Source organism: Streptomyces sp. NPDC001868 (assembly GCF_040297125.1).
Taxonomy (GTDB): domain Bacteria; phylum Actinomycetota; class Actinomycetes; order Streptomycetales; family Streptomycetaceae; genus Streptomyces.
Map to the genome: position 1 here is coordinate 1 of NZ_JBEOYO010000020.1, position 56,770 is coordinate 56,770.

The 56,770-nt window shown below is 69.7% G+C and carries 51 protein-coding genes and 1 tRNA gene (1 of these 52 cut by a window edge); 24 read left to right on the forward strand and 28 right to left on the reverse strand.

What is annotated here, in order from left to right:
- Positions 1-97: 97 nt before the first annotated feature.
- The 3 genes from ABT147_RS23285 to ABT147_RS23295 all read right to left on the reverse strand — a co-directional run bounded on the left by ABT147_RS23285 (position 98) and on the right by ABT147_RS23295 (position 2,854).
- Positions 98-1,129 (reverse strand): alanine racemase, encoded by a 1,032-nt coding sequence (locus tag ABT147_RS23285; protein ID WP_351409161.1) that lies wholly within the window; start codon positions 1,127-1,129, stop codon positions 98-100.
- A gap of 65 nt (positions 1,130-1,194) precedes the next feature.
- A complete protein-coding gene (gene femX / locus ABT147_RS23290; RefSeq protein ID WP_351409164.1) occupies positions 1,195-2,316 on the reverse strand; it encodes a peptidoglycan bridge formation glycyltransferase FemX in 1,122 nt (373 codons plus the stop codon).
- Positions 2,317-2,539: 223 nt separating this feature from the next.
- On the reverse strand, positions 2,540-2,854 hold the full coding sequence (locus ABT147_RS23295; RefSeq protein WP_351409166.1) for a hypothetical protein: 315 nt from the start codon (positions 2,852-2,854) through the stop codon (positions 2,540-2,542).
- Between the two features lie 263 nt (positions 2,855-3,117).
- Here ABT147_RS23295 and rpsF point away from each other — a divergent pair, with 263 nt between their 5' ends.
- The 4 genes from rpsF (at position 3,118) to rplI (ending at position 4,873) form a co-directional block, all read left to right on the forward strand.
- Positions 3,118-3,408, forward strand: coding sequence for a 30S ribosomal protein S6 (gene rpsF, locus ABT147_RS23300; RefSeq protein WP_005482942.1), 291 nt, complete (start codon positions 3,118-3,120; stop codon positions 3,406-3,408).
- Between the two features lie 77 nt (positions 3,409-3,485).
- Entirely contained in the window at positions 3,486-4,088 is a 603-nt protein-coding gene (locus ABT147_RS23305; protein ID WP_351409168.1) for a single-stranded DNA-binding protein, read from the forward strand.
- Positions 4,089-4,171: 83 nt separating this feature from the next.
- Positions 4,172-4,408 carry a 30S ribosomal protein S18 gene (gene rpsR / locus ABT147_RS23310; protein WP_003949403.1) on the forward strand — a complete coding sequence of 79 codons (237 nt, stop codon included), beginning with the start codon at positions 4,172-4,174 and terminating at the stop codon, positions 4,406-4,408.
- Between the two features lie 18 nt (positions 4,409-4,426).
- The gene (gene rplI / locus ABT147_RS23315; RefSeq protein ID WP_351409170.1) at positions 4,427-4,873 is read left to right on the forward strand and encodes a 50S ribosomal protein L9; all 447 of its coding nucleotides are present in this window, start codon (positions 4,427-4,429) and stop codon (positions 4,871-4,873) included.
- A gap of 182 nt (positions 4,874-5,055) precedes the next feature.
- Here the strand turns inward: rplI and ABT147_RS23320 are convergent, their stop codons facing one another.
- The gene (locus tag ABT147_RS23320) at positions 5,056-6,408 is read right to left on the reverse strand and encodes an MATE family efflux transporter (RefSeq protein ID WP_351409410.1); all 1,353 of its coding nucleotides are present in this window, start codon (positions 6,406-6,408) and stop codon (positions 5,056-5,058) included.
- A 444-nt stretch (positions 6,409-6,852) separates the two neighbouring features.
- On the opposite strand from ABT147_RS23320, the gene dnaB reads away from it, so the two are divergent.
- Together dnaB and ABT147_RS23330 are read left to right on the forward strand one after the other, a co-directional pair.
- Complete coding sequence (dnaB, locus tag ABT147_RS23325; RefSeq protein WP_351409172.1) at positions 6,853-8,328, forward strand: replicative DNA helicase; 1,476 nt, start codon at positions 6,853-6,855, stop codon at positions 8,326-8,328.
- A gap of 50 nt (positions 8,329-8,378) precedes the next feature.
- Positions 8,379-9,764 carry a serine hydrolase domain-containing protein gene (locus ABT147_RS23330; RefSeq protein WP_351409174.1) on the forward strand — a complete coding sequence of 462 codons (1,386 nt, stop codon included), beginning with the start codon at positions 8,379-8,381 and terminating at the stop codon, positions 9,762-9,764.
- 79 nt (positions 9,765-9,843) lie between these two features.
- On the opposite strand, the gene ABT147_RS23335 is transcribed toward ABT147_RS23330, so the two are convergent.
- Both ABT147_RS23335 and ABT147_RS23340 read right to left on the reverse strand, forming a co-directional pair.
- Positions 9,844-10,296 carry a GNAT family N-acetyltransferase gene (locus ABT147_RS23335; protein ID WP_351409176.1) on the reverse strand — a complete coding sequence of 151 codons (453 nt, stop codon included), beginning with the start codon at positions 10,294-10,296 and terminating at the stop codon, positions 9,844-9,846.
- 9 nt (positions 10,297-10,305) lie between these two features.
- Positions 10,306-10,764: a MarR family winged helix-turn-helix transcriptional regulator gene (locus tag ABT147_RS23340; RefSeq protein WP_351409178.1), complete on the reverse strand. Its 459-nt coding sequence runs from the start codon at positions 10,762-10,764 to the stop codon at positions 10,306-10,308.
- 140 nt (positions 10,765-10,904) lie between these two features.
- Between ABT147_RS23340 and ABT147_RS23345 the strand changes: the two genes are divergently transcribed.
- Positions 10,905-12,116 carry an MFS transporter gene (locus ABT147_RS23345; RefSeq protein WP_351409180.1) on the forward strand — a complete coding sequence of 404 codons (1,212 nt, stop codon included), beginning with the start codon at positions 10,905-10,907 and terminating at the stop codon, positions 12,114-12,116.
- Positions 12,117-12,146: 30 nt separating this feature from the next.
- On the opposite strand, the gene ABT147_RS23350 is transcribed toward ABT147_RS23345, so the two are convergent.
- Complete coding sequence (locus ABT147_RS23350) at positions 12,147-13,013, reverse strand: GNAT family N-acetyltransferase (protein ID WP_351409182.1); 867 nt, start codon at positions 13,011-13,013, stop codon at positions 12,147-12,149.
- Positions 13,014-13,802: 789 nt separating this feature from the next.
- On the opposite strand from ABT147_RS23350, the gene ABT147_RS23355 reads away from it, so the two are divergent.
- Entirely contained in the window at positions 13,803-15,275 is a 1,473-nt protein-coding gene (locus ABT147_RS23355; RefSeq protein WP_351409184.1) for a globin domain-containing protein, read from the forward strand.
- A 33-nt stretch (positions 15,276-15,308) separates the two neighbouring features.
- Here the strand turns inward: ABT147_RS23355 and ABT147_RS23360 are convergent, their stop codons facing one another.
- The 5 genes from ABT147_RS23360 to ABT147_RS23380 form a co-directional block, all read right to left on the reverse strand.
- Entirely contained in the window at positions 15,309-15,791 is a 483-nt protein-coding gene (locus tag ABT147_RS23360) for an NUDIX domain-containing protein (RefSeq protein WP_033530680.1), read from the reverse strand.
- A 122-nt stretch (positions 15,792-15,913) separates the two neighbouring features.
- On the reverse strand, positions 15,914-16,819 hold the full coding sequence (locus tag ABT147_RS23365) for a LysR family transcriptional regulator (RefSeq protein ID WP_351409187.1): 906 nt from the start codon (positions 16,817-16,819) through the stop codon (positions 15,914-15,916).
- A gap of 190 nt (positions 16,820-17,009) precedes the next feature.
- Entirely contained in the window at positions 17,010-18,155 is a 1,146-nt protein-coding gene (locus ABT147_RS23370) for a cystathionine gamma-lyase (RefSeq protein ID WP_351409189.1), read from the reverse strand.
- Entirely contained in the window at positions 18,152-18,643 is a 492-nt protein-coding gene (locus ABT147_RS23375) for a low molecular weight protein-tyrosine-phosphatase (RefSeq protein ID WP_351409191.1), read from the reverse strand. The genes ABT147_RS23370 and ABT147_RS23375 overlap by 4 nt, the downstream gene beginning before the upstream one ends.
- A gap of 9 nt (positions 18,644-18,652) precedes the next feature.
- Positions 18,653-19,030 carry a phage holin family protein gene (locus tag ABT147_RS23380; RefSeq protein ID WP_351409194.1) on the reverse strand — a complete coding sequence of 126 codons (378 nt, stop codon included), beginning with the start codon at positions 19,028-19,030 and terminating at the stop codon, positions 18,653-18,655.
- Positions 19,031-19,087: 57 nt separating this feature from the next.
- On the opposite strand from ABT147_RS23380, the gene ABT147_RS23385 reads away from it, so the two are divergent.
- From ABT147_RS23385 to ABT147_RS23400, 4 genes are all read left to right on the forward strand, one after another.
- On the forward strand, positions 19,088-19,405 hold the full coding sequence (locus ABT147_RS23385) for a cupin domain-containing protein (protein ID WP_351409196.1): 318 nt from the start codon (positions 19,088-19,090) through the stop codon (positions 19,403-19,405).
- Between the two features lie 164 nt (positions 19,406-19,569).
- Positions 19,570-19,782 carry a DUF5326 family protein gene (locus tag ABT147_RS23390; RefSeq protein WP_045558480.1) on the forward strand — a complete coding sequence of 71 codons (213 nt, stop codon included), beginning with the start codon at positions 19,570-19,572 and terminating at the stop codon, positions 19,780-19,782.
- 762 nt (positions 19,783-20,544) lie between these two features.
- Entirely contained in the window at positions 20,545-21,270 is a 726-nt protein-coding gene (locus ABT147_RS23395) for an IclR family transcriptional regulator (protein WP_502983139.1), read from the forward strand.
- A gap of 98 nt (positions 21,271-21,368) precedes the next feature.
- A complete protein-coding gene (locus ABT147_RS23400) occupies positions 21,369-21,806 on the forward strand; it encodes an SsgA family sporulation/cell division regulator (RefSeq protein WP_005482911.1) in 438 nt (145 codons plus the stop codon).
- Positions 21,807-21,835: 29 nt separating this feature from the next.
- On the opposite strand, the gene ABT147_RS23405 is transcribed toward ABT147_RS23400, so the two are convergent.
- Positions 21,836-23,317, reverse strand: coding sequence for a YibE/F family protein (locus tag ABT147_RS23405; RefSeq protein ID WP_351409199.1), 1,482 nt, complete (start codon positions 23,315-23,317; stop codon positions 21,836-21,838).
- A gap of 220 nt (positions 23,318-23,537) precedes the next feature.
- Between ABT147_RS23405 and thiC the strand changes: the two genes are divergently transcribed.
- On the forward strand, positions 23,538-25,364 hold the full coding sequence (thiC, locus tag ABT147_RS23410; RefSeq protein WP_351409200.1) for a phosphomethylpyrimidine synthase ThiC: 1,827 nt from the start codon (positions 23,538-23,540) through the stop codon (positions 25,362-25,364).
- 337 nt (positions 25,365-25,701) lie between these two features.
- Here the strand turns inward: thiC and ABT147_RS23415 are convergent, their stop codons facing one another.
- The 3 genes from ABT147_RS23415 to ABT147_RS23425 all read right to left on the reverse strand — a co-directional run bounded on the left by ABT147_RS23415 (position 25,702) and on the right by ABT147_RS23425 (position 29,171).
- Positions 25,702-26,580 carry a hypothetical protein gene (locus tag ABT147_RS23415; RefSeq protein ID WP_351409202.1) on the reverse strand — a complete coding sequence of 293 codons (879 nt, stop codon included), beginning with the start codon at positions 26,578-26,580 and terminating at the stop codon, positions 25,702-25,704.
- A 184-nt stretch (positions 26,581-26,764) separates the two neighbouring features.
- Positions 26,765-27,859 (reverse strand): metallophosphoesterase, encoded by a 1,095-nt coding sequence (locus tag ABT147_RS23420; protein WP_351409414.1) that lies wholly within the window; start codon positions 27,857-27,859, stop codon positions 26,765-26,767.
- Positions 27,860-28,058: 199 nt separating this feature from the next.
- A complete protein-coding gene (locus tag ABT147_RS23425) occupies positions 28,059-29,171 on the reverse strand; it encodes a LacI family DNA-binding transcriptional regulator (RefSeq protein ID WP_351409204.1) in 1,113 nt (370 codons plus the stop codon).
- Positions 29,172-29,608: 437 nt separating this feature from the next.
- Between ABT147_RS23425 and hisC the strand changes: the two genes are divergently transcribed.
- The 5 genes from hisC to ABT147_RS23450 all read left to right on the forward strand — a co-directional run bounded on the left by hisC (position 29,609) and on the right by ABT147_RS23450 (position 38,335).
- Entirely contained in the window at positions 29,609-30,688 is a 1,080-nt protein-coding gene (gene hisC, locus ABT147_RS23430; protein WP_351409206.1) for a histidinol-phosphate transaminase, read from the forward strand.
- A gap of 195 nt (positions 30,689-30,883) precedes the next feature.
- Positions 30,884-32,392 (forward strand): cytochrome ubiquinol oxidase subunit I, encoded by a 1,509-nt coding sequence (locus tag ABT147_RS23435; RefSeq protein WP_351409208.1) that lies wholly within the window; start codon positions 30,884-30,886, stop codon positions 32,390-32,392.
- A 27-nt stretch (positions 32,393-32,419) separates the two neighbouring features.
- Positions 32,420-33,424 carry a cytochrome d ubiquinol oxidase subunit II gene (gene cydB, locus ABT147_RS23440; protein WP_351409210.1) on the forward strand — a complete coding sequence of 335 codons (1,005 nt, stop codon included), beginning with the start codon at positions 32,420-32,422 and terminating at the stop codon, positions 33,422-33,424.
- 97 nt (positions 33,425-33,521) lie between these two features.
- A complete protein-coding gene (gene cydD / locus ABT147_RS23445; protein ID WP_351409212.1) occupies positions 33,522-37,028 on the forward strand; it encodes a thiol reductant ABC exporter subunit CydD in 3,507 nt (1,168 codons plus the stop codon).
- Positions 37,029-37,270: 242 nt separating this feature from the next.
- Positions 37,271-38,335: a peptidoglycan DD-metalloendopeptidase family protein gene (locus tag ABT147_RS23450; RefSeq protein WP_351409214.1), complete on the forward strand. Its 1,065-nt coding sequence runs from the start codon at positions 37,271-37,273 to the stop codon at positions 38,333-38,335.
- A 69-nt stretch (positions 38,336-38,404) separates the two neighbouring features.
- Here ABT147_RS23450 and ABT147_RS23455 read toward each other — a convergent pair whose 3' ends face one another.
- The 7 genes from ABT147_RS23455 to ABT147_RS23485 all read right to left on the reverse strand — a co-directional run bounded on the left by ABT147_RS23455 (position 38,405) and on the right by ABT147_RS23485 (position 45,629).
- The gene (locus tag ABT147_RS23455) at positions 38,405-39,274 is read right to left on the reverse strand and encodes a Cof-type HAD-IIB family hydrolase (RefSeq protein WP_351409216.1); all 870 of its coding nucleotides are present in this window, start codon (positions 39,272-39,274) and stop codon (positions 38,405-38,407) included.
- 195 nt (positions 39,275-39,469) lie between these two features.
- Positions 39,470-40,372: an LLM class flavin-dependent oxidoreductase gene (locus tag ABT147_RS23460; RefSeq protein WP_351409218.1), complete on the reverse strand. Its 903-nt coding sequence runs from the start codon at positions 40,370-40,372 to the stop codon at positions 39,470-39,472.
- 36 nt (positions 40,373-40,408) lie between these two features.
- On the reverse strand, positions 40,409-40,957 hold the full coding sequence (locus ABT147_RS23465; RefSeq protein WP_351409220.1) for an RNA 2'-phosphotransferase: 549 nt from the start codon (positions 40,955-40,957) through the stop codon (positions 40,409-40,411).
- Positions 40,958-41,080: 123 nt separating this feature from the next.
- Positions 41,081-42,028 carry a MerR family transcriptional regulator gene (locus tag ABT147_RS23470; protein WP_351409222.1) on the reverse strand — a complete coding sequence of 316 codons (948 nt, stop codon included), beginning with the start codon at positions 42,026-42,028 and terminating at the stop codon, positions 41,081-41,083.
- 48 nt (positions 42,029-42,076) lie between these two features.
- Positions 42,077-43,003 carry a metal-dependent hydrolase gene (locus ABT147_RS23475; protein ID WP_351409224.1) on the reverse strand — a complete coding sequence of 309 codons (927 nt, stop codon included), beginning with the start codon at positions 43,001-43,003 and terminating at the stop codon, positions 42,077-42,079.
- On the reverse strand, positions 43,000-44,784 hold the full coding sequence (locus tag ABT147_RS23480) for an SDR family oxidoreductase (RefSeq protein ID WP_351409226.1): 1,785 nt from the start codon (positions 44,782-44,784) through the stop codon (positions 43,000-43,002). Before ABT147_RS23480 ends, ABT147_RS23475 begins: the two co-directional genes overlap by 4 nt.
- Positions 44,781-45,629: a M24 family metallopeptidase gene (locus ABT147_RS23485; protein ID WP_351409228.1), complete on the reverse strand. Its 849-nt coding sequence runs from the start codon at positions 45,627-45,629 to the stop codon at positions 44,781-44,783. The genes ABT147_RS23480 and ABT147_RS23485 overlap by 4 nt, the downstream gene beginning before the upstream one ends.
- Before the next feature lie 308 nt (positions 45,630-45,937).
- Here ABT147_RS23485 and ABT147_RS23490 point away from each other — a divergent pair, with 308 nt between their 5' ends.
- The 6 genes from ABT147_RS23490 (at position 45,938) to ABT147_RS23515 (ending at position 50,494) form a co-directional block, all read left to right on the forward strand.
- The gene (locus ABT147_RS23490) at positions 45,938-46,927 is read left to right on the forward strand and encodes an ABC transporter ATP-binding protein (RefSeq protein WP_351409416.1); all 990 of its coding nucleotides are present in this window, start codon (positions 45,938-45,940) and stop codon (positions 46,925-46,927) included.
- Positions 46,917-47,852 carry an ABC transporter permease subunit gene (locus tag ABT147_RS23495; protein WP_351409230.1) on the forward strand — a complete coding sequence of 312 codons (936 nt, stop codon included), beginning with the start codon at positions 46,917-46,919 and terminating at the stop codon, positions 47,850-47,852. The genes ABT147_RS23490 and ABT147_RS23495 overlap by 11 nt, the downstream gene beginning before the upstream one ends.
- Positions 47,849-48,760 carry an ABC transporter ATP-binding protein gene (locus ABT147_RS23500; protein ID WP_086752611.1) on the forward strand — a complete coding sequence of 304 codons (912 nt, stop codon included), beginning with the start codon at positions 47,849-47,851 and terminating at the stop codon, positions 48,758-48,760. Before ABT147_RS23495 ends, ABT147_RS23500 begins: the two co-directional genes overlap by 4 nt.
- A gap of 10 nt (positions 48,761-48,770) precedes the next feature.
- Complete coding sequence (locus ABT147_RS23505; RefSeq protein WP_351409233.1) at positions 48,771-49,490, forward strand: ABC transporter permease; 720 nt, start codon at positions 48,771-48,773, stop codon at positions 49,488-49,490.
- A 383-nt stretch (positions 49,491-49,873) separates the two neighbouring features.
- Positions 49,874-50,125 carry an SGM_3592 family protein gene (locus tag ABT147_RS23510; RefSeq protein ID WP_502983141.1) on the forward strand — a complete coding sequence of 84 codons (252 nt, stop codon included), beginning with the start codon at positions 49,874-49,876 and terminating at the stop codon, positions 50,123-50,125.
- A gap of 285 nt (positions 50,126-50,410) precedes the next feature.
- Positions 50,411-50,494, forward strand: a tRNA-Ser gene (locus ABT147_RS23515).
- Positions 50,495-51,138: 644 nt separating this feature from the next.
- Here ABT147_RS23515 and ABT147_RS23520 read toward each other — a convergent pair.
- The 5 genes from ABT147_RS23520 to ABT147_RS23540 form a co-directional block, all read right to left on the reverse strand.
- Positions 51,139-51,918, reverse strand: coding sequence for an HAD family hydrolase (locus tag ABT147_RS23520; RefSeq protein WP_351409421.1), 780 nt, complete (start codon positions 51,916-51,918; stop codon positions 51,139-51,141).
- Positions 51,919-52,106: 188 nt separating this feature from the next.
- Entirely contained in the window at positions 52,107-53,384 is a 1,278-nt protein-coding gene (serS, locus tag ABT147_RS23525) for a serine--tRNA ligase (protein WP_351409235.1), read from the reverse strand.
- A gap of 599 nt (positions 53,385-53,983) precedes the next feature.
- The gene (pheA, locus tag ABT147_RS23530) at positions 53,984-54,919 is read right to left on the reverse strand and encodes a prephenate dehydratase (RefSeq protein ID WP_351409237.1); all 936 of its coding nucleotides are present in this window, start codon (positions 54,917-54,919) and stop codon (positions 53,984-53,986) included.
- Positions 54,920-55,058: 139 nt separating this feature from the next.
- Positions 55,059-56,492, reverse strand: coding sequence for an iron uptake transporter deferrochelatase/peroxidase subunit (gene efeB, locus ABT147_RS23535; RefSeq protein ID WP_351409239.1), 1,434 nt, complete (start codon positions 56,490-56,492; stop codon positions 55,059-55,061).
- A gap of 8 nt (positions 56,493-56,500) precedes the next feature.
- Positions 56,501-56,770, reverse strand: the 3' portion of a protein-coding gene (locus ABT147_RS23540) for a copper resistance CopC/CopD family protein (RefSeq protein WP_351409241.1). The gene runs 1,743 nt beyond the window's last position; the window shows 270 of its 2,013 coding nt (coding positions 1,744-2,013); its start codon lies off the right edge, out of view; its stop codon occupies positions 56,501-56,503.

Sequence of the window (56,770 nt, forward strand, 5' to 3'; positions counted from 1 at the left end):
GAAGGCCGTACACGAGAACCTCGTGTACGGCCTTCCGCACTACCCGCAGGCGATCCGCCCGGCGATTCGTTTCCCTGCCTCCCTCGGGAGGCGGGGCTCAGCGGTCGACGATCCGGTCGAACTGCGTGGTGGTGTGCCGCAGATGGGCGACCAGTTCCTCGCCGACCTTCGGCTCCGGCGCGTCCGACGGCACGAAGAGGATCGACACCTGCATGTGCGGCGGCTCGGCGAACCAGCGCTGCTTGCCGCCCCAGACGAACGGAGAAAGGTTCCGGTTGACCGTGGCTAGGCCCGCCCGGGCGACGCCCTTGGCACGCGGCATGACGCCGTGCAGCGCCTTCGGCGCCTCCAGACCCACCCCGTGCGACGTACCGCCCGCCACGACCACCAGGAAGCCGTCGGAGGCCGCCTTCTGCTGCCGGTAGCCGAAGCGGTCGCCCTTGGCTACGCGGGTCACGTCCAGCACGGCACCGCGGTACTCGGTCGCCTCGTGGTCGCCCAGCCACAGTCGCGTGCCGATACGGGCCCGGAAGCGGGTCTGCGGGAACTGCTGCTGGAGGCGGATGAGGTCTTCGGACTTGAGGTGGCTGACGAACATGGTGTGCAGCGGCAGACGGGCCGCGCGCAGACGGTCCATCCAGCCGATGACCTCCTCGACGGCGTCCGAGCCGTCGGTGCGGTCCAGTGGCAGGTGGATGGCGAAGCCCTCCAGGCGCACATTCTCTATGGCCGCGTGGAGCTGGGGCAGTTCCTGCTCGCTCACCCCGTGCCGCTTCATCGAGGACATGACCTCGATGACGACACGGGCCCCCACGAGGCCGTACACGCCGTCGACCGACGACACGGAGCGGATGACGCGGTCGGGCAGGGGTACGGGCTCCTCAGCGCGCCGGTAGGGGGTCAGCACCAGCAGGTCGCCGCCGAACCAGTCCTTGATCCGGGCGGCCTCGTACGTGGTGCCGACTGCGAGGATGTCCGACCCGAGGCGCGTGGCCTCTTCCGCCAGCTTCTCGTGCCCGAAGCCGTAGCCGTTGCCCTTGCAGACGGGGACGAGTCCCGGGAACTGCTCCTGAACGTGCTTGTGGTGTGCCCGCCAGCGCGCGGTGTCGACGTACAGCGTGAGCGCCATGGACGGTCCCGGAACCTTTCTGGTGGCTGCGGTGTATCAGAGGTATGGAAGCAAAAACGGGGGCGTCAGCGGCGCGACATGTAGATGTCGAGCGCCTTGTGGAGCAGCTTGTTCAGCGGGAAGTCCCACTCACCGAGGTACTCGGCGGCCTGTCCGCCCGTGCCCACCTTGAACTGGATCAGGCCGAAGAGGTGATCCGTCTCGTCCAGCGAGTCGGAGATGCCACGCAGGTCGTAGACGGTCGCACCGAGGGCGTAGGCGTCGCGCAGCATGCGCCACTGCATCGCGTTCGAGGGCCGGACCTCACGACCGATGTTGTCCGATGCGCCGTACGAGTACCAGACGTGCCCACCGACGACCAGCATGGTCGCGGCGGACAGGTTCACGCCGTTGTGCCGGGCGAAGTAGAGCCGCATGCGGTTGGGGTCCTCGGTGTTGAGGGCCGTCCACATGCGCTGGAAGTACGACAGCGGGCGGGGCCGGAAGCGGTCGCGCACGGCCGTGATCTCGTACAGCCGCTGCCACTCCTCCAGGTCCTGGTAACCGCCCTGGACGACCTCGACGCCCGCCTTTTCGGCCTTCTTGATGTTGCGGCGCCACAGCTGGTTGAAGTTCTTGTGGACCTCTTCCAGGGACCGGTTGGCGAGCGGCACCTGGTAGACGTAGCGGGGCTGTACGTCACCGAAGCCGGCCCCGCCGTCCTCGCCCTGCTGCCAGCCCATACGGCGCAGTTTGTCGGCGACCTCGAAGGCGCGCGGTTCGATGAAGTCGGCCTCGATGTCGCGCAGACGCTTCACGTCCGGGTTCTGGATGCCCGCCTTGATGGAGGTGGCCTCCCAGCGACGGATGATCACCGGCGGGCCCATCTTCACCGAGAAGGCGCCCTGTTGCTTCAGATGGGCGAGCATCGGCTCCAGCCAGTCGGTGAGGTTCGGCGCGAACCAGTTGATGACCGGGCCCTCGGGCAGATAGGCGAGATAGCGCTTGATCTTGGGCAGTTGGCGGTACAGCACCAGGCCTGCGCCGACCATCTCGCCGTTCCTGTCGTCGAACCACCCGAGGCTCTCGGAGCGCCACTCGGCCTTGACATCGGCCCAGGCCGGGACCTGCATGTGGCTAGCCGAGGGCAGACTCTGGATGTATGCCAGATGCTGCTCACGGCTGATCGTCCTCAGGGTCAGGCTCATTCGGGGCGCTCCTCGGGCTGGTGTGTCCCCATGGGTACAGGGGCTCCGGCTCTCGCGCCGAAGCCTACTGCGCCCTGCGGGCGCCTCGAATGGCCGTATGGAACCTGGGGCCCGGCCGATACGCGGCCGGGACGTCAGGCGATGTTATTCGGCCGCTTGGTTCGATGTAAGGCAGCGGACAGCAACGAGCACGTCCGCCGACCACCCGGCCGGGGGTACGCAGTCAGCCGATGACCCCGCCGAAGAGGCCTCCATGGGCCATACCGAGGAAGAAACCGATCGCCGAGGCACCGATACCCACGATCAGGCCGAAGCGCTCACGGGTCGTCTCCGAGATGAACTGCCCGTACGCGCCGGTCAGAATGCCCACCAGCCCGGCCCAGGAACTGAGCAGGTGCAGATGGTGGAACATCGCCGTGATGAAGGAGAGCGCCCCGAGTACGAGCGTCACGGCCAGCAGAGTGTCCTGTACTGGGTGGGGCTTGTCGTCGGTGGCGAGCAGAGAGCCGGCGATGTTGGGTCGCAATGTCTGTGCCATGGGGCACCTCCTGCGGAAGGCGGCGCATCGTAGCGCCATACACACCCGATGTGTACAGATTGAGGGTCACCGCCCCCGGATTTCAACCGGAAGCAGGTGTGCGGGTAGTCTGTACCCTCTGCACCGGTGTCTGCCCAGGCCATGACAGGGAGCCCCCACGGGGAACCCGATTGTCAGTGGTGGCCGATACCGTTGCGTACGCATCACAACCCTCCTGCCACGGAACGACCGTGGCCGCTGAGTCCGAAGGAGGTGGGTTCCACATGCGTCACTACGAGGTGATGGTCATCCTCGACCCCGATCTGGAGGAGCGCGCTGTCGCCCCTCTGATCGAGAACTTCCTCTCCGTCGTCCGTGAGGGCAACGGAAAGGTCGAGAAGGTCGACACCTGGGGCCGTCGTCGTCTCTCGTACGAGATCAAGAAGAAGCCTGAGGGCATCTACTCGGTCATCGACCTGCAGGCCGAGCCTGCGGTCGTCAAGGAGCTCGACCGCCAGATGAACCTGAACGAGTCGGTCCTCCGGACCAAGGTCCTCCGCCCCGAGACCCACTGAGCTCTCCCGCTCAGTCGATCCCGGGTTCCGAGTAGCAGCACAAGCAGCCAGCAGCAAACCCGCCGAGAGGTACCCCCATGGCAGGCGAGACCGTCATCACGGTCGTCGGCAATCTTGTCGACGACCCCGAGCTGCGCTTCACCCCTTCCGGTGCGGCGGTCGCGAAGTTCCGTGTCGCGTCCACCCCCCGCACCTTCGACCGTCAGACCAACGAGTGGAAGGACGGCGAGAGCCTGTTCCTGACCTGCTCGGTCTGGCGTCAGGCGGCGGAGAACGTCGCCGAGTCGCTCCAGCGAGGCATGCGCGTCATCGTGCAGGGCCGGCTGAAGCAGCGGTCCTACGAGGACCGTGAGGGCGTCAAGCGCACGGTCTACGAGCTGGACGTCGAGGAAGTCGGCGCCAGCCTGCGCAGTGCCACGGCCAAGGTCACCAAGACCGCTGCGGGCAGCCGCGGTGGCCAGGGTGGTTACGGCGGCGGCGGTGGCGGTGGCGGCCAGGGTGGCGGCGGCTGGGGCGGAAGCCCCGGTGGCGGCCAGCAGGGCGGCGGCGCTCCCGCTGACGACCCGTGGGCCAGCGGCGCTCCCGCCGGTGGCAACCAGGGCGGTGGCGGCCAGGGTGGCGGCGGCTGGGGCGGAAGCTCCGGCGGCGGTGGCGGCTACTCGGACGAGCCCCCCTTCTAAAGACGTCTGAGACCGGATCACCGGTCTTCGAGGTCGAGGGCGGGGCCGTACCCCAAACTTCTTGATCACACAGGAGATACACCATGGCGAAGCCGCCTGTGCGCAAGCCGAAGAAGAAGGTCTGCGCTTTCTGCAAGGACAAGGTCACGTACGTGGACTACAAGGACACGAACATGCTGCGGAAGTTCATTTCCGACCGCGGCAAGATCCGTGCCCGCCGCGTGACCGGCAACTGCACGCAGCACCAGCGTGACGTCGCCACGGCCGTCAAGAACAGCCGTGAGATGGCGCTGCTGCCCTACACGTCCACCGCGCGCTAAGGAAAGGGTGACCGACCAATGAAGATCATCCTTACCCACGAGGTCTCCGGCCTCGGCGCTGCCGGCGACGTCGTCGACGTCAAGGACGGCTACGCTCGCAACTACCTGATCCCGCGGAAGTTCGCGATCCGCTGGACCAAGGGTGGCGAGAAGGACGTCGAGCAGATCCGTCGTGCTCGCAAGATCCACGAGATCCAGACCATCGAGCAGGCCAACCAGATCAAGGGCCAGCTCGAGGCCGTCAAGGTCCGTCTGGCTGTCCGCTCCGGCGACGCCGGTCGTCTCTTCGGTTCCGTCACCCCGGCCGACATCGCTTCCGCGATCAAGGCTTCCGGTGGCCCCGAGGTCGACAAGCGCCGCATCGAGCTGACTTCTCCGATCAAGACGCTGGGCGCCCACGAGACGTCCGTGCGTCTGCACCCCGAGGTTGCCGCCAAGGTCAACATCGAGGTCATCGCGGCCTAAGGTCGCGCTCGCTCAAGCGATGTGGGGCCGCACCCTGTGAAGGGTGCGGCCCCACATGCTTGCCGGGTCTTTTGCTGACCGGTGTCGACCGCTCAGGATGGCAGCGAAGCGAATGTTTCACGTGAAACACAGCGAACTGGGCGATGTTTCACGTGAAACGACACCGGGCTCAAGTCCTGTTCTCAGCGCGTCGCTCCGGTGACGATCCAGAGGCCGGAACGGGATCGCAGCCAGAGAGTCAGCATGCGTGTCGCCATCATCAACGTCATGGCGCCCCAGAGCGCGGTCAGACCACCACCGAAGGTGGGCACGAGCAGGGCGGCAGGGACGAAGACCGCCAAGGTCAGCAGCATGGCCCGCGCCAAGTAGGGGCCGTCTCCCGCGCCCATGAGTACGCCGTCGAGCACGAAGACGATCCCGGAGATCGGCTGGCCGAGCGCCACCACGATAAGAGCCGGGAGCGCGGCTTCCTGCACCGTCGGGTCGTCCGTGAAGAGCGGGATGAACACGGGGCGAGCGAGGAACACCAGCAGTCCGAGTACGGCACCTGTGGCGATCCCCCACTGCACCATCCGGCGGCAGGCCTCGCGGGCACCCCGGGCGTCACCCGCGCCGAGGTAGCGGCCGATGATGGCCTGTCCGGCGATGGCGATCGCGTCCAGGGCGAAGGCGAGCAGGCTCCAGAGCGAGAGGATGATCTGGTGCGCGGCGATGTCCTCGTCCCCGAGTCGCGCGGCGACCGCGGTGGCGATCATAAGAACGGCTCGCAGCGAGAGCGTACGAACCAGCAGAGGCGCCCCTGCCTGTGCCGAGGCGCGTATGCCGGCGGCGTCCGGCCGCAAGGGGGCGCCGTGTCTGCGCGCACCGCGGATCACGACCCAGAGGTATGCGCCAGCCATGCCGACCTGGGCGATGACCGTGCCCCAGGCGGAACCTGCGATGCCCAGGCCGGCACCGTAGACGAGGCCTGCGTTCAGGGCGCCGTTGGCGATGAAGCCCACCACAGCGACGTACAGAGGTGTCTTTGTGTCCTGGAGACCGCGCAGGACACCGGTGGCGGCGAGCACGACGAGCATGGCCGGGATACCGAGTGCCGAGATCCGTAGATAGGTCGTGGCATAGGGAGCCGCGGTGTCCGAGGAGCCGAAGAGAGCCACAAGGCCGGGTGCGGCGGGAATGACGACGGCGACGACGGCCGCGCCCAGCAGCAGGGCGAGCCAGATGCCGTCCATGCCTTGGCGGATGGCAGCCCGCAGATCCCCGGCCCCGACGCGTCGGGCGACGGCGGCCGTGGTGGCGTAGGCCAGGAAGACGAACACGCTCACCGCGGTGACGAGGAGGGCCGAGGCGACACCGAGGCCGGCCAGTTGTGCGGTCCCGAGGTGGCCGACGACGGCGGTGTCGACCATCAGAAAAAGAGGCTCGGCGACCAGCGCGCCGAAGGCCGGGACGGCCAGCGTGATGATCTCGCGATCGTGCCGGCGCCGAGTGGCCCTGGGGGTCGCGGAAGCCTGTGTCATGACCACCAATCTAATCTTCCACAGGTAATAGATGCAAGCAGTCAATGACTATTACATCCCGCTCAGTGGAGTGCGTTCTCGTGCACTGACTGTGATGATCTTGATCCGGTCGGGGAAGTTTTTCTTCTGCACAGCCGGTGGACGGTAAAGATGCAGGTCAGGATAGGTTCCTCGGAAAGGGCGAGGTCTTGTTCACAGGCCTGTCCACTGGGTCGTGCACAGGTTTTGTGGGGTTCTCCACAGCATCTGGGCCGTCGTCCACATGGCCTGTGGATAACCAGATTGGCTGACGGTGCCCGCGGGCCTACGGTGGTGCGGCGCCCGCTCCCTCGGCAGATCGCGAAAACCTCGCAAAACCGACGCGCCAGAACCGGAGTTGGGCCTCTTATTTGTCAGTGTCGTGCCGTAGAAATGAGAAGCACGGCGAGGTCCGCTCGGCGGACGGGAGGAGGCCGCTCGGTGAGCATTTCCGAGCCCTTGGACGACCCGTGGGCCGACAGCGGACCCAGTGATCGTCTGCCCTCTTCCCGCCGGCGTCCCGACAGCGGCGGGAGCCGGGGCGAGCGGCATGACCGAGGCCGGGACGACGGGGAGTGGGACGGGGGAGGTTCGGCCTTCGAGCGTGTCCCACCGCAGGACCTCGACGCCGAGCAGTCCGTCCTCGGCGGCATGCTGCTGTCGAAGGACGCCATCGCCGACGTGGTCGAGATCCTCAAGGGCCCCGACTTCTACAAGCCGGCGCACGAGACCATCTACCAGGCGATTCTCGACATCTACGCCAAGGGAGAGCCCGCCGACCCCATCACCATCGCCGCCGAGCTCACCAAGCGCGGCGAGATCACCAAGGTCGGCGGCGCCTCCTATCTGCACACCCTCGTCCAGACGGTGCCGACGGCGGCGAACGCCGAGTACTACGCGGAGATCGTCCATGAGCGCGCCGTCCTGCGCCGCCTGGTCGAGGCCGGCACCCGCATCACCCAGATGGGATACGCGGCCGACGACGACGTCGACGAGATCGTCAACAGAGCCCAGGCCGAGATCTTCGCGGTCACCGAGCAGCGCACCACCGAGGACTATCTGCCCCTCGGCGACATCATGGAGGGCGCGCTCGACGAGATCGAGGCGATCGGCTCGCGGTCGGGGGAGATGACCGGTGTACCGACCGGCTTCACCGACCTCGACCAGCTCACCAACGGCCTCCATCCCGGCCAGATGATCATCATCGCGGCCCGTCCCGCCATGGGTAAGTCGACCCTGGCCCTGGACTTCGCGCGCGCTTGTTCGATCAAGCACAACATGCCGAGCGTGATCTTCTCGCTCGAAATGGGCCGCAACGAGATCGCGATGCGTCTGCTGTCCGCCGAGGCACGCGTGGCCCTGCACCACATGAGGTCCGGCACGATGACGGACGAGGACTGGACACGGCTGGCCCGCCGGATGCCGGACGTGTCGGCCGCGCCGCTCTACATCGACGACTCCCCGAACCTGTCGATGATGGAGATCCGCGCCAAGTGCCGGCGCCTGAAGCAGCGCAACGACCTGAAGCTCGTCATCATCGACTATCTCCAGCTCATGCAGTCCGGCGGCAAGCGGTCCGAGAGCCGTCAGCAGGAAGTCTCGGACATGTCGCGAAACCTGAAGCTGCTGGCCAAGGAGCTGGAGCTGCCGGTGATCGCGCTGTCTCAGCTCAACCGTGGTCCCGAGCAGCGTACGGACAAGAAGCCCATGGTCTCCGACCTGCGTGAGTCGGGTTCGATCGAGCAGGACGCGGACATGGTGATCCTGCTGCACCGCGAGGACGCGTACGAGAAGGAGTCGCCCCGCGCGGGCGAGGCCGACATCATCGTGGGCAAGCACCGTAACGGTCCGACGGCGACGATCACGGTCGCCTTCCAGGGCCACTACTCGCGGTTCGTGGACATGGCACAGACCTGACCCGGCGAAATGCGCTCGACGCGCGGAGCCGGGCCCGATGGACTGGGCGCATGACAACACCTCAGGAAGAGCTGCTTCCCGCCACGCGCCGGGCTCTGCTGCACCGTATCGCCGTCGCTCAGACCGAGGGACGGGCGCCGTCTCTGGTCGCGGCGGTGGTCCGGGGCGGGGAGACGGTGTGGAACGGGGCGCGGACCTCGGTGGTGGGCCACGGGCCGGACGCGAACGTGCAGTACCGGATCGGCTCGATCACCAAGACCTTCACCGCCGTTCTGGTCCTGCGCCTGCGTGACGAGGGCGTGCTGGACCTGGGCGACCCGCTGGAGAAGCATCTGCCGGGTACCGGCGCGGGGGAGGCGACCATCGCCGAACTGCTCGCGCACACGGGCGGGCTGGCGGCCGAGTCGCCGTCGCCCTGGTGGGAGCGCACCCCGGGTTCCCTGCGTCCGGAGCTGGCCGATGTGCTCGGCGAGCAGCCCCACCGCCATCCCGTCGGCCGCCGCTTCCACTACTCCAACCCCGGCTTCACTCTCCTCGGCGCGCTCGTCGAACAGCTGCGGGGCGCTCCCTGGGAGGACGTCCTGCGGCGCGAGGTGCTCGAACCGCTCGGGCTGCGCCGCACCACATGGCACCCGGAGGCACCGCACGCCGGCGGCTGGGCCGTGCACCCCTGGGCGGACGTGATGCTGCCGGAGCAGGTCGAGGACCTGGGCCGGATGGGTCCCGCCGGTCAACTCTGGTCAACGGCAGCCGACTTGGCGCGCTTCGCGGTCTTCCTGGCCAAGGGGGACGACCAGGTGCTGAGCGCGGAGTCCGTCCTGGAGATGCGGACGCCGGCCGCGCCGGGGGAGGCCGCCGATGTGGCGGCCGGTTCGGCGTACGGGCTCGGCATGCAACTGCAGCATCGGGACGGCCGGTTCCTCGTCGGTCACAGCGGTTCGGTTCCCGGCTTCCTCGCCCAGCTCACCATCAGCGTCGAGGACGATGTGGCGGCCGTCGTGCTGACCAACTGCACCTCGGGCCCGGTGGTGTCGGAGGTGGCCGCCGACCTCGTACGCATCGTGGCGGAGGCCGAACCGCAGATCCCCGAGCCGTGGCGGCCGCTGCCCGAGGTGGACCGCTCGGTCCTGGAGCTGGCCGGCCCTTGGTACTGGGGGACGTACAGCTTCGCGCTGCGGCTGCTCGCCGACGGTGGTCTGTCACTGGAGCCGCTCTCCGCCACGCTGCGCGGCGCTCGGTTCCGGCTCAACGGCGACGGGAGTTGGACCGGGCTCAACGGTTACTTCGCCGGAGAGCTTCTACGGGCGGTACGAAGGCCCGACGGGACCGTGAGCCATCTGGACCTCGGGTCCTTCGTGTTCACGCGTCAGCCGTACGACGAGGGGGCTCCGGTGCCGGGTGGTGTGGATCCGGAGGGATGGCGCGGTATCTCGTAGACACGGTTCGGGCAACGGTGGGGTTCTGGCTCGCGATGTTTCACGTGAAACAGGACCCCACGGACGTTCTGGGATCGCCTCAGAGCGGCAGCTTGAAGCCCACATGGGTGGCCTCGAAGCCGAGCCGCTCGTAGAAACGGTGGGCGTCGGTGCGCGTGACGTCGGACGTCAGCTGGACCAACTGGCAGCCCTGGTGCCGTGATGAGTCGACCGCCCACTCGATGAGCCGCGAACCGAGACCGCTGCCACGCTCATCGGCATGCACACGCACGCCTTCGATGATCGAGCGGGTGGAGCCGCGCCTGGACAGACCGGGGATGATCGTCAGCTGGAGTGTGCCGACGACACGGCCACCGCGGACTGCGACCACCACGTGCTGGTTGGGGTCGCCGCTGAGGCGCTCCAGCGCGGTGAAGTAGGGGGTCAGATCGTCCGGCGACTCGCGCTGGGCGCCCAAGGGATCGTCGGCCAGCATCGCGACGATCTCCGGGACGTCGTCCTTGGTCGCGGGGCGAATTTCAAGATCTCCCATGCCCGCACCCTACGCGGGCGCGTTCAGTGACTCCACGACGCGGACCAGAGGGGTCAGTTCGGGGTTCTTGGCCGCCTCGTCCAGGGCCTCGCGCAGGGCGGCGTCATTGGTGGGGCGTGCCGCCGCGAGGAGTTCCAGGCCGGCTTCGGAGACATCGGTGTAGATGCCCCGACGGTCGGTCGGACACAGATAGCGCGCGAGCAGACCGCGGTCCTCGAGTCGGGTGACCAGCCGGGTGGTGGCGCTCTGGCTGAGGACGACCGCGTCGGCGACCTGTTTCATCTGGAGGTGCCCGCCCTCGCCGTCGTGCTGGCGGCTCAGCACGTCGAGCAACGAGTACTCGCGCACGCTCAGGCCGTGCCCGGACTGCAGCGCGCGCTCGATGTGGGCCTCGATCCGCCCGTGCAACAAGGAGAGAGCGCACCAGCCCTGGGCGAGAGCGGTGAGCGCGGGATCCGTCGCTGTCATCGGTGTTCCTCCGTCCCGGAGCTGCTCGCCCCAGGATAGGCCACCCGCGCAATTGCCCGCCATCACAGATATAGCGCGCCTGCAATTATTGTGTACGCTTTCAAAGCGCACCTGCAATCTTCTGGAAGGGCTACGTCCTCATGCCTCTCGCGCTTCTGGCTCTCGCGATCGGGGCCTTCGGCATCGGCACGACAGAGTTCGTGATCATGGGAGTGCTGCCCGAGGTCGCGGGCGACTTCGATGTCTCCATCCCCACCGCTGGGTTCCTGGTGACCGGCTACGCGCTCGGCGTCGTGTTCGGAGCGCCGATCATGACCGCGCTGGGCACGAAGGTTTCCCGCAAACGGATGCTCATGCTGCTGATGGGGCTGTTCATCGCGGGCAACCTGCTCTCCGCACTCGCCCCCGCCTACTCGGTCATGCTGCTCGGCCGTGTGGTCGCCTCGCTCGCGCACGGCGCCTTCTTCGGCATCGGTTCGGTGGTCGCGGCCGACCTCGTCGCCCCGGACCGGAAGGCCGGCGCCATCGCGATGATGTTCAGCGGTCTGACCGTCGCGAACGTCGTCGGTGTGCCGCTGGGTACCCTGATCGGGCAGTCCGTCGGCTGGCGGGTCACGTTCGCCGCCGTCGCCGCTCTGGGTGTCGTCGGGCTGCTGGGCATCGCCCGGCTCGTCCCCGAGATGCCCAGGCCGGAGGACGTCCGCCTCCGCCACGAGCTGGCCGCCTTCAAGAACGTCCAGGTTCTGCTGGCCATGACGATGACGGTGCTGGGTTTCGGCGGTGTCTTCGCGGCCATCACCTACATCGCTCCGATGATGACGCACGTCGCCGGCTTCGCCGACTCCTCCGTCACCTGGCTCCTCGTCCTCTTCGGCCTCGGCATGGTCGGCGGCAACCTCGTGGGCGGCAAGTACGCCGACCGCGCACTGATGCCCCTGCTGTACGTCTCACTGGGTGCCCTGGCCGTCGTCCTTGCGCTGTTCTCGTTCACCGCCCACGACAAGATCGCCGCGGCCGTGACCATCACGCTGGTCGGTGCCCTGGGCTTCGCGACCGTGCCGCCGCTGCAGAAGAGGGTCCTCGACCAGGCGCACGGCGCACCCACACTGGCCTCGGCCGTGAACATCGGTGCCTTCAACCTCGGCAACGCCCTCTCCGCATGGCTAGGCGGCCTCGTCATCGACGCGGGACTCGGCTACACCGCACCCAGCTGGGTCGGAGCCTCCCTCGCCCTGGGCGCACTCGTGCTGGCGCTCATCGCGGCGACGCTGGAGCGCAGGGGGAGCGTCGCCGCCGGCACTGTCGCCGAGAGCGCCGGAGCGACCGTACGGCGGACAGTGGTCCGACGCTGAAGGCCGGGGCGAACGGCCTGCCCCGGTGCCTCAGCCCGCTGCCACGGTCAGCGGGGCGTACCGACGGGTCCAGTCACCCGGCAGCTCGGAGAGCCCGTACGCCATCACGGAGTTGAAGGCGATCGACGCCAGGCCGTGGTCCTTCACCCACGTCAGCAGTTCCTCATGGCGTACGTCGATGTCGGTGCGCAGCGGGCGGTCGGTGTGGGCGGCCACGGAAGCGATGAGGGCCTGCGCGGTCTGTGTGTCACGGGCGATCAGCGGGCCCACGACATGGTCGTCCATGTTGGGCCAGGCGGCGGTGTACCCGATGATCCGGCCGTTCTCCTCGGCGACGCGCAGCTGATCGGCGAAAGCGGGGAGCCGGGTGAGGATGTGGGTGCGGTCCGTGCCGAAGACCTTTTCGTCGAGCCGGATGATCGTGATGAGGTCCTCGGCCGTGGCCGGGCGTGTGGAGACCGCGGGATCGGGCACCCCTGGCGTGAAGTGTCCGCGCACCATCTCGGCCCGTCCGACGACCTTGAAGCCCAACTCCTCGTAGAGCGGACGTCCGTAAGGGGTCGCGTGCAGGGTCAGCGGAGTCGTGCCCATCTCGGAGACGACATGGCGCATCAGACGGCGTCCGACGCCCTGGCGGGCGTGCCGCTCGGCGACCAGAACCATGCCGATCGCCCCCAGATCCGGGCGGCCCGCCGGGCCGTACTCGGTCACCACGCAGGCGGTGACAAGGCCGCCCTCGGGGTCATCGACGCCGTATCCGGTACCGGCTGCGAGTAGTAGCCCCCACTTGTGTTCCTCTCGGGGCCAGCCCCGGTCCTCGGACAGATCGGCGCAGGCGGTGAGGTCGCGAGGCGTCAGACGGCGGATGGGCAGAGCGGCGGGGGAAGGTGTCGGCACGCGGGTCAGGCTGTCCGACCCGAGCCCCTGGCGTCCACCGGTTTGCGGTCGGACGTGCGCCCTTTTGGCCATCCCGAGCACAACCGCACAGCGCGCGGACAGATGTTTCACGTGAAACATCCGCCTCTAGACAGACGCGTGCAGGGATGGTTGGCCTCGGCGGCCCCTGATCCGACCGGCCGACCCGACCGGCCAGCCCGTGCGCCAATTGCCTCGCATGCGGCGACGCACTCTCGGACGCGGAACTCTTCGGTGCTGTGCCGATCTCGGGCACTGTGAATGCCGACCGGTATCCGGTGGGTCGGTTACTCGCTCGCGCATCGGGCAGGATCTGTGGAATGCCTATGAATTGACGTGACGTGCCCGGTAATTGAAGGAATTAATGATTCGCCCCCATTGAATTACCGGTACGGCAAGGGGGGACTTGTGTGTGGCGTCCCTGCCGGTAGGGTCGAGTCCGGTTCGTGTCCGAAGCGAGATGCAGTCGTCTCATGGCGGGGGCACGAACGCAGCTCAATGCAGCCTAACCGGACAGGGAGATCAAGGACCTGCGTTTACCGTTACGAGGTGGGGGCGTTCGTGCGCTGTGGAACGCTGTGGTGAGTGCTGCGGCTCACGTCACAGTCTCACCTACTTGTCCGTACGGAGCGGGAACCCGGGTTGAATGTGGCCGCATTGGTCGACGGGGAACGAACGGGGAAAAGCAAGGCCGTCCGCGGGGGAAAGCGTGCGACTTCCGGCTGGGGGCGTGCGCAGATCGACCGAAAGATGCTCGAGGCGAGGCAGACCATGGACGCTCCGACCACCACGTCGGCCGGCAACGGCACTTCGGGGGACAGTGACGGAGGCGGCTGGTTCACGCCGCGCACGTCTCCGCCGTCCCCCGGCGCAGAACAGGAGCCCGAGGGCAACCGCCTCGCCTCCCTGCGGCCCGTGGGTCGTTCCCAGGTGCCGCCGGACAGCCCGCAGCAGAACCGGGAAGGCACCACGCGGGAGCGAATACAGACCTCAGCGGACCTGCCTCCCAGCCCTCCGCCTCGCCCTCAGCCCGCTCCGGCCGCCGCGGAACACGGTTCCGAACACTCGGTCTTCGACGCCCGCCTGCCCGGCCAGCGCGCCGACGGAGACGCTGCCGCCACTGCCCCCGCCTCCCCCGACGCCGTTCTCGTCCGGCGGACCATGGCCGAGGTGGGGCCCGTGGCCGACAAGGTCACCTCGTACTTCTACGCGCTGCTCTTCGTCCAGCACCCGGAACTGCGCTCGATGTTCCCTCCGGCGATGGACGCCCAGCGTGACCGCCTGCTCAAGGCGCTGCTGACCGCTGCCGAGCACATCGACAACACCCCGGTCCTCGTCGACTACTTGCAGAATCTCGGTCGCGGCCACCGCAAGTACGGCACGCAGGCCGATCACTACCCGGCCGTCGGCGAGTGCCTCATCGGCGCGCTGAGCCGGTACGCCAAGGCGAGCTGGAACGAGGAGACCGAGGCGGCCTGGGTCCGGACGTACACGACGATCTCCCAGGTGATGATCGACGCGGCGGCCGCGGACGAACTGCGGTCCCCGCCCTGGTGGCTGGCCGAGGTCGTCTCGCACGAGCCGAGAACCGCTGACATAGCCGTCCTCACCGTCCGTCCGAACCAGCCCTATCCCTTCCTCGCGGGGCAGTACACGAGCCTGGAGACCCCCTGGTGGCCGAGGATCTGGCGGCACTACTCGTTCGCCTCGGCGCCCCGCTCGGACGGGCTGCTGTCGTTCCATGTGAAGGCGATCTCCGCGGGCTGGGTCTCCAACTCGCTCGTGCACCGTGCCCGGCCCGGTGACGTCCTGCGTCTGGGGCCGCCGGCCGGTGGGATGACCGTCGACCACGCCTCCGACAGCGGACTGCTCTGTCTGGGCGGCGGCACCGGCATCGCGCCCATCAAGGCCATCGTCGAGGATGTCGCCGAACACGGGCGGCACCGCCCGGTCGAGGTCTTCTACGGAGCCCGCACCGGCCAGGACCTCTACGACCTCGACACGCTGCTACGGCTGCAGCAGAGCAACTCATGGCTCGAGGTCCGCCCGGTCGTGGACCGCCACGGGCTGCTCCAACTGCCCGACGCCATACGGGACCACGGCCCCTGGAACGGGTACGACGCCTACCTCTCGGGCCCGCCCGGCATGATCCGCAGTGGCGTGGACGCGTTGAAGGACGCCGGCATCCCCACGGACCGCATACGGCATGACTCGGTGGAGGAACTGGTGGCCGCCGGAGACTGACCGCCGCGGTCCCGAGGCGAGCCAGACCGAACGTCAGCCCAGGTCGGGCGCGTGCATCGCCCGTACGCCCTCGATGTTGCCGTCCAGGTAGTGCCGCAGGGACAACGGGACGAGGTGCACGGAGGCGATGCCGACCCGGGTGAAGGGGATGCGCACGATCTCGTACTCGCCCAGCGGCTCGTCCACCTCGGGACCGTGCCGTTTGGAGGGGTCCATGGACTCCAGGCGGCAGACGAAGAAGTGCTGGACCTTCACGCCGGTGGCGCCGCCGTCCTCGCCGATGTGCTCGACGGTGTCCACGAAACAGGGCACCACATCGGTGATTTTCGCGCCGAGTTCCTCGTGCACTTCGCGGTGGAGCGCGTCGACGACGGTGGTGTCCTCCGGCTCGACACCGCCGCCCGGCGTGAGCCAGTAGGGATCCATGCCCGGCTTGGTCCGCTTGATCAGGATCAGGTCGTCGCCGTCGAGCAGAACGGCACGGGCGGTGCGCTTGACCACGGGTCGTACGGTCATGGGAGAAATGTGGCCCCGCATGTTCCACGTGAAACATCGCCGGAGCGAGGAAGAGAGGCACCCGGGTGTCGACGGGCGGCCCGTCGTCGGTGCTCCCCTCCGCCGGGGGCGCCGGGACCGCCTCAGGACCAGTTCGCAGCGGCCCCCAGCAGCCACTCGTGCGCCCGCGCGATGTGCGGCATGGCCAGGGTGCCGGTACGGACCACCAGGAAGTAGGTCCGCAGCGGGGGCACCGCGGGGTCGAGGAGTGTGACGACGTCACCGCGTTCCAGGGCGGATGCGCACAGATAGCGGGGCAGCACGGCCAGTCCGGCGCCCGAGATCGCGCAGGCGAGGACCGCGCGCAGATCCGGGACGACGACGGTGCCGGAGGCGGCGGGCCGGGAGTCGAAGACCGACGCCCAGTAGCGCGAGACGAAAGGCAGCGACTCGTGCACCTCGACGACCGGCAGGTCCTCCAGCGTGTGCGCCCCCTTGCGGCGCAGTCTGCCGGGACTGATCTCGTCCGCCCAGCGCGGGGCGGCGACCAGGACGAGCTCCTCGTCGCAGAGGGGGGTCGCGGTGAGCAGGGCGCCGCGCGGCTGGGCGGTGGTGATGGCCAGGTCGTGGTGCCCGGCGGCAAGGCCCTCCAGTGTCTCTTCGGCGGTCCCGAACGAGACCCGCAGCGCGAAGCCCTGGCCGTCGTCGCCGGTCAGCTCGGTGAGGGCGGGGAGGGCCCGCTCGGCGGTGAACTCCGGCGGTCCGGTGAGATGGAGGGTCCGTAAGGAGGAGTCGTCGTCGAGGCCGGTCTCGGCGATCTCCACCAGCGCGTCCAGATGCGGCGCCGCCTTGTGGGCGAGTTCGTCGCCGATGGTCGTCGGGGTCACACCCCGGGCCCGGCGCAGGAACAGAGGGCGGCCCAACTGGCGTTCCAGGGTGCGTATCTGCGAGGTGACGGCCGGTTGCGAGAGGCCGAGCAGGGCGGCGGCGCGGGTGAAGGAACCAGCCCGGTGCACGGTCACGAAGGTGCGCAGTAAGGCCAGATCCATGGTCGCTCCTTCCTGCGCCGCCCTCGGAGCGCCCAACTATAAATAAGTCGATAGGTCTCTGTCGCTACTGTGATTGGACACTGACACAGAGTCAACTAGCCTTGTTCGCGCGGTTCTTCGCGCGCGGAACCGGGGACGGTCCGAGCCACGAGGGGGGAGGCTCGGACCGTCCGTTGTACGTAGCGCAGTACTAGTCGGTAGCAACAGCGAGCGCACGCAGCACATCCGCCACGAGATCGTCGGTGTCCTCCGCGCCGGCCGAGAAGCGGATGAAGCCCTCCGGAACGGCGTCCCCTCCCCACCGGCCGCGCCGCTCGGCGGTGGAGCGCACCCCGCCGAAGCTCGTGGCGTCGTCCACGAGCCGGAGCGCGTCGAGGAAACGGTCGGCGCACGCGCGCGTGGGCAACGTGAACGACACCACGCACCCGTAGCGCCGCATCTGCTGCGAGGCGATCTTGTGCGAGGGATCGTCGGGCAACCCCGGATAGCGCACCCCGGTCACCCCGGCCCAGCTCTTGAGTGTCTCGGCCACGGTCAGGGCGTTGACGGTCTGCCGGTCGGCGCGCAGCTGGAGCGTGGCGAGCGAGCGGTGCGCGAGCCAGGCCTCCATCGGGCCCGGGATCGCTCCGACGATCTTGCGCCACCGTCGTACCCCGGCCATCAGGGAGGCGTCGCGCCCGGCGACGTATCCGAGGAGGACGTCCCCGTGTCCGGTCAGCTGTTTGGTGCCGCTGGCCACGGCGAAGTCGGCGCCCAGATCCAGTGGCCGCTGACCGAGCGGGGTCGCCAGGGTGTTGTCGACGGCCACGAGACAGCCACGCGCGCGTGCCGCCTCGCTGAGCCGCCGTACGTCGCACACGTCCAGTCCCGGGTTCGACGGTGTCTCGAGCCACAGCAGCTTGGCGCCGTCGAGAGCGTCGAGCTGGGCGTCGCCGCCCGTCGGGGCGCTGCGCACCTCGATGCCGTACGACCGCAGCTGCTCACCGGCCAGTGGAAGCACGTTGTAGCCGTCGCTCGGCAGGACGAGGACGTCACCGGTGCGCAGCTGGGAGAAGAGGACGGCGGAGATGGCGGCCATGCCGGAGGCGAAGGCGACCGTGTCGACGTCGTCCTGTCCGGGCGCCTCCAGTTCGCCGATGGCGCGTTCCAGCAGGGTCCAGGTGGGGTTCTGGTCGCGCCCGTAGGCGTACGGGCCGGTGGGCTCCCCCGGCAGGTGGTAGTGGGCGGCGAAGACCGGTCCGGGGAGGGTCGGTTCGTGCTTGACCGGCTCGGGCAGCCCGGCCCGCACCGCGCGGGTGCCGTCTCCGGGGCCCGCGGCGGGGTTCTCCGTGCTCATGCTGCCTGTCCCTCCACCTTCTCGCGTACGGCGGCCAGCAGGCCGGGGCTCGCCGCCTCCACGAGCTCCAGACACTCCTCGAAGCCGTCCATGCCCCCGTAGTAGGGGTCCGGAACGTCGAGGTCGTCGCCCGCGGCGGGGTCGTAGGAGCGCAGGAGCCGGATCTTGTCCGCGTCCGCCGCGGTCGGCGCGAGGCGGCGCAGGGCCTTGAGATGGCCTTCGTCGAGGGCGATGACGAGGTCGAGGCGGGAGAACCAGGAGACCTGGAACTGCCGGGCCGCGTGGACGCCGGTGTAGCCGTTCGCCTCCAGGACGGAGACGGTGCGCGGATCGGCGGCGTCGCCCTCGTGCCAGCCCCCGGTGCCCGCGCTGTCGACCTCGACGAGGGCGTCGAGACCGGCCTCCTCGATCCGGGCACGGAAGACGGACTCGGCCATCGGGGAGCGGCAGATGTTGCCGGTGCAGACGAAGCAGACTCGGTAGGTCATGCCGGATCCTCAGTCACCGTCGGGCAGGACGAGGGAGAGCGCCCAGGAGACGATGGAGATGATCAGGCCACCGAGCACGGCGGTCCAGAAGCCCTCCACATGGAAGCTGAGGTCGAGCACGTCGGCCAGCCACGAGGTGAGCAGCAGCATCAGCGCGTTCACGATCAGCGTGAACAGGCCGAGCGTCAATATGAACAGCGGCAGGGTCAACAGCTTCACGAGTGGCTTGACCAGGGCGTTCACCAGGCCGAACACGAGCGCGACCAGCAGCAGCGTGCCGATCTCCTTACCCGTGCTGTCGCCGGTCAGTGTGATCTTGTCGAGCAGCCAGACGGCGACCGCCAGGGCACCCGCGTTGGCGATCGTCTTGACTAGGAAATTCATCATGTGTCTGATCGTGGCAGAAGCGGTCGGCACGAGCACTGGGCAGGGGCGACTAAGTCGATGAAGGCATTCCGGTTGGATGAACTGGAGGCGGAGCGCGCCGCCAACGACGGTGCCTATCTGCAGTTCCTGCGCGAGCGGAACATGTCGGTCGGCCTCTACGCGCTCGACGCCGGCGAGCTCGACCCGCAGAAGCCGCACGGCCAGGACGAGGTCTACCTCGTGGTGAGCGGCCGCGCCGCGCTCACGGTCGGATTCGAGACCACCCAGGTCGCGCGCGGCAGTGTCGTGTACGTGCCCGCCGGGGTCGCCCACAAGTTCCACCACATCACCGAGGACTTGAGGGTCGTGGTGGTGTTCTCTCCGCCGGAGGGCTGACGTCCGCTTCGGTGTTCCCTAGGGGGACGATCAGGGACGGACAAGGGGTGCGAAGCCCTCGAACGGCCCCTTCGCGGCCCTAGCATCGATGGCAGGACAGCAGTAGGCCCGGAATCAGTGCCCCGGTGGCGGGGCGACGGGTGGAGACACAAGGAGCAAGGGCGATGCGGGAGATCTTCGCGGGGATGCCGTGGTGGGTGAAGTGGATCGCGGTGCCGGTCATCGCCCTGCTGGTGTTCGGAGGGCTGATAGTCAGCGTCGTCCAGGTCGTGGTGGGCCTGCTCTTCAAGGTGCTGGTCTTCGTGGCACTGGTCGGCGGACTGATCTACGTCGTCAGGAAGTTCACGGCGGGGTCCTCCTCGCGCGGTGACTGGTGAGACGTCAGCCCCGTGTAACGGATGAGGCGTGAGTGGGTGAGCCCGGTCAGGGCGCGGCGGTAACAGGAACGTGAGGTTCCCTCGCCAGAGGGAAGTTTCCCGGCGGGGCCGTCTGCGGGCGGTGACAGGCGGCTAGAGTCCGGGAACTCGTCGCGGGCTCGACCCCCGCGGGCGGCGCACATTCCTCCCGTGTCCCCCGCACGGGCGGCCCTCCTCGCGCTTCGGGAGTGACCCTTGGCCACGGCTGACACCGCACCCGCAGAACCACTCTCCCCACCCGCCCGGCCGCGCTCCCTGTCGACACAGAGCGCCGTTCCGCCCACGCAGCCGGGCCCTCGATCGACACCGCCGGCCGCCGTCGAGCAACCGCGTGTCAGGGCCACGGAGACGCGTGTCCCGCCGCCGACGCCGCGCACGACCCCCTCGAAGGCCCCGGCTCCCCTCGTCCAGCCCCGTACCTCGCCGGGCGAGGAGAACGTGCGATGCCCCGAGCCTCCCGCGACTCAGCCACAGACACAGGCGGGGGTGCGGACGCGGACGCAGCCACCGGCGCCGGCCGCCCCGACGCAGGCGCAGCCATCGGCACCGTCGCCCCGTCCCCAGGCGCAGTCATCGGCGCAGCAGACCCGGGCCCGGCCTCAGGCGGCGGGGCCCGTCCGCCCCGTGTCGCCGCACAGGCACGGTCCGGCCAGGGGAGCGCGTATTCCGTCCCCGGCGCCGTCGACCGGGGCGGAGGCGAATTCCGGCACCCTGATCGGCTCCGTGCAGCGGGCGATGAGGCTGCTGGAGGCCGTCGCCGAGCGAGAACACGGGGCGCCCGCCAAACAGTTGGCGCGGGACGCCGGGCTCGCGCTGCCCACGGCCTACCATCTGCTCCGCACGCTGGTCCACGAGGGCTATCTGCACCGGGAGAAGGGACTGTTCTTCCTCGGTGAGGCGGCCGAGCGGCTGAGCAGCAGCGGAGCGCAGCAGAAACGTCGCAGCACGGTGGGCGAGGCCCTGGCGCACTGGCGGGACGCCCTCGGCGTGCCCGTGTACTTCGCGATCTATCGGGACGGCGAGATCGAGGTCATGTGCGTCGCCGACAGCCCGAGCACCCCGGCCGTCGAGGAGTGGGCCGACTTCCGCGAGACGGGTCACGCACACGCCATCGGGCAGTGCCTGCTGTCCCAGCTGAGCGACGAGGCCCGCCGCGACCACCTGGACCGCTATCCGGTGCAGTCGCTCACGCCGTACACGGTCCGTGACGACGAGACGCTGCTACGGCGCCTGGACCGGATCGGGCGGATGGAACTGGTGGTGGAGCGGCAGGAGTACGCCCTCGGGACGGTCTGCGCCGCGATTCCCATCACCGCGGGGACGACCGCCGGGACCCTGGCGATCTCGCTGCCTTCGCATCAGGCGGACAGGCTCCTGCCTGTCGCCCAGCAGTTGCAGACCGAGATCGGAAAGCTACTAGGGACACTCGGCATCTCTATCAGCATCTGAAAAATCACTCCTTGTGATCTCTCGTGTACTTTCAGCAAACTTCCAGGAGTGTCAGGCGGATGATTCCTGGCCAGTCGACGAACACGGCGGGGTAGGCGATGCGCGAGTCGGTACAGGCAGAGGTCATGATGAGCTTCCTCGTCTCGGAGGAGCTCTCCTTCCGCATCCCGGTGGAGCTGCGTTACGAGACCTGTGATCCCTATGCCGTGCGGCTGACCTTCCACCTGCCCGGCGATGCCCCGGTGACCTGGGCCTTCGGGCGGGAGCTGCTCATCGACGGCGTGGGCCGGCCGTGCGGGGACGGGGACGTCCACATCGCGCCCGCCGACCCGGAGACGTTCGGCGAGGTCCTGATCAGGCTTCAGGTGGGCACCGACCAGGCCATGTTCCGGGTCGGCACGGCGCCGCTGGTGGCCTTCCTGGACCGTACGGACAAGCTGGTGCCGCTGGGGCAGGAGCGTTCCCTCGCCGACTTCGACACGCTGCTCGACGAGGCGCTGGACCGCATCCTGGCGGAGGAGCAGAGCGCGGGCTGAACGTTACGGCGCCGGGGTGCCGTAACGCTTCAGCGCTTCCGGCGACGGCCCTTCCCCCCACGTGCCGGAGCCGGTACGGCCGCAGCTTCCGGGGCACCCGGGCGGTCGGCCGAGACGACCAGGGCGGCCAGCACGGTGGTCACCGGCACCGAGGCCACCAGGCCGATCGAGCCGACGAGCGTGCGCACGATCTCCTCGGCGACGAGCTCGCTGTTGGCGACCGTGCCCACACTGCTCTGCGCGATCGAGAAGAGCAGCAGCAGCGGCAGCGCGGCACCGGCGTAGGCGAGGACGAGGGTGTTGACCACCGAGGCGATGTGGTCCCGGCCGATCCGGATACCCGCGCGGTACAGGTCCCGCCAGCCCATCGCCGGATTGGCCTCGTGCAGTTCCCAGACCGCTGACGTCTGCGTGACCGTCACATCGTCGAGGACACCGAGCGAACCGATGATGACGCCCGCGAGCAGCAGACCGCTCATGTCGATCGTCGGGTACAGCCCGTGGATCAGACCGGTGTTGTCGTCCGTGTTGCCGGTCAGGTAGGCCCAGTCGATGAACCCCGAGCCCAGCAGGCCGATCAGCAGCAGGGAGATCAGGGTGCCGATCACCGCCACGGATGTTCGGGCCGAGAGCCCGTGGCACATGTAGAGGGCGATCAGCATGATGGCGCTCGACCCGACCACCGCCACCACCAGCGGATTCGATCCCTGCAGAATGGCCGGGAGGACGAAGAGGGTCAGCACCAGGAAGCTGATGGCCAGCGCCACCAGGGCCATGACACCCCGCATACGGCCCACCACCACAACGGCGAGGGCGAAGATCCCGGCGAGCAGCGCCATCGGGAACTTCCGGTTCACGTCGGTGACCGAGTACTGGAGGTCCTTGGGCGCGGCGGGCTCGTACGCGACCACGACCTCCTGACCCTGCTCCAACTGCCGTGACTGGTCCGGTTGAACGATCTCGGTGAACGTACGGCCCTTGTCGTCGCCGGTGTCGACCCGGACGGTGGCCTTCTTGCAGGTGCCGTTGGCCTGTTGCTGGGCGGACGAGCCCTCGGCGGTGGAGGTGTCGCCGGTCGGGGTCTGGCCCGAGGCGTTCACCGAGGAGCAGTCGACCTCGTCGACCTTGGTGACGGTGGCCTGCTGCGTCTGCCGGTCGAAGCCCACGCCGGTGCGCTCGTGAGCCGGGGCGCCGCCGGGCCAGAGCACGACGAGGCCCACGACCACGGCGGTCGCGAAGGGGATCAGCACCGCCGCGATGACCTTGCGCAGGTGCTGCGACACGGGCGCGGCCGGTCCATGACTGTGGCTGTGGGAATGCCCGTGGCCGCCACCGCCGGAGGAGGGGCCCTGGCCATGTCCGTCACCGGGGCCATGACCGCCTCCGGAGCCGTGGCCGCCCCCGGGACCGTATCCATGGCCACCGTCGGAACCATGCCCATGGCCGCTTCCGGGGCCATGGCCATGGGGCGGCTCGGGGGGTGGAGGCGGGGGCTGCTGCGTCGTGGTCACCGACCGATCATCGCAAGAACGAGCGATGCCCACTGTTCACCGCGCCACATCTGCAGCTAGCGTGGAGGCACCTTTGCACACGCGGGAGCTCGGAGCACCGGGCTGAGAGGGCGCTGACCTCCGCAGACGCGATGTTTCACGTGGAACATCGTCGGGCGGAAATCGCTGCGTCGACCGCTGAACCTGTTACCGGGTAATGCCGGCGTAGGGAGTAGGTCTCATGACCATCGAGGACACACGCACGCCTGCCTCCAACCAGACGGGTGAGGCGTCCGCCTCGTCCGAGAGCGAGACGAACCAGGGCGAACAGCCTGCGGAGGCCGGGAAGTCCATCGGCTGGCACAAGGCGTACATCGAGGGCTCACGCCCCGATCTGCGGGTGCCGGTCCGCCAGGTGCACCTCACCAACGGGCAGTCGGTCACCCTGTACGACACCTCCGGCCCGTACACCGATCCGACCGCGGAGACCGACGTCAGGCGGGGACTTGTCCCCCTTCGTGAGAACTGGATCATCGCCCGGGGAGACACCGAGGAGTACGCGGGCCGACCCGTCCGCCCCGAGGACGACGGGATCAAGCACACCTCGCCGCGTGGCGGCCTGCGCAACCTCGACGCGGTGTTCCCGGGGCGGCCTCGCCAGCCGCGCCGGAGCCGGGACGGCCGGGCGGTGACGCAGCTCGCGTACGCACGACGCGGGGAGATCACCCCCGAGATGGAGTACGTGGCCGTACGGGAGAACGTCTCGCCGGAGGTCGTCCGCGAGGAGATCGCCGCGGGCAGGGCCGTACTGCCCGCGAACGTCAACCATCCGGAGATCGAGCCGATGATCATCGGCAAGCGGTTCCTGGTGAAGGTCAACGCCAACATCGGCAACTCCGCGGTCACCTCCTCCATCGAGGAGGAGGTCGACAAGATGACCTGGGCGACCCGATGGGGCGCCGACACGGTCATGGACCTTTCCACCGGGCGGAACATCCACACCACGCGAGAATGGGTGCTGCGCAACTCCCCCGTCCCCATCGGCACGGTGCCGCTCTACCAGGCGCTGGAGAAGGTCGACGGCAAGGCCGAGGAACTGACCTGGGAGATCTACAAGGACACGGTCATCGAGCAGGCCGAACAGGGCGTGGACTACATGACGGTTCACGCGGGCGTGCGCCTCGCGTATGTGCCGCTCACCGCGAACCGCAAAACCGGCATCGTCTCGCGCGGTGGCTCGATCATGGCGGCCTGGTGCCTGGCGCACCACAAGGAGTCGTTCCTCTACGAGAACTTCGAGGAACTGTGCGAGATCCTCGCCGCCTACGACGTGACGTACTCCCTCGGCGACGGCCTCCGGCCGGGCTCCATCGCGGACGCCAACGACGAGGCGCAGTTCGCGGAGTTGCGCACGCTCGGGGAACTCAACACGATCGCCAAGAGTTTTCACGTACAGACCATGATCGAGGGCCCGGGACATGTCCCGATGCACAAGATCAAGGAGAACATCGACCTGCAGCAGGAGATCTGCGATGAGGCTCCGTTCTATACGCTCGGCCCGCTGACCACGGACGTCGCACCGGCGTACGACCACATCACCTCGGGCATCGGCGCCGCGATGATCGCGTGGTGGGGCACCGCGATGCTCTGCTACGTCACGCCCAAGGAGCACTTGGGACTGCCCAATCGTGACGACGTGAAGACCGGCGTCATCACCTACAAGATCGCGGCTCACGCGGCGGACATCGCCAAGGGACACCCTGGCGCACAGGAGTGGGACGACGCGTTGTCGGACGCCCGCTTCGAGTTCCGCTGGGAGGACCAGTTCAATCTGGCTCTCGACCCCGACACGGCTCGTGAGTTCCACGACGAGACGCTGCCGGCCGAGCCGGCCAAGACGGCCCATTTCTGCTCCATGTGCGGGCCGAAGTTCTGCTCGATGAAGATCTCCCAGGACATCCGCCGTGAACACGGTGGCTCCCGGGCCGAGATCGAGGCGGGCATGGCGCAGAAGTCCAAGGAGTTCGCGGAGGCGGGGAACCGGGTCTATCTGCCGATGGCGGACTGAGGCGCGTCTCGGCCGAGCCTCACGCCCGGCGGAAGACGGGAAGCGGGAGGCAGGTGACAGAGGCACGGCGGACGTGATTCGGTCGCCGCTGCCGCTGCCGCTGCCGCTGCCGCTGCCGCTGCCGCTGCCGCTGCCGCTGCCGCTGCCGCTGCCGCTGCCGCTGCCGCTGCCGCTGCCGCGTGCGACGAGCGGTGCTCTTCCGGTCGGTTGCCGGGAGAGCCCGCCGCCGCGTGTGGGCGGTGCCGTGGGCCCCGTTCGAGCCAGGGTCGGGGCCGGGCTCGTGCCGGGTGGCCGCCGAGGCCCGGTGGTTTCCGGGGCGGCGGCCGGAGCCCGAGGGTTACTCGGGCTGGTGTTCCGGCCCGCCGAAGTCCGGGCTGGAGAAGTCCGGACTGCTGTAGCCGGCGCGGGAGCCCGCACTGCCGCTCTCCGGGCTGCTGCTGAAGCTCGGGCGGTTGTAGCCGAGGTGCGGCATACGGCTGGGCGGGGCCGGTCGCTCCGGCTCGCTCAGCAGCGCCGGGCCAGGGTTCGCGAGGGCGTCGCGGAGGAACGGCAGGATGCCGCGCTCCAGAAGGGTCTCGCGCCAGGCTTCCCTGGCCCGGGTCACCTCCTCGTTCAGCTCGCTGCGGGCTCCGTCGTCCAGGAGGGCGGTGGCGTTGTTGCGTAGGGCTGTGAGCAGGAGGCCGACCGCGGCCACCAGGATCGCCGCCGCGGTGACCGCGCCGAAGACCCACCCCGTGGTGAGGAGGGTCTCGGCGATCGCCCGCTCCGGGTCGATCACCTTCATGACGTATCCCACGAGCAGGAAGAGCACCGCGGCCGTTCCGGCGAGGACGGGAGCGAGTACCGCGGCGATGGCGCCGGCGCCCGCGCCGGCCGCCTCGGTGACCTCGCCCACGGTGGCCGCGAGTCCCACCGCGGTGCCGTCCGGTTCGCTGGAGCCGGACGATGTCCTCTCAGGGGCGGGTGCGGTGGCCGACGACGGGCTGCGGAATTCGTCGCGGACCTTCACGTAGTACTGGTATTCGGTCGCCGCGGCGGCTGTGATGATCGCCGTGGCGTTGAGGGCCATGGTGCGCAGTTGTTCGGGGTTGAGCCGCTGCAGGCCGGCGGCGAATTCCGGGCGGTGAGGTGCGGAGCGCAGCACCTCGCCGAGGATCCGCTCGTATTCCTGGCGGTCCTCACTGAGCAGGTGCTGCGGAACGCTGTTCATGTGCATCCCCCGATGCCTCCGTAGGGCTTGTGGCTCGGCATGCTGACGAGCCGTCGGGCAGAAACGGAGGGGAGCCTGCTACGGATAAGCCGATGGTAGAGCGGTGACGGCAGGCGGTGACAGGGGGTTTGAAGAAATTGGCCCCTGGCCAGCGAAGTCTTCCGACGGGGGACGCCTGCCCGTTGACGGCTCAGGTAGGCAGCGGAAGTTCCTGGACCAGCAGCTTTCCGGCCATGGTCACGCCGCCGTCCATGGCGACGGCCAGACCGCCCGCATAGGTGTACGGCCCGTCGACCGAGGGGCCCGTGTCGTCCTCGCCGTCCTCCGATCCGACCTCGCCCAGGAGGTACGGAATAGGGCTGTGACCATGGACGATGCGGGTGCCGCCATAGGTGTCCAGCAGCGAGCGCACGGCCTCGGCGCCGCCCTCGTCGCGGAAGGAGAAGCGCCGGGTGAACTTGCGGAAGAGGTCCCAGACCTCGTCCGGGTCGTTGCGGGTGATCGTCTCGCGGACGGTGTCGTTGACCGCCTCGATGGAGTCGCCGTAGTCGCGGTAGGCGGTGGTGTCGGAGTGCACCAGGAGGTGGCCGTCGACCTCCTCCATGGCGTCCAGACGGGCCATCCACTGGAGGTGGTGGTCCTGGAGGCGGTCCATGTCGGTCTTCTGGCCGCCGTTGAGGAGCCAGGCGGCCTGGAAGGTGGCGGTACCCGCGCCGGAGTTGACGGGGGTGTCGCCGAACCGCTTGGCGCCGAGCAGCAGCAGTTCGTGGTTGCCCATGAGGGCCTTGCAGTAGCCGCCGGCCGCGGCTGCCTCGGCGGACAGGCGCATCACGAGGTCGATGACGCCGATGCCGTCCGGACCGCGGTCGGTGAAGTCGCCGAGGAACCAGAGCCGGGCGGTGCCCGCCGACCAGTTGCCCGCGGCGTCGACGAGGCCCTTCTCGCGGAGCGCGGCGAGGAGCTCGTCGAGGTAGCCGTGGACGTCCCCGACGACGAAGAGCGCACCCGGTCGGACGGAGGGCTGCTCGGCCGCGACGGCCTCCGGGTCGATCACGACCTGAAGCGTGTCACCCCGGTTGATCACCGGGAGGTCCCGCTGGGTCGGGGTGTACCCCTCGGGGTAGCCCTCAGGATCCTCGGCGGGCCTGGGGGCCTCACCGGGGTCCGTGGTGTGTCCGTACGGACCGGCCTCGTGGACGTACGCGGGCACGCGGAAATCGCGCACCGTCGGCGTCCGCACCTCGGGTCCCTGACCGGCCCCCTGAGTCATCGACCCCTCCACCACCATCGCCCGCGTCTGCACCGCATCGGACTGCCTGGTCGCAGCGGCCCGCGGTGTGTGCGCCCATCATAGGAATGCGGATCGCGCCATGTGATGACCCAGGGGTGGTGAAATGGCGCAGGGCCCCAGTTCACCGCGGTTTTCTCCCGAATTGGGCGGGGCTCTCCCCGCCCAATTCCCGTTCGGATCCTCAACCGGGGCGTCAACCCTCTTCTGGTGACCGTGGCGGGCTGACCGTCGTACGCGGCGGACGCCGCTGCGACGAGGTCCGCACGATCAGCTCCGTCGGTATCACCTGTTCGACCGGTTGGTCCGATTCGAGGCCCTCGATGGCGTCGATGAGGAGCTGGACCACGGCCGTGCCGATCCGGCGCGGCTTGAGCGAGAGCGTCGTGATGGGCGGCTCGGTGGTCGCGTACACGGTGGACTCGCTGCAGCAGACGAGCAGCAGGTCGTCGGGGACGCGGAGGCCGTACCGCCGGGCGGCGGCCAGCAGATCGGTGCCGTTCGGGTCGAAGAGGCCGTAGACCGCGTCCGGGCGGTCCGGGCGGGCCAGCAGCCGGTCGGCGGCGACGGCGCCCGCGCACGGATCGTGCGCCGGATAGGCCTCGTACACCGGATCCTGGCCCACACGCTCGCACCAGCGCAGGTATGCGGTGGTGGAGAGGTGGGTGTACGTGTCCGTCGTCGTGCCCGTGAGGAGTCCGATCCGGCGGGCGCCCGCGGCGGCCAGGTGGTCGAGGATGCCGAGGACCGCGGCCTCGTGGTCGTTGTCGACCCACGCGGTGACCGGCAGCGAGCCGGCCGGACGGCCGTCGGAGACCACCGGTAAGCCCTGGCGGACCAGTTCGCTGACGACAGGGTCCTGGTCGGAGGGATCGATGACCACGGTGCCGTCCAGGGCGACGTTCGACCACACATCGTGTCGCGAGGTCGCGGGGAGGATGACCAGGGCGTAGCCCCGGGCCAGCGCGGCCGAGGTGGCGGCCCGCGCCATTTCCGCGAAGTACGCGAACTCGGTGAAGGTGAAAGGTTCATCCCCGTAGGTGGTCACGGTCAGGCCGATGAGGCCGGACTTGCCGGTTCTGAGGGTTCGGGCCGCCGCCGAGGGGCGGTAGCCAAGTCGGTCGGCGACCTCGCGTACATGGCGTCGGGTGGCGTCCGGGAGCCGGCCCTTGCCGTTGAGGGCGTCGGAAACGGTCGTGATGGAGACTCCGGCGGCGGCGGCCACGTCCCGGATGCCCGCCCGGCCCGACCGGCTGCCTCGGCGGGGAGTTTCCGCGCGGCTCACCTGGTGCTTCCCTGCTGCTGTCATGGCGAGCCGATAGTAGGGCTCATGCGGTGGGGTAGTGCGGACGCATATGCACTCGTTGACAGGCACGTTTCTGCAAGGCCACCAGGGGGCAATCCCCTTGCATTGTAAGGGAGTTGAGCGATCCAATGGCGATACGTGACTTGTCGACGCGCATGGGCCTGCCAAGTAGCTCATGTTTCGAAGAGGTCTCAACTCACCTGCACGGGTGATGCGCGCCACGGCGTGAGCCACCGGCGCGTGCGCTTAAGAGCAGCGCGCCCCCCTGATTCGTACACCTTCGTGCGCTGATGCCCGTGGGGCGGAGGGGACGACAGAGGGGTGGACGAAAGGGAGAGCGGCTGCGTGGCCACGGGGCGGACGCGGTTGTCCACAGGCCATTCGCAGGGGCGCCGAATCCTCATAAGGTGAGGAGCATTACGTCGACGAGGAGGACTGCGGTGAGCGAGACGAGCCCCAAGCTGCGAGCCGAGCTGGAGGGTATCCCCACCTACAAGCCCGGCAAGCCGGCCGCGGCGGGCGGTCCGGTGGCGTACAAGCTGTCCTCCAACGAGAACCCCTACCCGCCCCTGCCCGGCGTGCTGGAGAGCGTGACGGGGTCGGCCGAGTCCTTCAACCGGTACCCGGACATGGCGTGCACGGGGCTGATGAACGAGCTGTCGGACCGCTTCGGGGTACCGGTCACGGACCTGGCCACGGGCACCGGCTCGGTGGGTGTCGCCCAGCAGCTGCTGCAGGCGACCTCGGGGCCCGGCGACGAGGTGATCTACGCCTGGCGGTCGTTCGAGGCGTACCCGATCATCACGCAGATCAGCGGGGCCACGTCGGTGCAGGTGCCGTTGACGCCGGGGGATGTGCACGACCTGGACGCGATGGCGGACGCGATCACCGACCGGACCCGCCTGATTTTCGTCTGCAACCCGAACAACCCGACGGGGACGGCGGTCCGCAAGGCCGAGCTGGAGCGGTTCCTCGACCGGGTGCCCGGCGATGTGCTGGTGGTGCTGGACGAGGCCTACCGGGAGTTCGTGCGGGACACCGAGGTGCCGGACGGCGTCGAGTTCTACCGCGAGCGGCCGAACGTCTGTGTGCTGCGCACCTTCTCCAAGGCGTACGGCCTCGCGGGGCTGAGGGTGGGCTTCGCGATCGCCCACGAGCCGGTGGCGGCGGCCCTGCGCAAGACGGCCGTGCCGTTCGGTGTGAGCCAACTCGCACAGGACGCCGCCGTCGCCTCGCTGCGAGCGGAGGACGAACTCCTCGGCCGGGTCGGCTCGCTGGTCTGCGAGCGGAACCGGGTCGTCGAGGCGCTGCGCGGCCAGGGCTGGACGGTGCCGGACACCCAGGCGAACTTCGTGTGGCTGCGGCTGGGGGAGCGCACGGTCGAGTTCGCCGGTGCGTGCGAGCGGGCCGGGGTCGTCGTGCGGCCGTTCCCGGGTGAGGGCGTGCGTGTGACGATCGGCGAGACCGAGGCGAACGACATCTTCCTCAAGGTGACGGAGACGTTCCGCAAGGAGCTCTAGACGCTTTTGACCAGGGGGTTCGGGGATTTCCTCCGGACCCCTTGTTTTTTGGGACCCCACGTTTCCGCGTCGAACGAGCATGCGTCATACTAGCTTGTGAATGTGAACGCGTTCACAAGCGCGTCCCGGTTGCCCTGTGATGTACGTGACAAGCGGGGCAAACTGCCGCAGTGCCACGGCATGTAAGGAGAAGACGTGGACCTCGCTCTGGCGCCGGAGACTCTGGCGCGATGGCAGTTCGGCATCACCACCGTCTACCACTTCCTCTTCGTCCCCCTCACGATCTCGCTGGCCGCGCTCACCGCCGGCCTGCAGACCGCGTGGGTGCGCTCGGGGAAGGAGAAGTACCTCAAGGCCACCAAGTTCTGGGGCAAGCTCTTCCTGATCAACATCGCGATGGGTGTCGTCACCGGCATCGTGCAGGAGTTCCAGTTCGGTATGAACTGGTCCGACTACTCCCGCTTCGTGGGTGATGTCTTCGGGGCCCCGCTCGCCTTCGAGGCGCTGATCGCCTTCTTCTTCGAGTCCACCTTCATAGGCCTGTGGATCTTCGGCTGGGACAAGCTTCCGCAGAAGATCCATCTGGCCTGCATCTGGATGGTCTCCATCGGCACGATCCTGTCGGCGTACTTCATCCTCGCGGCCAACTCCTGGATGCAGCACCCCGTCGGCTACCGGATCAACGAGGCCAAGGGCCGGGCCGAGCTCACCGACTTCTGGCTCGTCCTGACCCAGAACACCGCGCTCACCCAGGTCTTCCACACCCTCGCGGCGGCCTTCCTCGCCGGCGGCGCCTTCATGGTCGGCATCGCCGCCTTCCATCTGGCCCGCAAGAAGCACATCCCGGTGATGAAGACCTCGCTGCGCCTCGGACTGGTCACCGTGGTGATCGCCGGCATGCTCACCGCGATCAGCGGCGACCTGCTCGGCAAGGTCATGTTCAAGCAGCAGCCGATGAAGATGGCCGCCGCCGAGGCCCTGTGGGACGGCGAGGCGCCCGCGCCCTTCTCCGTCTTCGCCTACGGCGACGTCGACAAGGGTCACAACACGGTCGCCATCGAGATCCCCGGCCTGCTGTCCTTCCTCGCCAACGACGACTTCGACTCGTACGTCCCCGGCATCAACGACGTCAACAAGGCCGAACAGGAGAAGTTCGGGCCCGGCGACTACCGGCCCAACATCCCCGTCGCCTACTGGGGCTTCCGCTGGATGATCGGCTTCGGCATGGCGTCCGTCGCCATCGGCACGGTCGGACTCTGGCTCACTCGCAAGAAGTTCCTGCTGCCGCAGCACCTGAGGGTCGGCGAGGATGAGGTGCCACACCTCGTGCTGCTGCCCAAGAAGGCTCTCGGCCCGACCCTCACCAAGTGGTACTGGCGCATCGCGGTCCTGACCCTGGGCTTCCCGCTGATCGCCAGCTCCTGGGGCTGGATCTTCACCGAGATGGGCCGCCAGCCGTGGGTCGTCTACGGCGTGCTGCGCACGCAGGACGCGGTCTCCCCCGGTGTCTCCCAGGGCGAGATCCTCACCTCGATGATCGTCTTCACCACGCTGTACGCCATCCTCGCCGTCGTCGAGGTCAAGCTGCTCGTGAAGTACGTCAAGGCGGGGCCGCCCGAGCTGACGGAGGCCGACCTCAACCCGCCCACGAAGATCGGCGGCGACTCCCGTGACGCCGACAAGCCGATGGCCTTCTCGTACTAGGCCGCACCGGGCCAAGGGAGCACAGTCATGGAACTTCACGACGTCTGGTTCGTCCTCATCGCCGTCCTGTGGATCGGCTACTTCTTCCTGGAGGGCTTCGACTTCGGGGTCGGTGTCCTCACCAAGCTGCTGGCCCGGAACCGTCCGGAGAAGCGGGTCCTCATCAACACCATCGGGCCCGTCTGGGACGGCAACGAGGTGTGGCTGCTCTCGGCGGGCGGCGCGACCTTCGCCGCCTTCCCCGAGTGGTACGCCACCCTCTTCTCCGGCTTCTATCTGCCACTGCTGCTCATCCTGGTCTGCCTGATCGTCCGCGGTGTCGCCTTCGAGTACCGGGTGAAGCGGCCCGAGGAGAAGTGGCAGCGCAACTGGGAGACGGCGATCTTCTGGACCTCTCTGCTCCCCGCGTTCCTGTGGGGCGTGGCCTTCGCCAACATCGTCCGCGGAGTGAAGATCGACCGCGACTTCGAGTACGTGGGCACCCTCGCCGACCTGCTCAACCCGTACGCCCTGCTGGGCGGGCTGGTCACGCTGACGCTGTTCACCTTCCACGGGACGGTGTTCGTCGGTCTCAAGACCGTCGGGGACATCCGGGAGCGGGCGCGGAAGCTGGCGCTGCGGGTCGGTGCCGTGACGGCCGGACTGGCGCTGCTCTTCCTGCTCTGGACCCAGATCGAGAAGGGTGACGGCGTCTCGCTGGTCGTGGCGGTCGTGGCGGTCGCCGCGCTCGTAACGGCGCTGGTGGCGGTGCGAGCAGGGCGCGAGGGCTGGGCGTTCGCCCTGTCAGGGGTCACCATCGTGGCCGCCGTCGCGATGCTCTTCCTGACACTCTTCCCGAACGTCATGCCGTCCTCGCTGAACGAGGACTGGAGCCTCACGGTCACCAACGCCTCGTCCAGCCCGTACACCCTGAAGATCATGACGTGGTGCGCTGCGATCGCCACACCGGTCGTGATGCTCTACCAGGGGTGGACGTACTGGGTGTTCCGCAAGCGGATCGGTACCCAGCACATCGCCGAGTCGGCGCACTGAGTCCCGACGGGGAGGTGTGTTTGACGATGTTTCACGTGAAACACACCTCCTCGGCCGAAGGGCATGTTTCACGTGAAACATGCCTCCTGAGAAGAGGGTGTTTCACGTGAAACCGATCGACCCACGACTGCTGCGGTACGCCCGATCCACCCGCCTCTTTCTGATGGTGGCCGTCGGCCTGGGTGTTGTCGGGGCGGCACTGGTCATCGCGCAGGCCATGCTCATCGCGGAAGTGGTGGTCGGTGCCTTCCAGCACGGGATGTCGGTAGCCGAACTCCGCACTCCCCTGCTGCTTCTGGCAGCGGTCGCGCTGGGGCGGGCCCTGGTCTCCTGGCTCACCGAGCTGGCCGCTCACCGTGCGAGTGCGGCGGTGAAGTCGGAGTTGCGGGGGCGGCTGCTGGAGCGGGCCACCAGGCTGGGACCCGGCTGGCTGAGCGGGCAGCGCACCGGCTCACTGGTCGCCCTCGCCACCCGTGGGGTCGACGCACTCGACGACTACTTCTCGCGCTATCTGCCGCAACTGGGCCTTGCCGTCGTCGTCCCCGTCGCGGTGCTCGGGCGGATCGTCACCGAGGACTGGGTGTCGGCGGCGATCATCGTCGGCACGCTGCCGCTGATCCCGGTCTTCATGGTGCTCATCGGCTGGGCCACCCGCTCGCAGATGGACCGTCAGTGGCGGCTGCTGTCACAGCTGTCGGGGCACTTCCTGGATGTCGTCGCCGGGCTGCCGACACTCAAGGTGTTCGGCCGGGCCAAGGCTCAGGCCGAGTCGATCAAGCGGATCACCGGTGAGTACCGGCAGGCGACCATGAGGACGCTGCGGATCGCCTTCCTGTCGTCCTTCGCGCTGGAGCTGCTCGCGACGATCTCGGTCGCACTGGTCGCGGTCACCATCGGCATGCGGCTCGTGCACGGCGAGATGGACCTGTACATCGGGCTGGTCATCCTCGTCCTTGCCCCCGAGGCGTACCTGCCGGTCCGGCAGGTGGGGGCCCAGTTCCACGCAGCGGCCGAGGGGCTGGCGGCGGCCGAGGAGATCTTCGAGGTCCTGGAGACACCGGTGCCGGCATCCGGGACCGGCGCTGTCCCGCCGACCGGTGACATCACCTTCGACGGGGTGACCGTCCGGTACCCCGGGCGGTCGTACGACGCCGTCTCGGACGCTTCCTTCACGGTGGCCCCCGGGGAGACGGTGGCCCTCGTCGGGCCGAGCGGGGTGGGCAAGTCGACGCTGCTGAACGTCCTGCTGGGGTTCACGGAGGCGACGGCGGGCGAGGTGCGGGTGGGGGGAGCCGATCTCGCGTGGCTCGACACGGACGAGTGGCGTTCGCACGTGGCCTGGGTGCCGCAGCGGCCGCATCTGTACGCCGGGTCGATCGCCGAGAACGTCCGGCTCGCCCGTCCCGACGCGGACGACGCGGCGGTACGGCGGGCGCTCGCCGACGCGGGGGCGCTGGAGTTCGTCGACGCGCTGCCCGCCGGGGCCGGGACGGTCCTCGGTGAGGACGGCGCCGGTCTCTCGGCCGGACAGCGGCAACGGCTCGCCCTCGCCCGTGCGTTCCTCGCCGACCGGCCCGTGCTGCTCCTCGACGAGCCGACGGCCTCGCTGGACGGTGAGACCGAGGCGGAGATCGTGGAGGCGGTACGGCGGCTGGCGGTGGGCCGAACTGTGCTGCTGGTGGTCCACCGGCCGGCACTGCTGGAGGTCGCGGACCGGGTGGTGCGGCTGGAGGAGACCACGGGACGCGTGGCGGCACCGGCCGCCGAGCGTGACACGGCCTCCGCGCCCCACCGCCCCGAAGGACCGGAAGCCCCGGCCTCGGTGCCCGGGGAAGACCTGCCGCTGGAGCAGCGGAGTGGAGGCGTGCTGACCCGCGTTCGCCGCATGGCCGGGCCGCGCCGGGGTCGGCTCGCCCTCGCCCTGGCGCTCGGCAGCCTCGCGCTGGGCAGTGCCGTCGGGCTGATGGCGACCTCCGGGTGGCTGATCTCGCGGGCGTCGCAGCAGCCTCCGGTGCTGTATCTGATGGTCGCGGTGACGGCGACGCGAGCGTTCGGGATCGGGCGGGCGGTGTTCCGGTACGCGGAGCGGCTGGTGTCGCACGACACCGTGCTGCGGATGCTGGCCGACACGCGGGTGGCCGTCTACCGGCGGCTGGAGCGGCTGGCGCCCGCCGGGCTGCGGACGACCCGGCGGGGCGATCTGCTGTCGCGGCTGGTCACCGACGTGGACGCCCTGCAGGACTACTGGGTGCGCTGGCTGCTGCCCGCCGGGGCGGCGGTGGCCGTCTCCGCCGCCTCCGTCGGGTTCACCGCCTGGCTGCTACCCGAGGCGGGTGCCGCACTCGCCGTCGGGCTGCTCGTCGCCGGGGCCGGGGTGCCCCTCGTGACGGGGGCCGTGGCCCGGCGGGCGGAGCACCGGCTGGCGCCGGCCCGAGGGGTGCTGGCCACCCGCGTGGCCGATCTGCTCACCGGTACCGCCGAGTTGACGGTCGCGGGCGCTCTGCCCGCGCGCACCGCCGAGGCACGGCAGGCCGACCGGGTGCTCACCCGGATCGCCTCCCGAGCCGCCACCGCCACCGCGCTCGGCGACGGGCTCACCGCGCTCGTCTCCGGACTGACCGTCGCCGCGGCGGCGCTCTTCGGCGCACGGGCCGTCGGTGACGGACGGCTGAGCGGTGTGGCCATGGCCGTCGTCGTGCTCACCCCGCTGGCCGCGTTCGAGGCGGTCCTGGGGATGCCACTGGCCGCCCAGTTCCGCCAGCGGGTCCGCAGGAGCGCGGAGCGCGTGTACGAGGTGCTGGACGCCCCCGACCCCGTACGCGAACCGGAGGAGCCGGCAGAGGCTCCGGTGTCGCCGTTCCCGCTGCGGCTCGAAGGGCTCGGCGCGCGGTACGCCGGGCAGGAGCGGGACGGGCTCGCCGGGCTCGATCTCATCGTCGAACAGGGGCGCAGGATCGCCGTGGTCGGTGTCTCGGGGGCGGGCAAGACGACGCTCGCGCAGGTGCTGCTGCGGTTCCTGGACGCGCGGGAAGGGACGTACACGCTGGGCGGCGTGGACGCGTACGCGCTCGACGGGGACGCCGTCCGGCGGCTCGTGGGGCTGTGTGCCCAGGACGCGCACCTCTTCGACAGCTCGGTGCGGGAGAACCTGTTGCTCGCCCGGAGGGACGCGGGGGAGGCGGAGCTGCGGGACGCGCTCGCGCGGGCGCGGCTGCTCGACTGGGCCGAGGAACTGCCCGACGGGCTGGACACCTTGATCGGCGAGCACGGGGCGCGGCTGTCCGGCGGTCAGCGTCAGCGGCTCGCCCTCGCCCGCGCTCTGCTGGCCGACTTCCCCGTCCTCGTCCTGGACGAGCCCGCGGAACACCTGGACCTGCCGACGGCCGACGCGCTCACCGCGGACCTGCTGGCCGCGACCGAGGGCCGTACGACCCTGCTGATCACCCATCGGCTGGCCGGCCTGGAGGCCGTGGACGAGGTCGTCGTGCTGGCGGAGGGGCGCGTCGCGCAGCGCGGGACCTACGCGGAACTGGTCGCGATCGACGGCCCCTTGCGGGCGATGGTGGAGCGGGAGGCGGCGGGGGAGCTGCTGGCCGGGGTCTGAGCGTCTCGCGGCCGGCCGGAGAGAGAGCAGCGTCGTCGCGGCTCTGCCGGGCTCACGGCCGACCGTTGCGGCGCTCTGGCCGGACGCCCCGGCCGGGCTGCCCCACCCGTGAGTCCCCGCGCCGAACACCCCGCGGCCCGGCCCCTGTTCGGCCCAGTGCCTTGGCCCGTCCGGGGCACGACGTCCCCCAGCCGTACGACTCGGACAGGACTGTGGCGCCTGGCGGGGCCACGATCCCTGATATGCGCTTCTCTCGCCGCCACCCGCTGTTCGTCGCCGTGGTGCTGTGCGCCTCGGTGCTTGTCGTGGCCCGGCCGGCGGTGGCCGACAGCGATGGCGGCGGGGCTCCGGGCCCGCCCGGCGGTACGGGGATCAGCGCCCAGGTGGCGCGGCTGTTCGAGGAAGCGGCGGTGGCGACGCAGCGGTACGAGGCGGGGCGGCGGGCGGCGGACACCCAGAAGACGAAGGCGAAGCGGCTGGAGAAGCTGCTCACGCGGGAGCGGAAGCAGATCGCGGTGCTCAACGCCGACCTGGGACGGATCGCGCGCGCCCAGTACCGCGAGGGCGGCGGGGTGCCGTACACCGCGCAGATGCTGCTCGCGGAGGACCCGGAAGAGCTGATGCGGGGTCAGCGGGCGGTCTGGCAGGCCGATCTGGTGGTCAACAACGCCGTGACCAAGCACCGCCGCGCGGAGGCGAGGCTCGCCGAGGACGAGGCGGAGGCCGCTACCGCGTGGCAGGCGCTGGAGGAGTGGAGGACCGAACTCGCCGGGATCAAGCAGTCGATCCACGAGAAGCTCGAAGAGGCGCAGTGGACGCTCCAGGGGCAGGCCGACGCGGCGGTCGCGGCCGGCACCTGCCGGGGAGCCGTCCGGCTGGTCCAGCCGGACGGCGGCCTCACCGGCGCGTGGGTCGCGCCCGCGGAGAAGTACGAACTCTCCGCGGGCTACGGCAGCGGCGGTCAGCGCTGGGCCGGCCGGCACACCGGGCAGGACTTCGCGGTGCCGATCGGGACGCCGGTGCGGGCGGTCGGGGAGGGACGGGTGGTGAAGGTGTCCTGCGGGGGTGCCTTCGGCATCGAGATCGTCGTCGAGCACGCCGACGGCTACTACACGCAGTACGCGCACCTCGCCGCCGTCACCGTGGACCAGGGGGAACGGGTGGCGGCGGGGCAGTGGATCGGCCAGGCGGGCACCACCGGCAACTCCACCGGACCGCATCTGCACTTCGAGGTGCGGGTCACGCCGGAACTCGGTTCGGGCGTGGACCCCGTGCCGTGGCTGCGGCAGCACGGGGTGGAGTTGTAGCCGGGGGCTCCGGAGCGGGTTGGTCTCGGGCAGCTCGGTGTGGCCCTGGTGGGCTCGGGGATCGAGCGGCTACAGCCGTTCCGCCAGCAGCCGCTCGATGACGACGGCCACCCCGTCCTCGTTGTTGGCCACGGTCCGGCCGGAGGCCGCCGCGAGGACGTCCGGATGCGCGTTGCCCATGGCGTACGACTGGCCCGCCCAGGTGAGCATCTCGACGTCGTTCGGCATGTCACCGAAGGCGACGACCTCCTCGTGGGAAATGCCGCGCTCGGCGCAGCACAGGGCGAGGGTGCTGGCCTTGGAGACGCCGGGTCCGCTGATCTCCAGCAGAGCGCTGGGGCTGGAGCGCGTGATGGTGGCACGGTCGCCCACGGCGATACGGGCCGTGGCGAGGAAGTCGTCGGGGTCGATCGAGGGGTGGTACGCGAGGATCTTCAGCACCGGCTCGTCGTCGGCGACACCACCCGGGGCCAGCAGTTTCTCGGCGGGCGCGAGGGTGTCGGGGATCTCCATGTGGAGCTTCGGATACTCGGGCTCCTGGTTGAAGCCGAACGTCTGCTCGACCGCGTACACCGTGCCCGGCGCCGCCTCGCGCAGCAGCCGTACGGCGTCGAGCGCGTTCTCGCGCGCCAGTTCGCGGACCTTGACGAAGCGATGGGCGCCCGGGCCGCCGTGCAGGTCGACCACGGCGGCGCCGTTCCCGCAGATGGCGAGGCCGTGGCCGTGGACGTGTTCGCTGACGACGTCCATCCAGCGGGCCGGTCGGCCGGTGACGAAGAAGACCTCGACGCCGGCCTCCTCGGCGGCCGTGAGGGCGGCGACGGTGCGGGGGGAGACCGACTTGTCGTCGCGGAGCAGGGTGCCGTCGAGGTCCGTGGCTATCAGCCGGAGCGGGACGGTCGGGGCCGGGGTCTCGGGCTGTCGCGTCGCTGAGGTCACGGACCCCATTGTCGCGCATATGCGCGCACGGTCGTGCGGGCACCCGCACAGGTGAGTGATTACCGTCCTGGCCCGGTCGCCACCTGCGCTGTTGTGGGCGACGGCTCGTACGAGCGCCATGACCGGCGACCGGCCGTCCTCGCGCTCCCGCGTGCCGTCGCGCGACTCCCGGCCGCGACGGCACGCGGGGCGCTCTCACGCCAGCTGGGCAGGGGCCTCCATGGCGATCCGCTCGAAGACCTTCTCGTCGGCGGCGAAGTCCGAGTCCGGGATCGGCCAGTGGATCACGAGGTCGGTGACACCCAGCTCGGCGTGGCGGCCCGCGAAGTCCACGAAGGCGTCCAGCGACTCCAGCGGCCGGCCCCGGTCGGGGGTGAAACCGGTGAGGAGGATCTTGTCGAGCCGGGCAGCGTCCCGGCCGAGCGCGGCGGCCGTGTCGGCCAGCTTCTCGACCTGCCCGCGAATGGCTTGAACCGACTGCTCGGGAGTGCCCGACTTGAACAGCTTGGGGTCCCCCGTCGTCACCCACGCCTGCCCGTATCGTGCGGCCAGCCGCATCCCGCGCGGACCGGTGGCGGCCACCGCGAAGGGCAGCCGGGGGCGCTGGACGCAGCCGGGGATGTTGCGGGCCTCGTGGGCGGAGTAGTGGTCGCCCTCGTACGAGACGGAGTCCTCGGTGAGCAGGCGGTCCAGCAGGGGGACGAACTCGGCGAGCCGGTCGGCGCGCTCACGCGGTGTCCACGGCTCCTGGCCGAGCGCGGTGGCGTCGAAGCCGGTGCCGCCCGCTCCTATGCCGAGGGTGATCCGTCCGCCCGAGATGTCGTCGAGGGAGATCAGTTCCTTGGCGAGGGTCACCGGGTGCCGGAAGTTCGGCGAGGTCACGAGCGTGCCGAGGCGCAGCTGGTCGGTGACGGCGGCTGCCGCGGTCAGGGTCGGCACGGCACCGAACCACGGCCCGTCCCGGAAGGTCCGCCACGACAGGTGGTCGTACGTGAACGCGGTGTGGAATCCGAGCTGCTCGGCGCGCTGCCACATGTCACGGCCGCCCTCGTGCCAGCGGAGGTACGGCAGGATCACGGTGCTCAGACGCAGACTCATACATCGAGCGTAAGGGCTGCTGTCGGATGGTCCCGCTCAGTGCGACTCGGGGAACCGCAGGTAGCGGGGCGGAACCGCCTCGGTCAGCCAGACGCCGTTGGCGCTGACGCGGAAGACATGGCCGTCGCGGTGCATGGCCGCCGCGTCCACGGAGAGCACGACAGGACGGCCGCGGCGAGCACCGACGCGGGTGGCGGTCTCGCGATCGGCTGAGAGGTGCACGTCGTGCCGGTTCATGGCGCGCAGGCCCTCGGCGCGGATCGCGCCCAGGTAGGCCGCCACGGTCCCGTGGTACAGGTACGGCGGCGGGGTCGCCGGGGGCAGGCCGAGGTCGACCTCGACGCTGTGGCCCTGGCTGGCGCGGATCCGGTCGCCCTCGACGGCGAAGCGCCGCTTGTCGTTGGCTTCGACCACGTGGTCGAGCTCCGCCCTGGTGAAGTGGAAGCCGTGGGCGGCCGCCGCCTCGATGAGCGTGTCGATCCCGACCCAGCCGCCCTCGTCGAGCGTGAGCCCGATCCGCTCCGGCTGGTGGCGGAGGTGTTTCGAGAGGTACTTCGACACTCTCACGGTACGTCGTTCGTTCATCCCGCCAGCGTGCCTGGCGAGACCCGCGTCACGCACTTGATTTTGATCCGGATGTTTGATCCACAGCCAAGTAGAGTTATCCACAGGGGAATTGAAGATTCTGTGGACAACCAGCCGCCGATTTCAGGGTGATTGGTCAATCTTATTACTTCTGTGGGCATTTGCAGTGAGCGTGTCCAAGGTGCGTGACTGTACCTCCCGTTCGGCTGCCGCAGTGATGAAGGCCGGCACCTGCGCCGGACCAACCAGCTTCTCCACGGCTCGTATCGTGGACGCCGGGATCCGCACGGAACACGACTCTTCCGCAGGTTCGTCGGGGGCTTCGGAATCGAGGTGCCGACGCAACTGCCGGGTGGCGAACAGCCGCATCGCACGGGCGAGTTCGGCGTCCACGGTCTGCTGGGCCAGGGGCCGCAGCCGTCGTACGAGCGTCGCCGCCTCGACCGTGTCCGCCTCGGTCGGCGGTTGGTGCTGCCCGATATAGCGGGCGAACACATGCTCGGTGGTGAACTCCAGGAAACGGGCGGCGATGTGCTCGACCTGCCCCCTCAACTCCCGTAGGTGTCCGGCGATCGCGGACAACGGAACCCCGGCCGCGTGCAACTCGACTGCCACGGCCAGCTCTTGGGGGCTCGGTACGAGGAAGAGGTCCTCGTCGCCGGGCACCTGCTCCAGCACGCCCAGCTCGACGGCGTCCGCCACCGCCGCCTCGTCCGGAGCGCCGCCGAACCGCTCCACCAGCTCGGCCCGCGAGATCCGTACGGCCTTCTCGTCGGTCCAGGGCCCGTCGACCTCCGCGGCCAGGCCGAGCACCCCGCCGAGGCCGCGTCCCGTGTCCCAGGCCTCCATGAGCTCCTTGATGGAAGCCAGGGTGTAGCCGCGGTCGAGGAGGTCGGCGATCTGGCGCAGTCTGGTCAGATGGGTGTCCGCGTACACGTTCGCCCGACCGCGCCGCTCGGGGCGGGGAAGCAGTCCGCGGTCCTGGTAGGCGCGGATCGTCCGGACCGTGGCGCCACTGCGGTGCGCCAGGTCCTCGATGCGATACGCGGCGCCGGCCGGTTCGTCGTTCACGGTCCTCGTCCCTCCTTCCTGCTGCCCTTCCGGGCCGTCCGTCGACGGCTATGCCGACGCCGCCCGGGCGGCGTCGGCCGCGGCGGCGCGTGCCGCGGGTGAACACGCCAGATACTCGACCGCCCTGCGCAGCGAACCCTCCTGCGACGGATGGTAGGAACGGCGCAGATACCGGGGGACGGCCGCGCCGAGCGCCTTCCACGTGGGCAACAGGCCCTTGCGGACGGCCCGGTTGTGCGCGGCGAGCGAGTAGCGCAGGCGCCCGGCGAGCTTCGGGTCGTGACGTATGAGGTACGCGGCGCCCCACGCCCACAGGTAGGCCAGCACCGGCGCGGTGACCGCCATGCCCGCGACCCGGCGGGCGTAGCGGGGGCTGCCCCGGCCGCCACAGTGCTGGAACACGTCGAAGGCGACCGCGCGGTGCTCGACCTCCTCGGCGCCGTGCCAGCGGAGCAGGTCGAGCATGACCTCGTCGGAACCGGCCCGGTCGAGCCCCTCGGCGGTCAGCACCCAGTCGCCGAGCACCGCCGTGAACTGCTCTATCGCCGCGATCACCGACAGCCGGAAGCGCAGCCACTCCCGGGGCGGAATCGGCGCCCGCAGCGGAGGCTCCTCGCCGAGCAGCTTCTCGAAGAGGAAATCGACGTGCCTGGTGAAGTCCGCGGTGTCGAGCCGCTGCGCCGCGAGATGGTTCAGCACGTACGCGTGCTGCACACTGTGCGTCGCCTCCTGCCCCATGAACCCTTTGACGTCTTTCAGGAGTTCGGGGTCCCTGACCAGCGGCAGCCCCTCTTTGAAGACCTTCACGAACCACCGCTCCCCCGCCGGCAGCAGCAGATGCAGCACATTGATGACATGGGTGGCGGTGGGCTCGTCCGGTATCCAGTGCAACGGGGTCTTCTCCCAGTCGAAGGAGACCCTGCGTGGGGCGATCACGTGGTGCCCGTACTCCTTCCGCTCGTCCTGGGGGCTCACAGCGGCGGATCCAGACGGGCGAACGCGCGCAGGACCCGCGGCGCGAACCGGGACATGAAGCGGCCGCTGCGGGCCTCCGGGGTGACGGGGACGACCGCCTGGTTGCGGACGACCGCGCGCAGCACGGCGTCCGCGACCTTCTCCGGCGGGTAGTTCCGCAGTCCGTACAGCCTCGTGGTCCTCCGCTGCCGACGCTTCTCCTCCTCGGCGTCGACACCGGCGAAGCGCGCGGTCGAGGTGATGCCGGTGTTGACGATGCCGGGGCAGATCGCCGACACCCCGATGCCCTGCCCCGCCAGCTCCGCGCGCAGGCACTCGCTCAACATCAGGACGGCCGCCTTGGAGGTGCTGTACGCGGGCAGCGATCTGGAGGGCAGATACGCGGCGGCCGAGGCGGTGTTGACGATGTGACCGCCCTGGCCGCGTTCGGCCATCTGCCTGCCGAAGAGCCGGCAGCCGTGGATCACGCCCCACAGGTTGACGTCTAGGACCTTCCGCCAGTGCTCGGGGGTGGTGTCGAGGAAGGACCCCGACAGTCCGATCCCCGCGTTGTTCACCAGCACGTCGACCACGCCGTAGGAGTCGGCGACCTTCTCGGCGAGCTTCTCCATGGCCTGCTCGTCCGAGACGTCGACCACCTCTGCCCAGGCTTCGGGCGCGCCGATCAGCCGGGACAACTCGGCGGTGCGGGCCGCTCCTTCGGCGTCCAGGTCGACGGCGACGACGCGTGCTCCGGCCTCGGCGAACGCGAAGGCCGTGGCCCGGCCGATGCCGCCGGCCGCGCCGGTGACCAGCACCAACTGCCCGCCGAACCGGTCCGTGTACTTCCCGGTGGCCATCGGTGCGGAGCGTCCGCCCTCGGTCGCCGTGACGAACTCGGTGATCCAGGCGGTCAGTTGATCGGGCCGGGTGCGCGGAATCCAGTGCTTGGCGGGCAGGGTGCGGCGGACGAGCTGTGGAGCCCACGACTCCAGATCGTCGTAGAGCCGCTCGGAGAGGAACTGGTCCCCCAGGGGCGTGATGAGCTGCACGGGCGCGTGCGCGTACGCGTCGTCCCGGGGGTGGGTCAGTCGATCACGCATGTTGTCCCGGTACAGCCACGCCCCGTGCGCGGCGTCCGTGGGCAGCGACGGGCTCGGGTAGTCCCCCCGGGGCAGCTTCTCGGCGCGTCGGACGATGGCTGGCCACTGCTTGCCGAGAGGGCCGCGCCAGGCGAGCTCGGGCAGCACGGGCGTGTGCAGCACGTAGACGTACCAGGACTTGGCGCCCTGGCCGAGGAGCTGACCGATCCGGCGCGGGGTCGGACGCTTCACGCGCCGCTTGATCCAGTGCCCCATGTGGTCGAGAGAGGGGCCGGACATGGAGGTGAAGGACGCGATGCGCCCCTCGGTGCGCTCGACCGTCGCGAACTCCCAGCCCTGCACGGAACCCCAGTCGTGCCCCACCAGATGAACGGGGCGGCGGGGGCTGACCGCGTCCACGACCGCCAGGAAGTCGTCCGTCAGCTTCTCCAGCGTGAACCCGCCGCGCAGCGGCTCGGGTGCCGTCGAACCGCCGTGGCCGCGCACGTCGTACAGCACCACGTGGAAGCGCTCCGCGAGCCGTACGGCGACCTCGGACCAGACCTCCTTGGTGTCGGGGTAGCCGTGCACGAGCAGGACCGTCGGCTGCTCGGGGTCGCCCAGCTCGGCGACGCACAACTCGACTCCGTCCGCGCGCACCCGGCGCTCCCGCGCGCCTTCGAGCGTCACCGCATCCGTCATGTCTCCCCCTTCGGTCATCGGCACTTCTCCTCCGCCCACCGCCGGACGTGCGGCAGGTCGTCGTCCAGCCAGAACGCGCTCTCCTCGGTATCCGTGGAGTCGGTGACGACCAGGATCTCCTCGAACTTCGCGCCCGTGCCCCGGAAACCGAGGTGGGGCTCGACCGCCCACAGCCCCGGCCGCGGCGGGTGGTCGGAGAACCGGTACGGCGACCACAGCGGCGACCAGCCGTCGCGGTGTCCGCGCAGCGCGTCGGCCGCCAGGCCCTTCAACGACTGGGTGCCGAACCCGAACACATGCGGTGACCAGCGGCGTTCCTTCACCCGGTCCACCTTGTGCGCGATGACACCGAAGGGATAGGCACGATGCCGGTTGGTGTACCCCTGGCGGACCATGAGCCGGTCCACGTCCTCGTAGATCTCACGCAGGGACCGGCGCTCGCGTACTTCACGCAGGATCAGGTCGCGGTGCGCGCGAAGGTCCGCCATCAGCCTGTCGTGCAGGGGGCTCGGCCCGAGGCAGCCCGAGTAGCCGATGTCCGCCGTGTGCCCCTTGTATATGGGGGCCATGTCGAGGATGAAGGGCATGCCCGCTTCGAGGCGGCGGTCGGTGGGGAAGAACTGCAGCGGTACGCGGAAGTTCACGAACGCCGTGCGGTCACCGAACCACGCGAACGGCAGATGGAACCAGTCCCGCACGCCGTGCTCGCGCAGCCAGCGGCGCTGCATGCGCGCCGCCTCGCGCTCGGTCACGCCCGGCTTCAGCTGGGCCGCGACCGCTTCCGCGCACTCGTACGCCAGGGTCTGGACCTGCCTGAACCCCCGCAGTTCCGCGGTGAGTCCGCCTGCCAGTGCCGAGGTCATGTCACTGCCCCACCTGTCTTCATCGACTACGGTCCGTGTTCGCAATGTGACATCAATGAACGTGACAGTGATTGGCGGCTACGTCAATGGGTGTGCGCGGGCACGAAACGGCGACGCCGGTCGTTCTCTCCCATGACGGCCGCTGCCCTCGTGCGCGGCTCCGTCTGCTTGTTCGACCTCAGGGTGACCCCTAGGGGGACCGGCGGTGGAGACCCCCTACGGGCCCGTACGACTCGAGAGTGACGCGGAGACAGCTCTGCGGGGTGACGACCGCGACGGCCCGCACCCCTAATGTCTAAATCGTGACTGTGATCGCGACCGAAAGCCTGAGCAAGCGGTTCCCGAGGGTGACCGCTCTTGACCGGCTCTCCGTGGACATCGGACCCGGTGTGACGGGACTCGTCGGTGCCAATGGCGCCGGCAAGTCCACACTGATCAAAATCCTGCTGGGTCTGTCCCCCGCCTCGGAGGGCCGTGCCGAGGTGCTCGGACTGGATGTCGCCACCAAGGGCGGCGACATCCGCGAGCGTGTGGGGTACATGCCGGAGCACGACTGCCTGCCGCCCGACGTCTCGGCCACCGAGTTCGTCGTGCACATGGCCCGCATGTCCGGACTCCCGCCGACCGCCGCGCGCGAGCGCACCGCGGACACCCTGCGCCACGTCGGCCTGTACGAGGAGCGGTACCGCCCCATAGGCGGCTACTCCACGGGCATGAAACAGCGGGTGAAGCTGGCCCAGGCCCTGGTGCACGACCCGCAGCTTGTCTTCCTGGACGAACCGACCAACGGTTTGGACCCGGTCGGCCGGGACGAGATGCTCGGACTGATCCGCCGCATCCACACCGACTTCGGCATCTCGGTCCTGGTCACCTCCCATCTGCTCGGCGAGCTGGAGCGCACCTGCGACCACGTCGTCGTGGTCGACGGCGGCAAGCTCCTGCGGTCCAGCTCCACCAGGGACTTCACCCAGAACACGGCGACCCTCGCGATCGAGGTCACCGACAGCGACGAGCACCCCGACGGCACCGGCGCACTGCGCGAGGCGCTCCACGCGCGCGGAGTGACCGTCGCCGACGGCAGCGGCCTCCCGGGCGCCGGACACATCCTGCTGCTCACCGCCCAGGGCGACGAGACCTACGACCTGGTCCGCGACGTCGTCGCAGACCTGGGGCTCGGCCTGGTCCGCATGGAGCAGCGCAGGCATCAGATCGCCGAGGTCTTCCAGGACAACGACGAGCAGACAGGCACCCCGAGTGCCCGGGACGCAGGAAAGGAGACGGTCGGCCATGGCGGTTGAGCAGCACGGCGCACAGACACAGGCCCTCGGCGGACAGCCCGCTCGCACGGGCGAGCAGAGCCGCATCCACAACATCGGATACCGCTCGTACGACGGCCCCCGCCTCGGCCGCGCCTACGCCCGCCGCTCGCTGTACTCGCAGTCCCTGCGCGGTGCCTACGGACTGGGCCGCTCGGCCAAGTCCAAGGTGCTGCCCATGCTGCTGTTCGCGGTGATGTGCGTGCCGGCGGCCATCATGGTGGCCGTGGCGGTCGCCACCCAGGCCAACGACCTGCCCATCAAGTACACGGACTACGCGGTCATCATGCAGGCCGTCATCGGCCTGTACGTCGCCTCCCAGGCACCGCAGGCCGTCTCGCGCGATCTGCGTTTCAAGACCGTCCCGCTGTACTTCTCCCGCCCGATCGAGACCGCCGACTACGTGCGCGCGAAGTTCGCGGCGCTGACCTCGGCACTCTTCATCCTGACCGCGGTGCCCCTGCTCGTGCTCTATGTGGGCGCGTTGCTGGCCAAGCTCGACTTCACCGACCAGACCAAGGGACTCGCGCAGGGACTGGTGTCCGTGGCACTGCTCTCGCTCCTCTTCGCCGGCATCGGCCTGGTGATCTCGGCGGTCACCCCGCGCCGCGGCTTCGGTATCGCGGCCGTCATCGCCGTACTGACCATCTCCTACGGGGCCGTGTCCGTCATCCAGGCCATCGCCACCGAGCAGTCCAGCGCCGACGTGGTGCCCTGGCTCGGCCTCTTCTCGCCGATCACACTGATAGACGGCGTACAGACCGCCTTCCTGGGCGCCGCCTCCGCCTTCCCCGGCGGACACGGGCCCTCCGGCGGGCAGGGAGCCCTCTATCTCCTCGTCGTCCTGGGTCTCATCGCCGGTTCCTACGGCCTGCTGATGCGCCGCTACCGAAAGGTCGGGCTGTGACCACCCTCAACATCGACCACGTCTCACGCTGGTTCGGCAACGTGGTGGCGGTCAACGACGTCACCATGACCATCGGCCCCGGTGTAACCGGACTGCTCGGCCCGAACGGCGCCGGCAAGTCCACCCTCATCAACATGATGGGCGGCTTCCTCGCCCCCTCGACGGGCTCCGTCACCCTCGACGGCACGCCGGTGTGGCGCAACGAGCAGATCTACAAGCACATCGGCATCGTCCCCGAGCGCGAGGCGATGTACGACTTCCTCACCGGCCGCGAATTCGTCGTCGCCAACGCCGAGTTGCACGGCCTCGGGGCGAAGGCCGCCCAGCGGGCACTCGCCACGGTGGAGATGGAGTACGCGCAGGACCGCAAGATCTCGACGTACTCCAAGGGCATGCGCCAGCGCGTGAAGATGGCGTCCGCGCTGGTCCATGAACCGTCCCTGCTGCTGCTGGACGAGCCGTTCAACGGTATGGACCCGCGTCAGCGCATGCAGCTCATGGATCTGCTGCGGCGCATGGGCGACGAGGGCCGCACGGTGCTGTTCTCGTCCCACATCCTCGAAGAGGTCGAGCAGTTGGCGGCCCATATCGAGGTGATCGTCGCCGGACGGCATGCGGCGAGCGGTGACTTCCGGCGCATCCGCCGCCTGATGACCGACCGCCCGCACCGCTATCTGGTGCGTTCCAGCGACGACCGGGCGCTGGCCGCCGCGCTGATCGCCGACCCGTCCACCGCCGGGATCGAAGTGGATCTGGCCGAGGGCGCGTTGCGCATCCAGGCGGTCGACTTCGGGCGGTTCACGGCCCTGTTGCCGAGGGTGGCCCGGGACCACGGTATCCGTCTGCTCACGGTCTCGCCGTCGGACGAGTCGCTCGAGTCCGTCTTCTCGTATCTCGTCGCGGCGTAGGAGGCCGAAGATGTACGACCCCACAGTCGCCCGGCTCACCTACCGGGCTCTGCTCGGCCGCCGTCGGGCCCTCATTCTCAGTGCGCTTCCCGCCCTGCTGATCGTGCTCTCCGTGGCCGTGCGTGCCCTGAGCGGCGCCGACGACCAGGTGGCCTCGGACCTCCTCGGCGGGTTCGCGCTCGCCACGATGGTGCCGATCATCGGCGTCATCGCGGGCACGGGCGCGATCGGGCCGGAGATCGACGACGGCTCGGTGGTGTATCTGCTGGCCAAGCCGGTGAAGCGGCCGACGATCATCTTCACGAAACTGATCGTGGCGATCGCGGTGACCATGGCGTTCTCGGCCATACCGACACTGATCGCCGGCCTGATCCTGAACGGCAACGGCCAGCAGATCGCGGTCGCCTACACGGTGGCGGCGCTGGTCGCCTCGATCGCGTACGCGGCGATGTTCCTGCTCCTCGGGACGGTCACTCGGCACGCGGTCGTCTTCGGACTCGTGTACGCGCTCGTCTGGGAGACCCTCTTCGGGTCCCTGGTGGACGGGGCCCGCACGCTCAGTGTCCAGCAGTGGGCGCTCGCCGTCGCCCAGAAAGTCACCGACGGCGGTCTCGTGACGTCCGACGTGGGGCTGCCGACCGCGGTGGTTCTGCTGACGGTGGTCACGGCGGGCGCGACCTGGTACGCGGGGCAGAAGCTGCGGACGCTGAAGCTGGCCGGCGAGGAGTGACGGAACCCTCCGGGGCGCTCGGGCCCCGGAGGCCCACCCCTCCTTGATCTTGACAGGGGTTTCACGCACGCCCCGGCAGACTGGGCGCGGAGAAGGCGAAGGGCATACGCGGCCAGGAGGGCGGCCAGGAGGCGGGAGGAACGGGGATGGCAACGGAGGTGTCGCCCGAAGGCGGCGAGGCGCGGGGTGCGGTGCCCGACAGCAGGGGCGGGGGCGGACCGGGCCCCGCGGGTGGGCCGGGATCTGTGGTTGGACCGGGCGCCGGTGACGGGGCGGCACCCGCAGCCGCAGCCGCGTCCGGAACGGGCATCGGGGCCGACCAGGGTCTGAGTGCGGGTTCGGGTTCCGCGGACGGAGTTGGCGCCAAAGGGGGATCCGGACCCATATCGGGGCCGGGATCCGGAGCCGGGGCCGACGCGGGCGGCAGGAGCGCGGGTGAGGGTGTCTGGGACGGCATCGTTCTGGACGAGGACTTCATACGGTCCGCCGGGACGGCCGAGCCGTCGGCGCGGGCCCGGATGCTCGCGGCACGCTGGCGGGAGCAGGCCCCCGATCCCCAGCCCTGGCGCTCGGACGAGCCGCCCGCCGGGTGGTTCTTCAGCAAGGCGCGACGCCGCAGGTGGCGCCGCCGGTGACCGACCGGCGCGGTGGCGGTCCGGGCGGCGGATAATCGGTGGCGGGCAACTCGGGCGCCGGGCACAGTGGTTGATGTCCAGGTCGCCGGGTCGAGCCGGCGCCACGTTCTGGGAGAGGAGCGCGGCGATGCTGTCCTTCAGGCACAGTACGTCGAGTTCCCGGCAGGGCAGTCTGCGGCGGGTTCCGGAGTAGTTACCCCTCCGTCGAGTCCGTCACCCCCAGCGGGGAGCTGCCCGGGGCGGCCGCTTCGAGCACGCGAATCGCTTCGCGTGGGCCGCCCACCCGGAGGATTGGCCGAGTGGTAAGGCACCGGTTTGCTACGCCGTGGTCGGGTTCTGCCCGCGCACGTTCGATTCGTGCATCCTCCGCCGTTTCGCTGTCGCTGTGACTTGGCCGGGTTCTTGGGCCAGGAGTACGTGTAGGGAGGTTCCCGGGGCTGTGCTGGGCCTTGGGCCGCGCTCTTGAGGTGCCCGGCTGTTTGAGTTGGGCGGCGGGGTGGGGTCTCGCTTACCCGGCGCTCACAGGGTGCCGCCTGCGCCCACCCGTGCCGCCACAGCGGCACGACTGCCCGCAGCTATGGGGAGGAGGGGAAAGCAGGGTGGAGGGCCACCACCAGCGGCCCAAGTTGCTTGCGGGGTTCGCCTCTACGGCACATCTCGCTGGCGCTGGCCCCTCGGCTAGCGCGCCTCCTGGCACTGCCCGTCCGCCCGTCCGCCGACGTGGTCTCTCAGCGCTGTGGCCCTCGCCCGCTGGCGCGCCCCTCTCAGGGGTGCGGGCCCGCACACTGACGCGTCCCCTCTGCGGTGTTGGCCTCGTCCTTCAACCGCCCCCCGCACCGGGGGCCCGCCCCCTGCTCGCCCCTCACCGCCGTCGGCTCCACGGGCCGCCGCGTCCGCTCGGCGGTGCCGGCTTCCGCCGGATCGGGGGCCGTGGAGCAGCGCCCTCCCGGTGCTGGTCGGGGCCTGCTGATGTCGGCCCGTGTTCGGTCGGTCGTGCCCCGTTCGCCGGGGTGTTAGTTCAGCAGGCGTTCCAGGACCTCGGCGATGCCGTCGTTCTCGTTGGAGGACGTGACTTCGTCGGCGATGGACTTGAGGTCGGGGTGGGCGTTGGCCATGGCTACGCCGTGGGTGGACCAGGTGAACATGGGGATGTCGTTGGGCATGTCGCCGAAGGCGATGGTGTCGGTGCGCTTGACGCCGAGGCGGCGGGCGGCGAGGGAGAGGCCGGTGGCCTTGGTGAGGCCGAGGGGGAGGAGTTCGACGATGCCCTCGCCGGCCATGGCGACCGTGACGAAGCCGCCGGCGGCCTGGCGGGAGGCCTCGGCGAGCTGGTCGGAGGTCAGGGTGGGGTGCTGTATGTAGATCTTGTTCAGCGGGGCCGCCCAGAGGTCGGACACGTCCGTGAGCGGGGTGGTGGGGAGCGAGCCGTGCAGGGCGTAGCCGGAGCCGACGAGAATCTCGCCTTCAAGGCCCGCGCGGCTGGCGGCCAGGTGCAGCGGGCCGACCTCCGCCTCGATCTTGGCGAGGGCCACGGCGGCGAGCTGCCGGTCCAGGGTGACGGCGGTGAGCAGACGGTGCTCTCCGGCGTCGTAGACCTGGGCGCCCTGGCCGCAGACGGCCAGGCCCCGGTAGCCGAGGTCGTCGAGGATGTGGCGGGTCCAGGGGACGGCCCGGCCGGTGACGACGATGTGGGTGGCGCCCGCCGCGGTGGCCGCGGCGAGCGCTTCACGGGTGCGCGGGGAGACCGAGTCGTCGGAGCGTAGGAGCGTTCCGTCGAGGTCGGTCGCGACCAGCTTGTACGGGAAGCCCGAAGGCGCCTCGGGCCCCCCGGACCCCTCGGCCCCCTGGGACCCCTCGGCCCCCTGGGACCCCTCGGCCCCCTGGGACCCCTCGGCCCCCTGGGACCCCTCGGCCCCCTGGGACCCCTCGGACCCCTTGGTCTCGCTGGGGTCCGTGGAGCCCCCGGTGGCAGCCGCTTCGCTCACTTGGCTACCGGCTCCAGCACCTCGCGGCCGCCCAGGTACGGGCGCAGGACCTCGGGGACGCGGACGGAGCCGTCGGCCTGCTGGTGGTTCTCCAGGATCGCCACGATCGTGCGCGGGACGGCGCAGAGCGTGCCGTTGAGCGTGGCCAGCGGCTTGACCTGCTTGCCGTCACGGACCCGGATCGACAGGCGGCGCGACTGGAACTCGGTGCAGTCGGAGGTCGAGGTCAGCTCGCGGTACTTGCCCTGGGTCGGGATCCACGCCTCGCAGTCGAACTTGCGCGAGGCCGAGGAACCGAGGTCGGCGGAGGCGACGTCGATGACGCGGAACGGCAGTTCCAGCGACGTCAGCCACTGCTTCTCCCAGTCCAGCAGGCGCTGGTGCTCGGCCTGCGAGTCCTCCGGCGCGACGTACGAGAACATCTCGACCTTGTCGAACTGGTGGACGCGGAAGATGCCGCGGGTGTCCTTGCCGTGCGAACCGGCCTCGCGGCGGAAGCAGGGGGAGAAGCCCGCGTAGCGCAGGGGGAGGCGGTCGGCGTCGATGATCTCGTCCATGTGGTACGCCGCCAGCGCGACCTCGGAGGTGCCGACCAGGTACAGGTCGTCCTTGTCGAGGTGGTAGACGTCCTGGGCGGCCTGGCCGAGGAAGCCGGTGCCGGCCATCGACTGCGGGCGGACCAGCGCCGGGGTCAGCATCGGGGTGAAGCCGGCCGCGGTGGCCTGGGCGATCGCCGCGTTGACCAGGGCGAGTTCGAGGAGGGCGCCGACGCCCGTCAGGAAGTAGAAGCGCGAGCCGGAGACCTTGGCGCCGCGCTCGGTGTCGATGGCGCCGAGGATCGTGCCGAGCTCCAGGTGGTCCTTCGGCTCGAAGCCCTCGGCGGTGAAGTCGCGGATCTCGCCGTGCGTCTCCAGCGTGACGAAGTCCTCCTCGCCGCCGACGGGGACGTCGGGGTGGACGAGGTTGCCGAGCTGGAGGAGGAGCTCGTGGGTCTCGGTGTCGGCCACGTCGCGCTCGGCGTCGGCGGCCTTGACGTCGGCCTTGAGCTGTTCCGCGCGCTTGAGCAGCTCGGCCTTCTCCTCGGCGGAGGCCTTGGGGATCAGCTTGCCGAGCGACTTCTGCTCGGCGCGGAGCTCGTCGAAGCGGACGCCGGAGGACCTGCGCCGCTCGTCGGCGGACAGGAGGGAGTCGACGAGCGCGACGTCCTCTCCACGGGCGCGCTGGGACGCGCGCACACGGTCGGGGTCCTCACGGAGCAGGCGAAGGTCAATCACCCCACAAGGCTACCGGTGCGTGGTTCCGGCCCACGACTTGAATTCCCTCCGCGCCGCTTCTGTGGTGATTTGACCCGAATGTCGATCATGGTGGCGGAGAGTGACGGGTGGTGAACGGATGTCGGCGAAAGTCAACGAATTGAGGGCCGCACCCCTGAAAGGGGGTGTGAATGTGGCACCTGGTTGACTCGACTCCCTTGTTGCGTACGGGACTTGGGGATCGACTGTCCACAGAAGTCTGCGGCGCCGCAAAGTTATCCACAGGCTGTGCGAAAGATCTGTGGACTACGGGAAAGATCACGGGGAAAGTCCGGCGCCGACTTGAGGATTCCCGACCCAAACCGCCTTCACGCCCACTTTCGAGTGGATTCGCGTGGGAATGGGTCGCCCTAAAGGATTGACGGCAGGAAACACGTGGACGAAGGGTGACCCACGGGGTTGTGGACACGGTGGGGCCCATGAAGGGGATTTGTCGACTGGGTGGTGGTGCGTTGTCGACTTGTCCCCAGGTCGAGAAGCCGCCCTGTGGATAACTTCTGTGGACAAAGAAAATAAGCAGGTAGGACCGGCGGCGGCAGGCCGTCCTGCCGTCGGCCGTTCTAGAACCGGCCGTCCTGGCAGCGCGCCACCCAGTCCGCCGCCGCCACGAACTCCGCGTCGGAGGTGCCCGGCAGCGTGGGACGGAGCTTCGCCGTGGCGGCGTCCGCACGCGGGTACGAACCGAGGTAGCGAACCTGGAGGCAGACCCGCTTGAGGCCCATCAGTGCCTCGGCGACCCGGCGGTCGGAGATATGGCCCTCGGCGTCGATGGCGAAGCAGTAGTTGCCGATGCCCTCGCCGGTCGGGCGGGACTGCAGCAGCATCAGGTTGACGCCGCGGACGGCGAACTCGCCGAGCAGGTCGCGCAGTCCACCGGGGTGGTCGTCGCGCTGCCAGATGACGACGGAGGTCTTGTCGGAGCCGGTCGGCGCGGCGGGCCGGGCGGGGCGGCCGACCAGGACGAACCGGGTCTGGGCGTTCTCCGCGTCGTGGATCTCGGTCTGCAGGGCCTCCAGGCCGTACCGCGAGGCCGCGAACTCACCGGCGAAGGCGGCGTCGTAGCGGCCCTCCTGGACGAGACGGGCGCCGTCGGCGTTCGAGGCGGCGGACTCCCAGACGACGTCGGCCGGGAGGTTGGCCTTCATCCAGTTGCGGACCTGCGGCTGGGCGGCCGGGTGCGCGGTGACCGTCTTGATGTCCGAGAGCTTGGTGCCCGGCCGGACCAGCAGCGCGAAGGTGATCGAGAGGAGCACCTCGCGGTAGATCATCAGTGGGGCGCCGGCGACCAGCTCGTCCAGCGTGGTCGTGATGCCGCCCTCCACGGAGTTCTCGATCGGGACGAACGCGGCCTCGGCCTCGCCGTTGCGGACGGCGTCGAGTGCGGCGGGCACGGACACCATCGGGACGAGCTCGCGGGTCGCGGACTCCGGCAGCGTGCGCAGGGCGACCTCGGTGAAGGTGCCCTCGGGGCCGAGGTACACGTAGCTGGCTGGCATGGGCTCACCCTAATGGGCCTGGGGCGACCCCGGCGCACGCGTCTCGCCCCCACCACCCCTGGGAGCGATGTACGGCCCCTGGGGCACCCTCACGCTCCCTGGCGCCCGGATCCGGGGGCTGGGCGGGGGTCGGTCGGCATCAACCCTCCAGCAATCCCTGCCCCACGTACTCCCCCTCCGCCGCGCCCCCAGGCGCCGCGAAGAGACCGCTCGACTCGTGGCGGATGAACTTCGACAGGGCGTCGCCGCGGTCGAGCTTGCGTTGGACGGTGACGAAGCCGCCGAGGGGGTCGGCCTGCCAGCAGACGAAGAGGAGGCCTGCGTCGGGGACCCCCTTCGCATCGATGCCGTCGTGGAAGGAGAACGGGCGGCGGAGCATGGCCGCGCCCCCGTTCTGGTCGGGTCGGGTGATACGGGCGTGCGCGTTGATCGGGACGAGGAGATTGCCCTGGGCGTCGGTCTTCTCCAGGTCCATCGCCGTCGCCTCGGTCGCCTTCGCACCCCCGCTCAGCGGCGCGCCGTCGGACTTCCGGCGCCCGATGACGTCCTCCTGCTCCTTGACCGAGAGCTGCTCCCAGTCGTCGAGGAGCATGCGGATGCGGCGTACGACGGCGTAGGAGCCGTTCGCCATCCACGCCGGGTCGCCGGAGGTGGCCGGTGAGGCGGACGCGGGCACGAAGATCCGCTCGTCGAAGTCGGCCTCGGTCGGCTTCGGGTTCCGGGTGCCGTCGATCTGCCCCATCAGGTTGCGGGCCGTCATGGGGTGGGCCGTGGCGCCCGGCGAACGGTTGAAGCCGTTCATCTGCCACCGCACCCGGGCCGCGCCGCCCGCGTCCTTCTGGATCGCGCGCAGGGCGTGGAAGGCGACGAGCGCGTCGTCGGCCCCGATCTGCACCCACAGGTCGCCGTCGCTGCGGGTCTTGTCGAGCTGGTCCGAGGAGAAGTCGGGCAGCGGGTCAAGGGATTCCGGGCGCTGCTTCTCCAGACCGGTACGGGCGAAGAAGCTGTGCCCGAAGCCGAAGGTGACCGTCAACGACGACGGCCCCGCGTCACGGGCGATATCCGTGTCGTCCTGGGCCGCCGCCTCGCCCGCCATCAGCCGCCGGGCCGTGTCCGACCAGCGACGCAGCAGAGCGGCCGCCTCCTTGCGCCCCGCCCCGGCGGCCAGGTCGAAGGCGACGAGATGGCCGCGGGCCTGGAGGGGGGTGGTGATCCCCGGCTGATGTTTCACGTGAAACATCACCTCCCCGGCGCCGAGGGAGGACAGCGGGGTGACCTTCTCGGCCGAGGAGGACGAGGCGGAGGACGACCCGACCGCGTATCCGGTGGCGCCGCCCGCCGCGCCCAGCGCGAGACCGGTCGCGCCGGCGGTGCCGATCAGGCGGCGGCGGGAGATTCCACCGGTCGCCGGGGCATCGTCGGGTCGCCGTGGCTCCGAAGGTCCGGACGGCGGCTGCGGGCCGTCCGTCGTCGCCCGCGCCCGCGCGGCGGCGGTAGCCGCATGGTCAACACCGCCCCGCGTCCCCACGGGGGCGGCGGAGCCGCCTTTGGAAGGGCCCTTTTGCTCAGCCATCGTGTGTTTCAGCCGATCTTCGCGTTCTTGCTGACGGTCACCTGGTCGATCTCAGATGTCCGTACGGTGATCTCGATCTTCCAGTCGCCTGCCATGGGGATCTGCACGCCGCTCGCCGTCCAGTGACCGGTGGTGACGCGGTCGGGGACGACGGGCAGGGGGCCGATCTCCTTGGCCGGGAGGGTGAAGGCGACCTTCACCTCGGGGACGTCGAAGGGCTTGCCGTCGGGGCCCTGGACGTAGACATGCATCTCGTTGGCGCCGACGCGCGCGGGGTC

What these genes read in the sequence shown, in the direction of transcription:
- ABT147_RS23285 (WP_351409161.1), bottom strand. Translation starts at nt 1,129, where the DNA reads ATGGCGCTCACGCTGTACGTCGACACCGCGCGCTGGCGGGCACACCAC.
- femX (WP_351409164.1), bottom strand. Translation starts at nt 2,316, where the DNA reads ATGAGCCTGACCCTGAGGACGATCAGCCGTGAGCAGCATCTGGCATAC.
- ABT147_RS23295 (WP_351409166.1), bottom strand. Translation starts at nt 2,854, where the DNA reads ATGGCACAGACATTGCGACCCAACATCGCCGGCTCTCTGCTCGCCACC.
- rpsF (WP_005482942.1), top strand. Translation starts at nt 3,118, where the DNA reads ATGCGTCACTACGAGGTGATGGTCATCCTCGACCCCGATCTGGAGGAG.
- ABT147_RS23305 (WP_351409168.1), top strand. Translation starts at nt 3,486, where the DNA reads ATGGCAGGCGAGACCGTCATCACGGTCGTCGGCAATCTTGTCGACGAC.
- rpsR (WP_003949403.1), top strand. Translation starts at nt 4,172, where the DNA reads ATGGCGAAGCCGCCTGTGCGCAAGCCGAAGAAGAAGGTCTGCGCTTTC.
- rplI (WP_351409170.1), top strand. Translation starts at nt 4,427, where the DNA reads ATGAAGATCATCCTTACCCACGAGGTCTCCGGCCTCGGCGCTGCCGGC.
- ABT147_RS23330 (WP_351409174.1), top strand. Translation starts at nt 8,379, where the DNA reads ATGACAACACCTCAGGAAGAGCTGCTTCCCGCCACGCGCCGGGCTCTG.
- ABT147_RS23335 (WP_351409176.1), bottom strand. Translation starts at nt 10,296, where the DNA reads ATGGGAGATCTTGAAATTCGCCCCGCGACCAAGGACGACGTCCCGGAG.
- ABT147_RS23340 (WP_351409178.1), bottom strand. Translation starts at nt 10,764, where the DNA reads ATGACAGCGACGGATCCCGCGCTCACCGCTCTCGCCCAGGGCTGGTGC.
- ABT147_RS23345 (WP_351409180.1), top strand. Translation starts at nt 10,905, where the DNA reads ATGCCTCTCGCGCTTCTGGCTCTCGCGATCGGGGCCTTCGGCATCGGC.
- ABT147_RS23355 (WP_351409184.1), top strand. Translation starts at nt 13,803, where the DNA reads ATGGACGCTCCGACCACCACGTCGGCCGGCAACGGCACTTCGGGGGAC.
- ABT147_RS23360 (WP_033530680.1), bottom strand. Translation starts at nt 15,791, where the DNA reads ATGACCGTACGACCCGTGGTCAAGCGCACCGCCCGTGCCGTTCTGCTC.
- ABT147_RS23365 (WP_351409187.1), bottom strand. Translation starts at nt 16,819, where the DNA reads ATGGATCTGGCCTTACTGCGCACCTTCGTGACCGTGCACCGGGCTGGT.
- ABT147_RS23370 (WP_351409189.1), bottom strand. Translation starts at nt 18,155, where the DNA reads ATGAGCACGGAGAACCCCGCCGCGGGCCCCGGAGACGGCACCCGCGCG.
- ABT147_RS23375 (WP_351409191.1), bottom strand. Translation starts at nt 18,643, where the DNA reads ATGACCTACCGAGTCTGCTTCGTCTGCACCGGCAACATCTGCCGCTCC.
- ABT147_RS23380 (WP_351409194.1), bottom strand. Translation starts at nt 19,030, where the DNA reads ATGATGAATTTCCTAGTCAAGACGATCGCCAACGCGGGTGCCCTGGCG.
- ABT147_RS23385 (WP_351409196.1), top strand. Translation starts at nt 19,088, where the DNA reads ATGAAGGCATTCCGGTTGGATGAACTGGAGGCGGAGCGCGCCGCCAAC.
- ABT147_RS23390 (WP_045558480.1), top strand. Translation starts at nt 19,570, where the DNA reads ATGCGGGAGATCTTCGCGGGGATGCCGTGGTGGGTGAAGTGGATCGCG.
- ABT147_RS23400 (WP_005482911.1), top strand. Translation starts at nt 21,369, where the DNA reads ATGCGCGAGTCGGTACAGGCAGAGGTCATGATGAGCTTCCTCGTCTCG.
- thiC (WP_351409200.1), top strand. Translation starts at nt 23,538, where the DNA reads ATGACCATCGAGGACACACGCACGCCTGCCTCCAACCAGACGGGTGAG.
- ABT147_RS23415 (WP_351409202.1), bottom strand. Translation starts at nt 26,580, where the DNA reads ATGCACATGAACAGCGTTCCGCAGCACCTGCTCAGTGAGGACCGCCAG.
- ABT147_RS23425 (WP_351409204.1), bottom strand. Translation starts at nt 29,171, where the DNA reads ATGACAGCAGCAGGGAAGCACCAGGTGAGCCGCGCGGAAACTCCCCGC.
- cydB (WP_351409210.1), top strand. Translation starts at nt 32,420, where the DNA reads ATGGAACTTCACGACGTCTGGTTCGTCCTCATCGCCGTCCTGTGGATC.
- ABT147_RS23450 (WP_351409214.1), top strand. Translation starts at nt 37,271, where the DNA reads ATGCGCTTCTCTCGCCGCCACCCGCTGTTCGTCGCCGTGGTGCTGTGC.
- ABT147_RS23460 (WP_351409218.1), bottom strand. Translation starts at nt 40,372, where the DNA reads ATGAGTCTGCGTCTGAGCACCGTGATCCTGCCGTACCTCCGCTGGCAC.
- ABT147_RS23465 (WP_351409220.1), bottom strand. Translation starts at nt 40,957, where the DNA reads ATGAACGAACGACGTACCGTGAGAGTGTCGAAGTACCTCTCGAAACAC.
- ABT147_RS23480 (WP_351409226.1), bottom strand. Translation starts at nt 44,784, where the DNA reads ATGACCGAAGGGGGAGACATGACGGATGCGGTGACGCTCGAAGGCGCG.
- ABT147_RS23485 (WP_351409228.1), bottom strand. Translation starts at nt 45,629, where the DNA reads ATGACCTCGGCACTGGCAGGCGGACTCACCGCGGAACTGCGGGGGTTC.
- ABT147_RS23495 (WP_351409230.1), top strand. Translation starts at nt 46,917, where the DNA reads ATGGCGGTTGAGCAGCACGGCGCACAGACACAGGCCCTCGGCGGACAG.
- ABT147_RS23505 (WP_351409233.1), top strand. Translation starts at nt 48,771, where the DNA reads ATGTACGACCCCACAGTCGCCCGGCTCACCTACCGGGCTCTGCTCGGC.
- pheA (WP_351409237.1), bottom strand. Translation starts at nt 54,919, where the DNA reads ATGCCAGCCAGCTACGTGTACCTCGGCCCCGAGGGCACCTTCACCGAG.
- efeB (WP_351409239.1), bottom strand. Translation starts at nt 56,492, where the DNA reads ATGGCTGAGCAAAAGGGCCCTTCCAAAGGCGGCTCCGCCGCCCCCGTG.